Origin of the sequence: Streptococcus infantis ATCC 700779 (assembly GCF_000187465.1) — a bacterium.
In the GTDB taxonomy this organism is placed as follows: domain Bacteria; phylum Bacillota; class Bacilli; order Lactobacillales; family Streptococcaceae; genus Streptococcus; species Streptococcus infantis.
Window position 1 is genome coordinate 1,682,189 of record NZ_GL732439.1, and the last position, 55,885, is coordinate 1,738,073.

At 38.9% G+C, this 55,885-nt stretch carries 61 protein-coding genes, 1 tRNA gene and 2 pseudogenes (1 of these 64 only partly in view); 48 read left to right on the top strand and 16 right to left on the bottom strand.

Features of this window, described 5'->3' with window-relative positions; translation table 11 throughout:
• Positions 1-15 precede the first annotated feature (15 nt).
• From cadX to HMPREF9423_RS10700, 12 genes are all read left to right on the top strand, one after another.
• On the top strand, positions 16-354 hold the full coding sequence (gene cadX / locus HMPREF9423_RS10645) for a Cd(II)/Zn(II)-sensing metalloregulatory transcriptional regulator CadX (protein ID WP_006155878.1): 339 nt from the start codon (positions 16-18) through the stop codon (positions 352-354).
• Between the two features lie 426 nt (positions 355-780).
• A complete protein-coding gene (locus tag HMPREF9423_RS10650; RefSeq protein ID WP_006149342.1) occupies positions 781-1,020 on the top strand; it encodes a GlsB/YeaQ/YmgE family stress response membrane protein in 240 nt (79 codons plus the stop codon).
• A gap of 85 nt (positions 1,021-1,105) precedes the next feature.
• Positions 1,106-1,669: an alkaline shock response membrane anchor protein AmaP gene (gene amaP, locus HMPREF9423_RS10655; RefSeq protein WP_006149343.1), complete on the top strand. Its 564-nt coding sequence runs from the start codon at positions 1,106-1,108 to the stop codon at positions 1,667-1,669.
• 11 nt (positions 1,670-1,680) lie between these two features.
• A complete protein-coding gene (locus HMPREF9423_RS12110; protein WP_004250679.1) occupies positions 1,681-1,851 on the top strand; it encodes a DUF2273 domain-containing protein in 171 nt (56 codons plus the stop codon).
• A gap of 11 nt (positions 1,852-1,862) precedes the next feature.
• Positions 1,863-2,492 carry an Asp23/Gls24 family envelope stress response protein gene (locus HMPREF9423_RS10665; protein ID WP_006149344.1) on the top strand — a complete coding sequence of 210 codons (630 nt, stop codon included), beginning with the start codon at positions 1,863-1,865 and terminating at the stop codon, positions 2,490-2,492.
• Between the two features lie 37 nt (positions 2,493-2,529).
• Positions 2,530-2,736 carry a CsbD family protein gene (locus HMPREF9423_RS10670; RefSeq protein WP_006149345.1) on the top strand — a complete coding sequence of 69 codons (207 nt, stop codon included), beginning with the start codon at positions 2,530-2,532 and terminating at the stop codon, positions 2,734-2,736.
• A 615-nt stretch (positions 2,737-3,351) separates the two neighbouring features.
• Positions 3,352-3,984, top strand: coding sequence for a YesL family protein (locus HMPREF9423_RS10675; RefSeq protein ID WP_006149346.1), 633 nt, complete (start codon positions 3,352-3,354; stop codon positions 3,982-3,984).
• Positions 3,962-5,635 (top strand): sensor histidine kinase, encoded by a 1,674-nt coding sequence (locus HMPREF9423_RS10680; protein WP_033679358.1) that lies wholly within the window; start codon positions 3,962-3,964, stop codon positions 5,633-5,635. Before HMPREF9423_RS10675 ends, HMPREF9423_RS10680 begins: the two co-directional genes overlap by 23 nt.
• A 2-nt stretch (positions 5,636-5,637) precedes the next feature.
• Positions 5,638-6,924, top strand: coding sequence for a response regulator transcription factor (locus tag HMPREF9423_RS10685; protein WP_006149348.1), 1,287 nt, complete (start codon positions 5,638-5,640; stop codon positions 6,922-6,924).
• Positions 6,925-6,985: 61 nt separating this feature from the next.
• Positions 6,986-7,516, top strand: a complete 531-nt coding sequence (locus HMPREF9423_RS10690; protein ID WP_006149349.1) for an ABC transporter permease — start codon at positions 6,986-6,988, stop codon at positions 7,514-7,516.
• Between the two features lie 76 nt (positions 7,517-7,592).
• On the top strand, positions 7,593-8,060 hold the full coding sequence (nrdI, locus tag HMPREF9423_RS10695; protein WP_006149350.1) for a class Ib ribonucleoside-diphosphate reductase assembly flavoprotein NrdI: 468 nt from the start codon (positions 7,593-7,595) through the stop codon (positions 8,058-8,060).
• A 69-nt stretch (positions 8,061-8,129) separates the two neighbouring features.
• On the top strand, positions 8,130-8,339 hold the full coding sequence (locus HMPREF9423_RS10700; RefSeq protein ID WP_004250709.1) for a hypothetical protein: 210 nt from the start codon (positions 8,130-8,132) through the stop codon (positions 8,337-8,339).
• A 34-nt stretch (positions 8,340-8,373) separates the two neighbouring features.
• Here HMPREF9423_RS10700 and HMPREF9423_RS10705 read toward each other — a convergent pair whose 3' ends face one another.
• The gene (locus tag HMPREF9423_RS10705; protein ID WP_006146258.1) at positions 8,374-8,622 is read right to left on the bottom strand and encodes a hypothetical protein; all 249 of its coding nucleotides are present in this window, start codon (positions 8,620-8,622) and stop codon (positions 8,374-8,376) included.
• A gap of 256 nt (positions 8,623-8,878) precedes the next feature.
• Complete coding sequence (gene argS / locus HMPREF9423_RS10710; RefSeq protein WP_006149351.1) at positions 8,879-10,570, bottom strand: arginine--tRNA ligase; 1,692 nt, start codon at positions 10,568-10,570, stop codon at positions 8,879-8,881.
• Positions 10,571-10,723: 153 nt separating this feature from the next.
• Between argS and argR the strand changes: the two genes are divergently transcribed.
• Complete coding sequence (gene argR, locus HMPREF9423_RS10715; RefSeq protein ID WP_004250715.1) at positions 10,724-11,170, top strand: arginine repressor; 447 nt, start codon at positions 10,724-10,726, stop codon at positions 11,168-11,170.
• Positions 11,171-11,216: 46 nt separating this feature from the next.
• Positions 11,217-13,751, top strand: coding sequence for a DNA mismatch repair protein MutS (gene mutS, locus HMPREF9423_RS10720; RefSeq protein WP_006149352.1), 2,535 nt, complete (start codon positions 11,217-11,219; stop codon positions 13,749-13,751).
• A gap of 39 nt (positions 13,752-13,790) precedes the next feature.
• Here mutS and HMPREF9423_RS10725 read toward each other — a convergent pair whose 3' ends face one another.
• Positions 13,791-14,249 carry a DUF3021 domain-containing protein gene (locus tag HMPREF9423_RS10725; RefSeq protein ID WP_006149353.1) on the bottom strand — a complete coding sequence of 153 codons (459 nt, stop codon included), beginning with the start codon at positions 14,247-14,249 and terminating at the stop codon, positions 13,791-13,793.
• Positions 14,246-14,686, bottom strand: coding sequence for a LytTR family DNA-binding domain-containing protein (locus tag HMPREF9423_RS10730; protein WP_006155882.1), 441 nt, complete (start codon positions 14,684-14,686; stop codon positions 14,246-14,248). Before HMPREF9423_RS10730 ends, HMPREF9423_RS10725 begins: the two co-directional genes overlap by 4 nt.
• 342 nt (positions 14,687-15,028) lie before the next feature.
• On the opposite strand from HMPREF9423_RS10730, the gene rpsL reads away from it, so the two are divergent.
• The 13 genes from rpsL (at position 15,029) to HMPREF9423_RS10795 (ending at position 32,131) form a co-directional block, all read left to right on the top strand.
• Positions 15,029-15,442, top strand: coding sequence for a 30S ribosomal protein S12 (rpsL, locus tag HMPREF9423_RS10735; protein WP_001142332.1), 414 nt, complete (start codon positions 15,029-15,031; stop codon positions 15,440-15,442).
• 19 nt (positions 15,443-15,461) lie between these two features.
• Positions 15,462-15,932, top strand: coding sequence for a 30S ribosomal protein S7 (gene rpsG, locus HMPREF9423_RS10740; RefSeq protein ID WP_004250722.1), 471 nt, complete (start codon positions 15,462-15,464; stop codon positions 15,930-15,932).
• A gap of 277 nt (positions 15,933-16,209) precedes the next feature.
• Positions 16,210-18,291 (top strand): elongation factor G, encoded by a 2,082-nt coding sequence (gene fusA / locus HMPREF9423_RS10745; RefSeq protein ID WP_006155877.1) that lies wholly within the window; start codon positions 16,210-16,212, stop codon positions 18,289-18,291.
• Positions 18,292-18,404: 113 nt separating this feature from the next.
• Positions 18,405-22,799: a PolC-type DNA polymerase III gene (locus tag HMPREF9423_RS10750; protein ID WP_006149358.1), complete on the top strand. Its 4,395-nt coding sequence runs from the start codon at positions 18,405-18,407 to the stop codon at positions 22,797-22,799.
• A gap of 86 nt (positions 22,800-22,885) precedes the next feature.
• A complete protein-coding gene (locus HMPREF9423_RS10755) occupies positions 22,886-23,404 on the top strand; it encodes a DnaA ATPase domain-containing protein (RefSeq protein WP_006149359.1) in 519 nt (172 codons plus the stop codon).
• Between the two features lie 109 nt (positions 23,405-23,513).
• A complete protein-coding gene (locus tag HMPREF9423_RS10760) occupies positions 23,514-24,464 on the top strand; it encodes a helix-turn-helix transcriptional regulator (RefSeq protein ID WP_006149360.1) in 951 nt (316 codons plus the stop codon).
• Positions 24,465-24,471: 7 nt separating this feature from the next.
• Positions 24,472-25,782, top strand: coding sequence for a DUF262 domain-containing protein (locus tag HMPREF9423_RS10765; protein WP_006149361.1), 1,311 nt, complete (start codon positions 24,472-24,474; stop codon positions 25,780-25,782).
• Positions 25,776-27,656, top strand: a complete 1,881-nt coding sequence (locus tag HMPREF9423_RS10770) for a DUF262 domain-containing protein (RefSeq protein WP_006149362.1) — start codon at positions 25,776-25,778, stop codon at positions 27,654-27,656. The genes HMPREF9423_RS10765 and HMPREF9423_RS10770 overlap by 7 nt, the downstream gene beginning before the upstream one ends.
• A 127-nt stretch (positions 27,657-27,783) precedes the next feature.
• Positions 27,784-29,025 carry an aminopeptidase gene (locus tag HMPREF9423_RS10775; protein ID WP_006149363.1) on the top strand — a complete coding sequence of 414 codons (1,242 nt, stop codon included), beginning with the start codon at positions 27,784-27,786 and terminating at the stop codon, positions 29,023-29,025.
• A gap of 9 nt (positions 29,026-29,034) precedes the next feature.
• Positions 29,035-29,265 (top strand): GlsB/YeaQ/YmgE family stress response membrane protein, encoded by a 231-nt coding sequence (locus HMPREF9423_RS10780; RefSeq protein WP_006149365.1) that lies wholly within the window; start codon positions 29,035-29,037, stop codon positions 29,263-29,265.
• Between the two features lie 141 nt (positions 29,266-29,406).
• Entirely contained in the window at positions 29,407-30,315 is a 909-nt protein-coding gene (locus HMPREF9423_RS10785) for a LysR family transcriptional regulator (protein WP_004250738.1), read from the top strand.
• 28 nt (positions 30,316-30,343) lie between these two features.
• Positions 30,344-31,381: a tRNA preQ1(34) S-adenosylmethionine ribosyltransferase-isomerase QueA gene (gene queA, locus HMPREF9423_RS10790; protein WP_006149366.1), complete on the top strand. Its 1,038-nt coding sequence runs from the start codon at positions 30,344-30,346 to the stop codon at positions 31,379-31,381.
• A gap of 186 nt (positions 31,382-31,567) precedes the next feature.
• Entirely contained in the window at positions 31,568-32,131 is a 564-nt protein-coding gene (locus HMPREF9423_RS10795) for a hypothetical protein (RefSeq protein ID WP_006149367.1), read from the top strand.
• Between the two features lie 182 nt (positions 32,132-32,313).
• Here HMPREF9423_RS10795 and HMPREF9423_RS10800 read toward each other — a convergent pair whose 3' ends face one another.
• Entirely contained in the window at positions 32,314-32,847 is a 534-nt protein-coding gene (locus tag HMPREF9423_RS10800) for a hypothetical protein (protein ID WP_006149368.1), read from the bottom strand.
• A gap of 238 nt (positions 32,848-33,085) precedes the next feature.
• Here HMPREF9423_RS10800 and HMPREF9423_RS10805 point away from each other — a divergent pair, with 238 nt between their 5' ends.
• Positions 33,086-33,289, top strand: coding sequence for a hypothetical protein (locus HMPREF9423_RS10805; RefSeq protein ID WP_006149369.1), 204 nt, complete (start codon positions 33,086-33,088; stop codon positions 33,287-33,289).
• Here HMPREF9423_RS10805 and HMPREF9423_RS10810 read toward each other — a convergent pair.
• From HMPREF9423_RS10810 to HMPREF9423_RS10825, 4 genes are all read right to left on the bottom strand, one after another.
• Positions 33,278-34,156 carry an SDR family NAD(P)-dependent oxidoreductase gene (locus HMPREF9423_RS10810; protein ID WP_006149370.1) on the bottom strand — a complete coding sequence of 293 codons (879 nt, stop codon included), beginning with the start codon at positions 34,154-34,156 and terminating at the stop codon, positions 33,278-33,280. The two genes, HMPREF9423_RS10805 and HMPREF9423_RS10810, sit on opposite strands and share 12 nt — an antisense overlap.
• Before the next feature lies 1 nt (position 34,157).
• Complete coding sequence (locus HMPREF9423_RS10815) at positions 34,158-34,994, bottom strand: alpha/beta fold hydrolase (RefSeq protein WP_006155886.1); 837 nt, start codon at positions 34,992-34,994, stop codon at positions 34,158-34,160.
• 13 nt (positions 34,995-35,007) lie between these two features.
• Complete coding sequence (locus tag HMPREF9423_RS10820) at positions 35,008-36,012, bottom strand: NADP-dependent oxidoreductase (RefSeq protein ID WP_006149372.1); 1,005 nt, start codon at positions 36,010-36,012, stop codon at positions 35,008-35,010.
• An 85-nt stretch (positions 36,013-36,097) separates the two neighbouring features.
• Positions 36,098-36,529, bottom strand: a complete 432-nt coding sequence (locus HMPREF9423_RS10825; RefSeq protein ID WP_006149373.1) for an Rrf2 family transcriptional regulator — start codon at positions 36,527-36,529, stop codon at positions 36,098-36,100.
• A 477-nt stretch (positions 36,530-37,006) separates the two neighbouring features.
• Between HMPREF9423_RS10825 and HMPREF9423_RS10830 the strand changes: the two genes are divergently transcribed.
• The 4 genes and pseudogenes from HMPREF9423_RS10830 to HMPREF9423_RS12125 all read left to right on the top strand — a co-directional run.
• Positions 37,007-37,840 carry a metallophosphoesterase family protein gene (locus HMPREF9423_RS10830; protein WP_006149374.1) on the top strand — a complete coding sequence of 278 codons (834 nt, stop codon included), beginning with the start codon at positions 37,007-37,009 and terminating at the stop codon, positions 37,838-37,840.
• 460 nt (positions 37,841-38,300) lie between these two features.
• Positions 38,301-38,408: pseudogene (locus HMPREF9423_RS12550) on the top strand (conjugal transfer protein); the annotation flags it as partial.
• A 78-nt stretch (positions 38,409-38,486) separates the two neighbouring features.
• Entirely contained in the window at positions 38,487-39,104 is a 618-nt protein-coding gene (locus HMPREF9423_RS10835; protein WP_006149376.1) for an SAP domain-containing protein, read from the top strand.
• A 69-nt stretch (positions 39,105-39,173) separates the two neighbouring features.
• Positions 39,174-39,314 (top strand): annotated as a pseudogene (locus HMPREF9423_RS12125) (ClbS/DfsB family four-helix bundle protein); the annotation flags it as partial.
• A gap of 205 nt (positions 39,315-39,519) precedes the next feature.
• Here the strand turns inward: HMPREF9423_RS12125 and HMPREF9423_RS10840 are convergent.
• The gene (locus HMPREF9423_RS10840; RefSeq protein WP_006149378.1) at positions 39,520-40,890 is read right to left on the bottom strand and encodes a sensor histidine kinase; all 1,371 of its coding nucleotides are present in this window, start codon (positions 40,888-40,890) and stop codon (positions 39,520-39,522) included.
• Positions 40,887-41,585, bottom strand: a complete 699-nt coding sequence (locus HMPREF9423_RS10845; protein ID WP_006149379.1) for a response regulator transcription factor — start codon at positions 41,583-41,585, stop codon at positions 40,887-40,889. Before HMPREF9423_RS10845 ends, HMPREF9423_RS10840 begins: the two co-directional genes overlap by 4 nt.
• Before the next feature lie 180 nt (positions 41,586-41,765).
• On the opposite strand from HMPREF9423_RS10845, the gene HMPREF9423_RS10850 reads away from it, so the two are divergent.
• From HMPREF9423_RS10850 to HMPREF9423_RS10865, 4 genes are all read left to right on the top strand, one after another.
• A complete protein-coding gene (locus HMPREF9423_RS10850) occupies positions 41,766-41,906 on the top strand; it encodes a type A2 lanthipeptide (RefSeq protein WP_006149380.1) in 141 nt (46 codons plus the stop codon).
• Positions 41,907-42,059: 153 nt separating this feature from the next.
• Positions 42,060-42,971 carry an ABC transporter ATP-binding protein gene (locus HMPREF9423_RS10855; RefSeq protein ID WP_006149382.1) on the top strand — a complete coding sequence of 304 codons (912 nt, stop codon included), beginning with the start codon at positions 42,060-42,062 and terminating at the stop codon, positions 42,969-42,971.
• A 5-nt stretch (positions 42,972-42,976) separates the two neighbouring features.
• A complete protein-coding gene (locus HMPREF9423_RS10860) occupies positions 42,977-43,726 on the top strand; it encodes an ABC transporter permease (RefSeq protein ID WP_029689695.1) in 750 nt (249 codons plus the stop codon).
• Complete coding sequence (locus HMPREF9423_RS10865) at positions 43,723-44,451, top strand: ABC transporter permease (protein WP_006149384.1); 729 nt, start codon at positions 43,723-43,725, stop codon at positions 44,449-44,451. The genes HMPREF9423_RS10860 and HMPREF9423_RS10865 overlap by 4 nt, the downstream gene beginning before the upstream one ends.
• Positions 44,452-44,542: 91 nt before the next feature.
• Here HMPREF9423_RS10865 and HMPREF9423_RS10870 read toward each other — a convergent pair whose 3' ends face one another.
• Positions 44,543-45,052, bottom strand: a complete 510-nt coding sequence (locus HMPREF9423_RS10870; protein WP_006149385.1) for a helix-turn-helix domain-containing protein — start codon at positions 45,050-45,052, stop codon at positions 44,543-44,545.
• 208 nt (positions 45,053-45,260) lie between these two features.
• Between HMPREF9423_RS10870 and HMPREF9423_RS12785 the strand changes: the two genes are divergently transcribed.
• From HMPREF9423_RS12785 to HMPREF9423_RS10890, 4 genes are read left to right on the top strand one after another with little or no spacing between them, the layout of a single operon-like run.
• On the top strand, positions 45,261-45,443 hold the full coding sequence (locus tag HMPREF9423_RS12785) for a hypothetical protein (protein WP_006149386.1): 183 nt from the start codon (positions 45,261-45,263) through the stop codon (positions 45,441-45,443).
• A 45-nt stretch (positions 45,444-45,488) separates the two neighbouring features.
• On the top strand, positions 45,489-46,466 hold the full coding sequence (locus tag HMPREF9423_RS10880) for a hypothetical protein (RefSeq protein ID WP_006149387.1): 978 nt from the start codon (positions 45,489-45,491) through the stop codon (positions 46,464-46,466).
• A gap of 11 nt (positions 46,467-46,477) precedes the next feature.
• Complete coding sequence (locus HMPREF9423_RS10885) at positions 46,478-46,666, top strand: DUF3173 domain-containing protein (RefSeq protein ID WP_000369785.1); 189 nt, start codon at positions 46,478-46,480, stop codon at positions 46,664-46,666.
• Position 46,667: 1 nt separating this feature from the next.
• Complete coding sequence (locus HMPREF9423_RS10890; protein ID WP_006149388.1) at positions 46,668-47,807, top strand: site-specific integrase; 1,140 nt, start codon at positions 46,668-46,670, stop codon at positions 47,805-47,807.
• Between the two features lie 86 nt (positions 47,808-47,893).
• Here HMPREF9423_RS10890 and HMPREF9423_RS10895 read toward each other — a convergent pair.
• Positions 47,894-47,966, bottom strand: a tRNA-Lys gene (locus HMPREF9423_RS10895).
• Between the two features lie 262 nt (positions 47,967-48,228).
• Entirely contained in the window at positions 48,229-49,500 is a 1,272-nt protein-coding gene (locus tag HMPREF9423_RS10900) for a replication-associated recombination protein A (RefSeq protein WP_006155879.1), read from the bottom strand.
• 115 nt (positions 49,501-49,615) lie between these two features.
• On the opposite strand from HMPREF9423_RS10900, the gene HMPREF9423_RS10905 reads away from it, so the two are divergent.
• From HMPREF9423_RS10905 to HMPREF9423_RS10925, 5 genes are all read left to right on the top strand, one after another.
• Positions 49,616-50,086: a DUF3013 family protein gene (locus tag HMPREF9423_RS10905; RefSeq protein ID WP_006149390.1), complete on the top strand. Its 471-nt coding sequence runs from the start codon at positions 49,616-49,618 to the stop codon at positions 50,084-50,086.
• Positions 50,087-50,095: 9 nt separating this feature from the next.
• Positions 50,096-50,524, top strand: a complete 429-nt coding sequence (locus tag HMPREF9423_RS10910) for an NUDIX hydrolase (protein WP_006149391.1) — start codon at positions 50,096-50,098, stop codon at positions 50,522-50,524.
• Positions 50,521-50,994 carry a GNAT family N-acetyltransferase gene (locus HMPREF9423_RS10915; protein WP_006149392.1) on the top strand — a complete coding sequence of 158 codons (474 nt, stop codon included), beginning with the start codon at positions 50,521-50,523 and terminating at the stop codon, positions 50,992-50,994. Before HMPREF9423_RS10910 ends, HMPREF9423_RS10915 begins: the two co-directional genes overlap by 4 nt.
• A 137-nt stretch (positions 50,995-51,131) precedes the next feature.
• The gene (gene prmA / locus HMPREF9423_RS10920; protein ID WP_025170220.1) at positions 51,132-52,082 is read left to right on the top strand and encodes a 50S ribosomal protein L11 methyltransferase; all 951 of its coding nucleotides are present in this window, start codon (positions 51,132-51,134) and stop codon (positions 52,080-52,082) included.
• 1 nt (position 52,083) lies between these two features.
• On the top strand, positions 52,084-52,827 hold the full coding sequence (locus HMPREF9423_RS10925; RefSeq protein WP_006149394.1) for a 16S rRNA (uracil(1498)-N(3))-methyltransferase: 744 nt from the start codon (positions 52,084-52,086) through the stop codon (positions 52,825-52,827).
• A gap of 313 nt (positions 52,828-53,140) precedes the next feature.
• Here HMPREF9423_RS10925 and HMPREF9423_RS10930 read toward each other — a convergent pair whose 3' ends face one another.
• On the bottom strand, positions 53,141-53,905 hold the full coding sequence (locus tag HMPREF9423_RS10930) for a (S)-acetoin forming diacetyl reductase (protein ID WP_004250763.1): 765 nt from the start codon (positions 53,903-53,905) through the stop codon (positions 53,141-53,143).
• 247 nt (positions 53,906-54,152) lie between these two features.
• Here HMPREF9423_RS10930 and HMPREF9423_RS12790 point away from each other — a divergent pair, with 247 nt between their 5' ends.
• Positions 54,153-54,257 (top strand): oligoendopeptidase F, encoded by a 105-nt coding sequence (locus HMPREF9423_RS12790; protein ID WP_338060541.1) that lies wholly within the window; start codon positions 54,153-54,155, stop codon positions 54,255-54,257.
• A 41-nt stretch (positions 54,258-54,298) separates the two neighbouring features.
• Here HMPREF9423_RS12790 and HMPREF9423_RS0102280 read toward each other — a convergent pair whose 3' ends face one another.
• Complete coding sequence (locus HMPREF9423_RS0102280; RefSeq protein WP_006155881.1) at positions 54,299-54,688, bottom strand: nuclear transport factor 2 family protein; 390 nt, start codon at positions 54,686-54,688, stop codon at positions 54,299-54,301.
• Between the two features lie 151 nt (positions 54,689-54,839).
• Here HMPREF9423_RS0102280 and HMPREF9423_RS10935 point away from each other — a divergent pair, with 151 nt between their 5' ends.
• Positions 54,840-55,187, top strand: a complete 348-nt coding sequence (locus HMPREF9423_RS10935) for a winged helix-turn-helix transcriptional regulator (RefSeq protein ID WP_006149398.1) — start codon at positions 54,840-54,842, stop codon at positions 55,185-55,187.
• A 145-nt stretch (positions 55,188-55,332) separates the two neighbouring features.
• Positions 55,333-55,885, top strand: the 5' portion of a protein-coding gene (locus tag HMPREF9423_RS10940; RefSeq protein WP_006149399.1) for an MIP/aquaporin family protein. Its footprint extends 116 nt past the window's final position; the window shows 553 of its 669 coding nt (coding positions 1-553); its start codon is at positions 55,333-55,335; its stop codon lies beyond the right edge, outside the window.

Sequence of the window (55,885 nt, forward strand, 5' to 3'; positions counted from 1 at the left end):
TTAGGAGAAAAAATTATGAAAAAAGATAGTATCTGCCAAGTGGATGTTATTAATCAACAAAACGTTACAACCGCAACGAACTACCTTGAAAAGGAAAAAGTCCAAAAATCACTTCGTATTTTATCAAAGTTTACCGATAATAAACAGATAAATATCATCTTTTATCTTCTTGCTGTTGAAGAACTCTGTGTATGTGATATAGCCTGTTTACTAAATCTCAGTGTGGCGTCTGCCTCCCACCATCTTCGTAAACTAGCCAATCAAAACGTCTTGGATACTAGAAGAGAGGGGAAAATTATATATTATTTTATAAAAGATGAGGAAATCAGAGATTTTTTTAATCAACTAGGATAACAACTATTTTTACTACTCTACCATTCACTCTACCTTTTATTATGTAGCATTCTAAAAACATTGATGTACCAACGTTTCTAACAGCTAAAATAGAAATTATTTAATCTTTTTATAGAAGTGAAGTAAGCATTCAATTCGAATCAATACATAAGAAAAACGCTTATTTTAAGCGTTTTTTCTTTTTTCCAATTTCAATGTATTGCAAAAAAATCAACCGAATGACTACATTTTTTGTGAAATAAATTAGATGTTCGGATATAGGGAAAACGCTCTAGTCATATTGTCTAGAGCGTTTTTGTGTTGTTTTAAAAAATAGACATTTTATTAAAGCATATATTCGTGAGCATATAATTTGAGCACGCTCTCATATTTTGATATACTATATTCAACCCAGATATATTGGGGTTATGAAAGGAGGCGCATATTATGTTATGGTCCATTATTGTAGGAGGCTTTATCGGCCTTGCAGCAGGGGCAATCACTAAAAAAGGTGGCTCAATGGGAGTAATTGCTAATATTTTTGCCGGTTTAATCGGTTCATCAGTAGGTCAATCACTCCTTGGTACTTGGGGACCTTCACTAGCTGGTATGGCTATCATTCCATCTATTGTTGGTGCAGTGATTGTAGTTTCTGTGGTATCGTTCTTTTTGGGTAAAAAAGGTTAATTTTTTACTTGAAAGCAGACTATAGCTTTTAATTTATAATGACGGGTAAAGTTATGGTTTGTTGCACTAATTGAAAGGATTTTATATGTCAAAATCAAAGAAAATAGTATTGTTTATTTTCTGTATTTTAATCTTGACAATTTTCCTTCCTATTTTGATAGATTACCACCAGGTTAGTGATTTAGGGATTCAATTGACTAGCTGGCGACAGACATCATTTGAATATTATCTCGCTAGATATGTGTTTTGGGGGCTTCTAGGCCTGTCTATCTTAGTTTTATTATGGATGTTAGTAATCCTGTTTTATCCTAGACAATATCTGGAAATAAAACTTGGAACTAAAGATGATAATTTAAAACTAAAAAATTCAGCTATTGAAGGGTTTGTTCGATGTTTATTGGATGAACACAAGATGGTCAAAAATCCCAAAATTCAGGTACATACTCGGAAAAAGAAATGTTTCGTTTATGTAGAAGGTACAGCTGTTCTTTCAGATAACATTGCTAACAAATTTGAAGTAGTTCAAAACGAAATCACTCAAGGATTGAAAGAATTCTTTGGTATTGATCGAGAGGTTAAACTGGAAGTTTCAGTGAAAGAATATGACCCTCAAAAAGCAGCTAAGAAAATTGTTAGTCGTGTAAAGTAAGGAAGTAAAAAATGGAATGGTTTAAAAAATATCAATACCCAATTCTATGTGGTGTAGTAGGTATTATTCTAGCCTGCTTCATCCTATCCTTCGGTTTCTTTAAAACATTGTTCGTTTTAATCTGTGGAGCCCTAGGAATTTGGTTGGGATACTATGTACAGAAGAATTATTTAAATAAATAAAGGAGTTTCATATGTCAAACGTAGAAAAAAATGTAAATGTAAATACTGAAAAAAAAGATGTTGTTGTTTCTAAAGATGTTCGCGGAGAATTAACTTACGAAGATAAAGTTATTCAAAAAATCATCGGTCTTTCACTAGATAGAGTCCCAGGACTATTACATGTGGACGGCGGATTCTTCTCAAATCTTACAGAAAAAATTGTTAACACTAACGATGTAACACACGGTGTTAACGTTGAAGTTGGTAAAGAACAAGTAGCAGTTGACTTGAACGTTATCGTAGAGTACAGAAAAAATGTTCCAACTCTATACAAGGAAATCAAAGACGTTATCGTATCAGAAGTTGCGAAAATGACTGATCTAGAAGTAGTTGAAGTTAACGTTAATGTTGTTGACATCAAAACTAAAGAACAACATGAAGCAGACTCAGTTAGCCTTCAAGATCGTGTAACTGACGTGGCAGAATCAACAGGCGAGTTTGCGTCAGAACAATTGTCTAGAGTGAAATCTGGTATCGGTTCAGGTGTCGCAGCAGCACAAGAAAAGCTTGGCGAAGGCGCTGAATTCGTTCAAGAAAAAGTTGGCCAAGGCGTTGAAACTGTTAAAGACGCTGCAGCCAAAGCAGAACCACGTGTTCACTAATTACTAATTTAGAAAAAAATAAAAGGAGGACATACTTATGTCTACAGAAGAAAAATTCAACCAAGCAGCAGGATCTGTTAAAGAAGGCGTTGGCAAATTGATCGGCGACAAAGAACTTGAAAGCGAAGGAGCTGCTGAAAAAGTTGCTTCTAAAGTGAAAGAAGTCGCTGAAGATGCAAAAGACGCTATTGAAGGCGCTGTTGAAGGTGTTAAAAACATCTTTAAAAAAGACGACGCTAAATAATAAAATTTAGGTAATCTTGCTATTTTCCTTGAAAACACTCCCTAACCGGGGGTGTTTTTGTTATTCGTTTTTATCAATGCACGTTTTATAGAGAAAAAAAGAATACAGGACAAAGAAATTCCTGTATTCTTAAAATAACTTAGAACAGAAATGATAATGAAATGACTAATAAGATTATAGAACAAATTATTTTTACGATTTTTAAATGTTGTTGTTTGAACAATTTATCAGAGAAAAGAGTCAATACAAGCACAATACAAAACAAAGTAGTTCTTAAAATTTGAGTATTCATGGTTCATACCCCTTTCGTTATTTTGTTGATCCAGTAAATAAGTTGAATAGTAATTATCTAATTTTCAAACATATCCATCTGCCCTGGTAAAGCCTTTGTTCTTTGATTATTAATCGGTATCTCTTTCTATCTTTATTATAGCACAAACATCATTGTTAAACCAATAAATGTAATTTTTTATAGTTTGGTGTTTGTACACTTTTAACAAGGATGGCCCCTACTCCAAGCTTACTTCTAAAAAAGTAATGAGTTAAATTCTCTTGCCCTTTTTACTGCTTCTGTTTTTGAGAGCGCTTGAAATATGTTATAATAAAACTAGATTAATGTATAGGAGGCAAACCGTGGGAAATTTCATTGAGCTAGTCTTTCATCGTTTCTTTTTGGGGATGATTGCGACTGCTTATTTTTGGTTATTGACACTAGCAGGAGGAGTGGTCTTCGGTATAGCACCCGCTAGTGCAACTCTCATGAGTTTATTTGCTGAAAACGGCTATTCTTACCGTGCTTATCGTTTTAAGGAAGCATGGGCTTTATTTAAGAGCAATTTTGTCAAAAGTAATCTCAGTTTCTACACCTTTATAGGGATTGACTTCATCTTGATTTATGGCTTGTATCTGATGATTCAGTTGCCAAACCAGACCATTATCCACTTGGCAGCAACATTTCTAAATATCTTTTTAGTAGCCTTGGTATTTTTGGCCTATACGGTATCTTTAAAGTTACAGGTTTACTTTGAATTATCCTATAAAAACACCTTAAAGCTTGCCTTTATCGGAATTTTTATGAGTTTATCAGCAGTGGCCAAGGTTCTATTTGGTAGCGTCTTGTTAGCCATTATCGGTTTCTATATGCCAGCCCTCATTGCTTTTGTAGGTATTGGAATGTGGCATTTCTTTATTAGTGATTTATTGGAGCCTGTTTATGAAAGTATTCATGAAAAATTGGCAACCAAATAAGACCAAACAATTCCGCCTCCACTCACTCCTAAGAATCTATAGTCTGGTGATGATTATCATCATTTCCTGCTTTGCTCTCTTGATTTCTTATGCAGACTGGGATATGCGTGAAAGGGAAGCCAATCGTGTCGGTCAGCGTGTTCTCGCTCGAACAGTTGATGAAGTTGAATACTACTATCGGGAGTCAACTCGCCTAGCCCAGAGTTTAGTAGATAATCAAGCTCGGATTGAAGGAATTTACAAGTATTTTAGCCTCAGTACGCCGGATTATTTTTACTGGCAGTTAGAGCGCAAGGCGTCACCCTATATTTCCGTTTCTATTTATGAAAATATCGATGATATTTACGTGCGAAACGATTTTGTAACAGGTATTTCGATTGTTCTACAGGATTCAACGGACGTATTTGTTTCCAAAAGAGGAAACAGAGGTGGACAGAAAATTCCAGCTGAGAGCTTTAAACCGGATGCTAATAGTTTTGCGGTTCCAGTGTCTGATCCCATCTCGGACCAGGCTCTTGGAGTCATTTATATTTCCGTAGAACCAGAATTCCTCTATAAAGCGATTGACAACACTAGGGGAACAATTCCTGTAGCAGTAACTGTCATTGCACCATATGAAACAGATATGTTCTATATTGGAGCGAAGGGAACGAATGAGTCTTGGTTGGTAGGAACAACTGCCCATGGTTATCAAGTTCGAGTAGCTGTACCAAAGGATTATGTTTGGAGTGGGACTTTAGCGAGTTCGGCACTTATTTTAGGTTTGAGCGCCCTCTTTATCATCATTTTATATATGACCTTAAGAAGGACTTTTTCTGACTATCAAAGTCAGGTTGTGGACTTGGTGGACTCTATCCAAGCCATTACTAAGGGAGAGCAGACCAAGAGAATCGACACAGATAAAAAGGACCAGGAACTGCTACTAATTGCTGAGTCGACAAATGATATGTTGGATCGACTAGAAAGTAATATTCACGATATTTATCAACTGGAACTCAATCAAAAAGATGCCAACATGCGAGCCTTACAAGCTCAAATTAATCCGCATTTCATGTACAATACTCTGGAATTTTTGCGGATGTACGCGGTGATGGAAAATCAAAATGAACTAGCAGATATCATCTATGAGTTCAGTAGTCTCCTGCGCAATAATATCTCTGACGAGCGAGAAACGACCCTCAAACAAGAAGTGGAGTTTTGTCGGAAGTACAGTTATCTCTGTATGGTTCGCTATCCAAAATCCATTGCCTATGGATTTAAGATTGACCCTGAATTGGAAGCAATGCGTATTCCAAAGTTCACCCTCCAACCGTTAGTGGAAAATTATTTTGCCCATGGAGTTGATCACAGAAGAACAGATAATGTTATCAGTATCAAGGCTTTGAAAAAAGATGGCTATGTTGAAATCTTAGTAACCGATAATGGCCGTGGGATGTCTGCTGAAAAACTAGCAGAAATTCAAGCTAAATTGGCTCAAAGAACCTTTGAACACACAGCAGATTATAAGGGGCAACAACAGTCTATTGGGATTGTTAATATTCACGAACGCTTTGTGCTCTACTTTGGAGATCGCTATAACATCGATGTAGAATCAGCTGAACAAAAAGGTGTTCAATATAGAATCACCATTCAGGATGAAGAGAAAGGATAAACATGTATAAAGTACTATTAGTTGACGATGAGTACATGATTACAGAAGGACTTAAGCGTTTGATCCCTTTTGAAAAATGGGATATGGAAGTCGTCGCAACAGCCAATCATGCTGACGACGCTTTGGACTATGTTCGAGAACATCCCGTAGATATCGTCATTTCTGATGTCAACATGCCTGGCAAGACAGGACTTGAAATGATTGGGGAAATGAAGGAACTCTTGCCAGAGGCTTACTATATTCTTCTTTCCGGCTATCAAGAATTTGAATATGTCAAGAAAGCCATGAACCTCAATGTTGTAGATTATCTTGTCAAACCAGTTGATAAGGTTGAACTGGAGCATTTACTTGAGAAAATCCTTGGTCAGCTTCGTGAGAAAGTGCATGAACCAGAAATGTTGAGCCAAAAGTTAGACGACGAAGCATTTAAAGCACACCTGTCTCAAAAAGAAAACTGGTGGATTGGACTCTCCCAAGAGAAACAAGGGGATTTTGTCATTCCTTACTATGTTTTAGGTCAGGACTGGCAGATTGTGATTGCAGCTCAGAAATTCGTCGGTTTACTCGTTATGCCTTTTGAGTTACCTTATCAGGCCAACTTTGAAAAATGGAAATTTGACGTTGAAAAAGCCCTCTTCTATGGAACTGTAAACCTCGATCAATCTGAAAGTCTCTTCTCTTATTATGAACCCATCTATCGGGTGATTATCCAAGGAAATCTTCAGCAGATTATCGAAGAGTTGAATTTGCTTGAGAAGATTGTGTTAGAAAATACACCGAGGGTGTCCATTACCAAGCAACTCTTTACTCAGTTTGTGATGGATGTCTTCCACCTCTTTGAACATCTGAAAGCAGATGATATGACAGATATTGTCAAAAGAATTCATGCCATCACAAACTTTGAAGATTTAGTGGCTTATACCAAGGAAACTTTGACGTCCTTCTTTGGCCAATACCGCATGAATGAGAATGTTGTCAGTGTACTCGAAGTCATTGGTAGAGACTATAAAAAAGAACTTTCTCTCAAGGATATCAGCAAGGATCTTTTTATCAATCCTGTGTATTTAGGTCAGTTAATCAAGAAGGAAACCAATTCAACCTTTGCTGAGCTTCTCAATAAGCAACGGATTAAGGCTGCCCAGCAACTTTTACTATCAACCAATGATAGTATTGAGGATATTTGCTATACGGTTGGTTATAGTAATGTAGGGTATTTCTACAAGGTCTTTCGAAAACTATGTGGAAAGTCTCCGAAGGCCTACCGCAAGCAGATTGAAGTCACCCTCTAACTTTTGTTATCCATCTTAAAATATGCTATAATAAATTCAAAAATATGAGGAGGTTGCTTTTATGAAAAAGAAACCAATCTATCTATGGGTATTATTAGTCTTATCAGCGATTAATTCAGCCTTGGCAGTAGTTGGAATATTCACTCCAGTACCTAGTAAGGACGCCCTTCGTGCTAGCCAAGAAAATGTTGGGACACTTAGTGCTCAACAAATAGAAGATGCTGTTAACTATGCCCACCAAGTGTCAGAGTCATCCCACTCTATTTTTAACACGATACTCATTATTCTATCTGCTATCCTAGTTGTAGTAGCCTTTGTTTTCTTAATTCGTAAGAACCTGCAGTTGGCGAACTACACTTATGTTGGATATGCCTTGCTAGCTATTGTTGGACTAGTCCATGATAATATGAATTTACAAGATGCTATGCAATTGATTAAAGATGACACCCTACGTTTAGGAATGGAAGTCATGTCAAAAGTAACCACTATCATATTCATCGTCATCAATGTTATCTTTTTGGGAATCGTCTTCTATAAAATATGGCGTCAGCAAAAAGAATTAACAGAACCTCAAGAGGAAGAACTCGCCTAAGAGTTGACAAAGGATAACTATCAAGATACAATCTTGGTAGTTATTTTTTTTGGATTCGAGAAAGAGGGAGGAAAAGATGAAAAAAATTTCCTTAGTTTATATCAGTCTAAGCGGCAACACGGAGAGTTTTGTAACACGTTTGAAAGCTTATTTGTTGGAGCAGTATGAGAACATTGAAGTAGAAAAAATTCATATTAAAGACTTGGTCAAGGAAGGAGAAGACTTCTTTGAGATGACCAACCCGTATGTGGCTTTTCTACCGACTTACCTCGAAGGTGGCAATGGAGTTGACAATGGAGATGTGGAAATCTTGACCACTCCAGTAGGTGACTTTATCGCATATGGTGATAATGCTAGCAAGTGTTTTGGTGTCGTAGGATCGGGTAACCGCAATTTTAACAACCAATACTGTTTGACCGCCAAACAATATAGCCAGCGCTTTGGTTTTCCAGTCCTAGCTGACTTTGAAATGCGTGGTATGCTAGGAGATATCAAAAAGGTTGCTGGGATTATTGCAGAGCTTTATGAACTTGAATCCTTGTAAGAGGATAGAGTTGCTGGGCTAGATTTTATCCCATGGATCATAGAAGTATTTCAAAAGAGAACAGTTCAAATGAGTAAATTACAGAGATCATTTTTAAAGTATATAAAACGCAAACCAAGCTTCAAGGATATTATGCTATGCAGTGCCTTGCTACTATTAGCGATTGCTCTGCTACTGTTCTCTGAGAAAATTTTTGATGAAAATGTAGCACCAGTTGGAACCATGGTATCCTTAGGGATTGTTATCCTGGTAGGAATCTTAGCTGTCAGAAATAAATAAAAAGACTCGAGAAATGTCATCTCGAGTCTTTTTGTTAGTTGCGAATTTCGTCAACGATTTCTTTTGAAATGGGAATTCCTAAACGGTAACCTTTATTCACGTAATCAATGACATCATTGATATTTTCTATCGTTTGGATTTTTTCTTTGATAGTTGCACGAAAATCTTGATCTTTCAATAGTTGGTCCTGAAGCAGTCTTTGAAGTTTCTCTTTTTCATATTTGTTGACAAGAAAGAGAAAAAGAAGACTGATAACAACTAAGATATAAGCATACTGGCTCATAAAAATTCTCCCTAGGTGATAAAGAAGTAAGTGGTTAGAGAAAAACGAATATCCTTCGCCTCTCGAGTGATAATACTGTAAGCGGCTAGCATCTAACAATTAGGAATTTTAGTTACAGTAACTTGAAGATTACGACGTCTTTCGGTAGAAATCGATAATATTTCTATCGAAAGACTAGTGAGGCGCCTAGCCAAAGTCCGAATAGGATTTGGCGTTAGTTACTTAGATTGCTTTGCAATCAAGTAACTTTGGCGAGTTACATCTTCTCTGGCGCCTCTACACCCAACAGACGAAGGGCTTCTTTGAGGACTACTGCTGTTGCATAGCTAAGGGCTAGGCGACTGTCACGTTCTGGACTTTCATCTAAGATACGAGTGTGGGCATAGTATTTGTTAAAGGCTTGCGCTAAGCTGATTGCAAATTTAGCGATGATAGAAGGTTCGTAATTATCAGCTGCACGTTTAATAATACGTGGGAAGTCTTGGATGAGCTTGATGATTTCCCAGCTTTCAGCATCGTTCAAGCTATAGTTGGCACCTGCTTCAGGTTTGAAATCGGCTTTACGCAAGATCGATTGGATACGAGCGTAGGCATATTGAACATAAGGGCCAGTCTCCCCTTCGAAGGATACCATAGCTTCAAGGTCGAAGTCATATCCATTTGTACGGTCAGTTTTAAGGTCATAGAATTTAATGGCCCCAACTCCAACAGCATGAGCGACCTGGTCTTTGTTTTCAAGTTCAGGATTTTTGGCTTCGATCTGCGCTTTAGCACGGCTGATGGCTTCTGCTACAGTTGGTTCTAGCAAGATAACATTCCCTTTACGAGTAGAAAGTTTTTTCCCTTCTTTTGTAACCAAGCCAAACGGAACATGGACAATATCTTGGCTCCAATCGTAACCCATTTCTTGCAAGACAGCCTTGAGTTGTTTGAAGTGAGCAGATTGTTCTTGACCGACTACATAGATAGAATTGGCAAATTGGTACTCGTTTTTACGGTAAAGGGCAGCGGCCAAGTCACGTGTGATATAGAGGGTTGCACCGTCAGATTTTTTGATAAGAGCTGGGTGTTCAATTCCATATTTTTCAAGATTAACAACTTGAGCACCTTCTGATTCGACTAATAGTCCTTTTTCAGAAAGGATGTCTACAACTGCATCCATTTTATCATTGTAGAAAGCTTCTCCGTTATAGCTGTCGAATTCAACTTGAAGCTCATTGTAGAGACGGTTAAATTCTACCAAGCTTTCATCGCGGAACCATTGCCAAAGAGCGAGAGCTTCCTCATCGCCGTTTTCAAGCTTGCGGAACCATTCGCGTGCTTCTTCATCCAAGCTTGGATCGTTCTCAGCTTCAGCATTGATGCGGACATAGAGCTTGAGGAGTTCATCGATTGGATGAGCTTTGACAGCTTCTTCGTTACCCCATTTCTTGTAGGCAACAATCAACATCCCAAACTGTTTGCCCCAGTCTCCCAAATGGTTGACCTTGACAGTTTTATAGCCGATTTTTTGGAAGATATGTGACAAGCTGTCTCCGATAACTGTTGAACGAAGGTGACCGATTGAAAATGGTTTAGCGATATTAGGGCTAGACATGTCAATAACGACATTTTCTTGATTGCCAATCTCTTGGTCAGCGTAGTGCTCTTTTTCAGTGATAACGTTTTGTAGAACTTGACCAGAAATGGCAGCCTTATCAAGGAAGAAGTTGACGTAAGGACCTGTTGCTACAACCTTTTCAAAGGCTTGACTATTGATCTTTTCAGCGATGTCAGCAGCAATCATTTGAGGAGCTTTACGTTCAACCTTTGCCAATGAGAAGGCGGGGAAGGCGATGTCTCCCATATCTGAGTTTTTAGGTGTTTCTAGTAAATTTAAAATAGCCTCTTGGTCCAGGCTATCAATGACACTAGCCAACTCGCTAGCAATCAATTCTTTTGTATTCATTTAAGGCTCCTTTAGGGCTTTTCTACTATTTTATCACAATTTACTACATTTTTTTTGAAAGAAGAGATATTTTTTGAAATATCCAGTTTTTTTGATATAATGTTCTTACTAAAAAAATGAAAAATGTAATAAATATGCAATCGAAAGGATCTTATGAGAAAAAGAGAACGTCATCAGCTCATCAAGCGAATGATTACAGAAGAAAAACTAGGAACTCAAAAGGAAATTCAAGATCGATTGGAAGCCTGTGATGTCTTTGTGACACAAACGACATTATCCCGTGATTTGCGAGAGCTTGGCTTAACCAAAGTTAAGAAAAACGATGTTGTTTACTATGTGCTAGCAAATGAGACAGAGAAGATTGATCTGGTCGAATTCCTTTCACATCACTTAGAGGGTGTTGCAAGAGCCGAATTCACTTTGGTTCTCCACACTAAACTTGGAGAAGCATCCGTTTTAGCCAATGTAGTAGATTCAAATAAAGATGGGTGGATCTTAGGTACTGTTGCCGGAGCGAATACCTTGTTGGTTATCTGTAAAGATCAACATGCAGCTAAAGTCATGGAAGAACGCTTGCTAGAGTTAATGGAAGATAGATAAGGTCTTGAGAGCTTCTCTCAGGACTGTTTTTACAAGGAGAGAGTAAATGACTACTGAAAAATTATCACCTGGTATGCAACAGTATGTGGATATCAAAAAACAATATCCAGATGCTTTTTTGCTTTTTCGTATGGGTGATTTTTATGAGTTGTTTTATGAGGATGCAGTCAATGCTGCACAGATACTAGAAATCTCACTGACCAGTCGCAATAAAAATGCTGAAAATCCGATTCCTATGGCTGGAGTTCCTTATCATTCTGCCCAACAGTATATAGATGTCCTCGTTGAGCGTGGCTACAAGGTTGCCATCGCTGAACAGATGGAAGACCCTAAGCAAGCTGTTGGTGTCGTTAAGCGCGAGGTTGTTCAGGTCATTACACCAGGAACAGTGGTTGATAGTAGTAAGCCAGATAGTCACAATAACTTTTTAGTGGCTATTGATCGTGAAGGTTCCCAGTATGGACTAGCCTATATGGACCTGGTGACAGGTGATTTCTATGTAACGGGATTATCAGATTTCTCTCTAGTCTGTGGTGAAATCCGTAACCTAAAGGCCAGAGAAGTGGTGATTGGTTACGACTTGTCTGAAGCGGAAGAACAGATTCTCAGTCGTCAAATGAATCTAGTGCTTTCCTATGAACAAGAAACATATGAAGATGTTCATCTGTTGGATTCAAGATTGGCAACTGTTGAAGGAGCAGCTAGTGGGAAACTTCTTCAGTATGTCCATCGGACGCAGATGAGAGAGTTGAATCACTTAAAACCTGTTATTCGTTATGAAATCAAAGATTTCTTGCAGATGGATTTTGCGACCAAGGCTAGTCTTGATTTGGTTGAAAATGCTCGCTCAGGTAAGAAACAAGGGAGCCTGTTCTGGTTGCTAGATGAGACTAAAACTGCAATGGGTATGCGTCTCTTACGTTCCTGGATTCAACGCCCCTTAATTGATTTAGATCGTATCATAGAACGTCAGGAGGTTGTGCAAGTCTTTCTGGATTATTTCTTTGAGCGCAGTGACTTAACGGAAAGCCTTAAGGGAGTCTACGATATCGAACGTCTGGCTAGCCGAGTATCTTTTGGGAAAAGTAATCCTAAAGATCTCTTGCAATTAGCGACTACCTTGGGAAGTGTTCCACGAATTCGCGCCATTTTAGAAGGAATGGAGCAACCAGCTCTAGCTTATCTGATTGAACAACTAGATGCTATCCCAGAGTTGGAAAATCTCATTAGTGCAGCCATTGCCCCAGAGGCCCCCCACGTGATTACCGAAGGTGGTATTATCCGAACGGGCTTTGATGAGACCTTGGATAAATACCGTCGTGTGCTGAGAGAAGGGACCAGCTGGATTGCTGAGATTGAAGCCAAGGAAAGAGAAAACTCTGGCATCAATACTCTCAAGATTGACTACAATAAAAAAGACGGCTACTATTTCCATGTAACCAACTCGCAGCTAGGTAACGTACCAGCCCACTTTTTCCGTAAGGCTACGCTGAAAAACTCTGAGCGATTTGGGACAGAGGAATTGGCGCGTATCGAGGGAGAAATGTTAGAGGCGCGTGAGAAATCAGCAAACTTAGAGTACGAAATCTTTATGCGGATCCGTGAGGAGGTTGGGAAGTATATCCAACGCCTGCAAGCCCTAGCTCAAGGAATCGCTACTGTCGATGTCTTACAAGGCTTAGCAGTGGTAGCAGAAAATCAACACCTGATTCGTCCAGAGTTTGGGCAAGAGTCGCGGATTGATATCCAGAATGGTCGTCACGCAGTTGTTGAAAAGGTCATGGGAGCTCAGACCTATATTCCCAATAGTATCCAGATGGATGAAGATACTAGCATTCAACTAATTACAGGTCCGAACATGAGTGGGAAGTCAACCTACATGCGTCAACTAGCCATTACAGCGGTTATGGCTCAGATGGGTTCTTATGTCCCTGCAGAAAGTGCTCAACTGCCAATTTTTGATGCGATTTTTACACGTATCGGAGCGGCAGATGACTTGGTTTCAGGTCAGTCCACCTTTATGGTAGAGATGATGGAAGCTAATAATGCCATTAGTCATGCGACAAAGGATTCATTGATTCTTTTTGATGAGCTTGGTCGAGGAACCGCAACTTATGATGGTATGGCTCTAGCCCAGTCTATTATCGAGTATATCCATGAGCATATTGGTGCCAAGACTCTCTTTGCCACGCACTACCATGAATTAACCAGTCTGGAAGCTAGTCTTGAACATCTAGTAAATGTACACGTGGCTACGCTTGAGCAAAATGGTCAGGTCACTTTCCTTCATAAGATTGAACCAGGTCCAGCAGACAAATCGTACGGTATTCACGTTGCTAAGATTGCAGGATTGCCAGCAGACTTGCTAAAAAGAGCGGATGCGATTCTAACTCAACTAGAGAGTCAAGGCCAGGAAAATCCAATTTCTATCAATCAAAGGAATGTTGTCAATGAGCAAATGTCTCTCTTTGATGAAAAAGAAGAAAATCCTATCCTAGCAGAGTTGGCCCAAGTAGATGTGTACAATATGACACCGATGCAAGCCATGAATCTCTTATTAGAGCTAAAACAAAAATTATAAGCAAAAACCCACTCCGTTTTGTGAGTGGGTTTTTAGGTCTTATTTTTTCTGAGCTAATAGTTGGTTGATGTGGGCAACCTTCTTTGATTCTCTTTTGTAGAGAATCGTCCAGATGATGAGGTAGACGATGGCAAACTCTGGGATGAGTTGAAGGATGAAAGTCCAGTGAAGAGGGAACCAGCCTGCTAGGATTGCTAAAGGTACAAAGCCTAGTAGCATGAGGAAGAAGTGAGTGACAGTCGCACGAAGAAGACTCCAATCTTGAGCGAATAGACGGCTACCAAAACTAAAGAGTACTCCAATAGCTGACCAGATAAGCAGACAGTAAAGTAAGACGAGTGATCCATGCACCTGATGTTGGGTCGTGAATTGCCCAATTAAAGAGTTGGGGCTGAGAGGTGCGTAGTTACTTGGTGAGTGGATAAAAGAAAAGATAATAGATAGGATGAGGCCGATGAGGATACCAGTTGTGGCATCGTGAAATACTTGTTTTTTCATAGTTCTAATTTCTCCTTAATAGTTTTGAGGTAACGGCGAGATGAGTAGGTGAAACTTTCGTTTTTTAAATAGATTTCAATCAAGCCGTTAGAGGTTAGTTTTAGATGACTAATTGCATCAATGTTGACAATTTCCGATTGGGAAATTTGGATAAAGGAAGCAGGTAAAATTTCAATTGCTTGGTAAAGACGAATGTCAAGTGCATAGGTTTGGCTATCCGTTTCGGCCAGAACCTTACGATTTTCAATGTATACACGCTGAATCTTGCTAATCTGAATCAAGTAGACCTGGTCTTGAAATTTTCCTTTGATGGTTTCTTTTTGATCCAGGGATTGTACAAAGTCCTGAACCTTTTGAATTTTTGAAGACAAGGCAGGTGCTTCTATGATGATTTGCTCTTCGGTGTATTGTTGATCAATATCAAGTCTGAGTTTCATAATTTCTCCTTTATAAAGTTGTAATAGAGATCTCTTGCTTACAAATCTATTAAACACCATTTTGTCGACAAATACAAGAAGGTCTGTCTATGTGGTCGGTTGAAGAGTCTATCTGGTAGGTGACCGTTTTCAAAGAGATTTTAGAGCAAAGAAGTCAAAAAATAAGAAGAAATATATTGACAAAAATAGAAAAAACGTGGTACAATGTTAGACGGTACTTTTTACTTTTGGTCTCTCAAGAGTGTACAGGGACGTGCTGACAAATGTTGCAAAAGTACACACAGATGATAGCTGTCACCAAGTGTATCATCACCAAAAATAAAAAAACACAGGAGAATGTAGATGCCTACAATTAACCAATTGGTTCGCAAACCGCGTAAATCAAAAGTAGAAAAATCTAAATCACCAGCTTTGAACGTTGGTTACAACAGTCATAAAAAAGTTCAAACAAACGTTTCTTCACCACAAAAACGTGGTGTAGCAACTCGTGTTGGAACTATGACACCTAAAAAACCTAACTCTGCCCTTCGTAAATTTGCTCGTGTACGTTTGAGCAACCTTATCGAAGTTACTGCTTACATCCCAGGTATCGGACACAACTTGCAAGAGCACAGCGTGGTGCTTCTTCGTGGTGGACGTGTAAAAGACCTTCCAGGGGTACGTTACCATATCGTCCGTGGTGCACTTGATACTGCAGGTGTTAACGATCGTAAACAAGGCCGTTCTAAATACGGTACTAAACGTCCAAAAGCATAAGGAAAGGGGATAAAGAGAAATGAGTCGTAAAAATAGAGCTCCAAAACGTGAAGTATTGCCAGATCCGCTTTACAATTCACAATTAGTTACTCGTCTTATCAACCGCGTTATGCTTGATGGTAAACGTGGTACAGCTGCTTCAATCGTTTACGGTGCTTTTGAGCAAATCAAAGAAGCTACTGGTAACGATGCACTTGAAGTATTTGAAACAGCTATGGAAAACATCATGCCTGTACTTGAAGTACGTGCACGTCGTGTTGGTGGATCTAACTACCAAGTCCCAGTTGAAGTTCGTCCAGAACGTCGTACAACACTTGGACTTCGTTGGTTGGTAACAATCGCTCGCCTTCGTGGTGAACACACAATGCAAGACCGTCTTGCAAAAGAAATCTTGGATGCTGCTAACAACACTGGTGCAGCAGTTAAGAAACGTGAAGACACTCACCGTATGGCTGAAGCTAACCGTGCCTTCGCACACTTCCGTTGGTAAGAAAATGATGCTAGGAACGGTAAGGATGCAAGGTGAAAATAGGAAACTGACGCAGTATTCGACGAATACAAGGAAGTTTATCTTTTTCACACAGTATCCCGTTCCGGCTCAAATCGGCTAACTAACTTTAGCCCGAGTACAATTCAACTTCCCATCTCACAAGTTGAAACCAACTAAACAAGATAAACATTGAGAACGGGTGGGTCCTGCCTATCCGTTTTTATTGAAATCGTGTTATAATATAATAGAAATAAAAAATATAGGAGAAACAAACCTCATGGCACGCGAATTTTCACTTGAAAAAACTCGTAATATCGGTATCATGGCCCACGTCGATGCTGGTAAAACAACTACAACTGAGCGTATTCTTTACTACACTGGTAAAATCCACAAAATCGGTGAAACTCACGAAGGTGCGTCTCAAATGGACTGGATGGAGCAAGAGCAAGAACGTGGTATCACTATCACATCTGCTGCGACAACAGCTCAATGGAACAACCACCGCGTAAACATCATCGACACACCTGGACACGTGGACTTCACAATCGAAGTACAACGTTCTCTTCGTGTATTGGATGGTGCGGTTACAGTTCTTGACTCACAATCAGGTGTTGAGCCTCAAACTGAAACAGTTTGGCGTCAAGCAACTGAGTACGGAGTTCCACGTATCGTATTTGCCAACAAAATGGACAAAATCGGTGCTGACTTCCTTTACTCAGTAAGCACACTTCACGATCGTCTTCAAGCAAACGCACACCCAATTCAATTGCCAATCGGTTCTGAAGATGACTTCCGTGGAATCATCGACTTGATCAAGATGAAAGCTGAAATCTATACTAACGACCTTGGTACAGATATCCTTGAAGAAGATATTCCAGCTGAATACCTTGACCAAGCTCAAGAGTACCGTGAAAAATTGATCGAAGCAGTTGCTGAAACTGACGAAGAATTGATGATGAAATACCTCGAAGGTGAAGAAATCACTAACGAAGAATTGAAAGCTGGTATCCGTAAAGCGACTATCAACGTTGAATTCTTCCCAGTATTGTGTGGTTCTGCCTTCAAAAACAAAGGTGTTCAATTGATGCTTGATGCGGTTATCGACTACCTTCCAAGCCCACTTGATATCCCTGCGATCAAAGGTATCAACCCAGATACAGATGAAGAAGAAACTCGTCCAGCATCTGATGAAGAGCCATTTGCAGCTCTTGCCTTCAAGATCATGACTGACCCATTCGTAGGTCGTTTGACATTCTTCCGTGTTTACTCAGGTGTTCTTCAATCGGGTTCATACGTATTGAACACTTCTAAAGGTAAACGTGAACGTATCGGACGTATCCTTCAAATGCACGCTAACAGCCGTCAAGAAATCGATACTGTTTACTCAGGTGATATCGCTGCTGCCGTTGGTTTGAAAGACACTACAACTGGTGACTCATTGACAGATGAAAAAGCGAAAATCATCCTTGAGTCAATCAACGTTCCAGAACCAGTTATCCAATTGATGGTTGAACCAAAATCTAAAGCAGACCAAGACAAGATGGGTATCGCCCTTCAAAAATTGGCTGAAGAAGATCCAACATTCCGCGTTGAAACTAACGTTGAAACTGGTGAAACAGTTATCTCTGGTATGGGTGAGCTTCACCTTGACGTCCTTGTTGACCGTATGCGTCGTGAGTTCAAAGTTGAAGCGAACGTAGGTGCTCCTCAAGTATCTTACCGTGAAACATTCCGCGCTTCTACTCAAGCACGTGGATTCTTCAAACGTCAGTCTGGTGGTAAAGGTCAATTCGGTGATGTATGGATTGAATTTACTCCAAACGAAGAAGGTAAAGGATTCGAATTCGAAAACGCAATCGTCGGTGGTGTGGTTCCTCGTGAATTTATCCCAGCGGTTGAAAAAGGTTTGGTAGAATCTATGGCTAACGGTGTTCTTGCTGGTTACCCAATGGTTGACGTTAAAGCTAAGCTTTACGATGGTTCATACCACGATGTCGACTCATCTGAAACTGCCTTCAAGATCGCTGCATCTCTTGCACTTAAAGAAGCTGCTAAGACTGCACAACCAGCTATCCTTGAACCAATGATGCTTGTAACAATCACTGTTCCAGAAGAAAACCTTGGTGATGTTATGGGTCACGTAACTGCTCGTCGTGGGCGTGTAGATGGTATGGAAGCTCACGGTAACAGCCAAATCGTTCGTGCTTACGTTCCACTTGCTGAAATGTTTGGTTACGCAACAGTTCTTCGTTCTGCATCACAAGGACGTGGTACCTTCATGATGGTATTCGACCACTACGAAGATGTACCTAAGTCAGTACAAGAAGAAATCATTAAGAAAAACAAAGGTGAAGAATAATTCACCGTCACTTTAAAAGAAGTCACTTTGTGGCTTCTTTTTCTGTTTGGTAGAAATAGCTAAAATTGCTTCAAATATGGTAAAATAGAAGGAGTATATTGTGAGGAAAATGGATGTCAACCACTTTTGAAATTTTAATGAATCAGTTGGGTATCCCCGCTGAGATAAGAAATCATGAGGCCTTCTCCCAGGCTGAAATTGAACAAGTTATTGTACACAAACAAAGTAACATTTGGGAGTTTCGTTTTGTCTTTGAGAATATCCTCCCCTTTGAACTCTTTTTAGCATTGAAGAAGGGATTGAAAGAAGAATTTTCAAAAACGGGAAATCAAGCGACTTTCGAGATTAAAACGAAAGATCAAGATTTTTCAAGAGAGCTTTTACAGGCCTACTATCGGGAGGCTTTTTCAGATGGCCCTTGTTCTAGTCAAGGCTTTCGGACCATGTATCAGGATTTTCAGATTCGATTTGAAAATGATCAATTGATTATTGAGGCCTCTGAAGCAGCAGATACAGAGCATTTTAGAAAAAACCATTTACCAAATCTTAGCAAACAACTTGAGCTCTTTGGTTTTCCTAAGTTTACATGCCATTTAGAGAAAAATGAAGATTTGACAAAGGAAGAGCAGGAAGCTTTCCATTCGGAAAATCAAATGATTGTTCAGGCTGCAAATGAAGAGACTCTTCGAGCTATGGAACAGTTAGAACAGATGGCACCGCCTCTTCCAGTTGAGGACAAGCCTGTCTTTGATTTCCAAGCCAAGAAGGCAGCTGCTAAGCCTAAACTCGATAAGGCAGAGGTAACTCCAATGATTGAGGTCAATACCGAAGAAAATCGACTGGTTTTTGAAGGGGTTGTCTTTGATGTGGAGCATAAAGTGACTAGAACGGGTCGTGTCTTGATTAATTTTAAGATGACGGACTATACGTCTAGTTTCTCCATGCAAAAATGGGTCCGAAACGAAGAAGAAACTCAGAAGTTTGACATCATTAAGAAAAATTCCTGGCTCCGTGTTCGTGGAAATGTCGAGGTCAATAATTTCACACGAGATTTGACCATGAATGTGCAAGATGTGCAGGAAGTAGTCCACTATGAACGTAAGGACTTGATGCCAGAAGGTGAGCGTCGCGTTGAGTTTCATGCCCATACCAATATGTCGACTATGGATGCTCTTCCTGAGGTTGAGGAAATCGTTGGAACAGCAGCAAAATGGGGCCACAAATCAGTGGCAATCACAGACCACGGCAATGTTCAGTCTTTCCCTCACGGTTATAAGGCGGCCAAGAAAGCTGGGATTCAGCTCATTTATGGAATGGAAGCAAATATCGTTGAGGATCGTGTTCCTATCGTCTATAACGAAGTGGAGATGGATCTTTCTGAAGCTACCTATGTAGTCTTTGACGTGGAAACGACTGGTCTATCTGCTATCTATAATGATCTGATTCAGGTAGCAGCTTCCAAGATGTATAAGGGCAATATCATCGCTGAGTTTGATGAATTTATCAATCCAGGACATCCCTTATCAGCCTTTACTACGGAATTGACAGGGATTACCGATGACCATGTGAAAAATGCTAAACCCTTGGTTCAAGTTCTGAAAGAATTCCAAGAATTCTGTAAAGATACCGTTCTTGTAGCCCATAATGCAAGCTTTGACGTTGGTTTTATGAATGCCAACTATGAGCGTCACGGTCTTCCAAAAATTACTCAACCTGTCATCGATACGCTAGAATTTGCTAGAAATCTCTATCCTGAGTACAAACGACATGGTTTGGGACCTTTGACCAAACGTTTTGGTGTAGCTCTAGAACACCACCATATGGCCAACTATGATGCGGAAGCAACTGGCCGTCTGCTCTTTATCTTTATCAAAGAAGTAGCAGAAAAACACGGTGTGACGGACTTAGCACGATTAAACCTTGATTTAATCAGTCCAGATTCATATAAAAAAGCTCGAGTCAAGCATGCGACAATCTATGTGAAAAATCAAGTGGGCTTGAAAAATATCTTTAAGCTGGTTTCCCTCTCTAATACCCAGTATTTTGAAGGAGTTCCACGGATTCCACGTACGGTACTGGATGCCCATCGAGAAGGTTTGATCTTGGGCTCAGCCTGTACGGAAGGGGAAGTTTTTGATGCAGTCGTGTCACAAGGAGTAGATGCGGCAGTCGAAGTAGCCAAATACTATGATTTTATCGAGGTTATGCCACCAGCTATCTATGCACCTCTGATTGCCAAAGAGCAGGTTAAGGACATGGAGGAGCTTCAGACCATTATCAAGAGCTTGATTGAGGTCGGAGACCGTCTCGGGAAGCCTGTTCTTGCGACAGGAAATGTCCACTACATCGAGCCTGAGGATGAAATCTACCGTGAAATCATCGTGCGAAGTCTAGGTCAGGGTGCCATGATTAACCGAACTATCGGCCATGGAGAAGCTGCCCAACCAGCTCCACTACCCAAGGCACATTTTAGAACAACCAATGAAATGTTGGACGAATTTGCCTTTCTAGGAGAAGATTTGGCTCGTAAGATTGTCATTGAAAATACCAATGCCTTGGCAGAAATCTTTGAGCCTGTTGAGGTCGTTAAAGGCGACTTGTATACACCTTTTATTGACAAGGCTGAAGAAACGGTCGCCGAGTTAACCTATAAAAAAGCTTTTGAAATCTATGGAAATCCACTCCCAGATATCGTTGATTTACGGATTGAAAAAGAACTGACCTCAATCTTGGGGAATGGATTTGCCGTGATTTATCTGGCTTCGCAAATGCTAGTGCAGCGCTCCAATGAACGGGGTTACTTGGTTGGTTCTCGTGGGTCTGTTGGATCCAGTTTTGTTGCGACCATGATTGGGATCACTGAGGTTAATCCTCTCTCTCCTCATTATGTCTGTGGTCAGTGTCAGTACAGTGAATTTATCACAGATGGTTCCTACGGTTCAGGATTTGATATGCCAAATAAAGACTGTCCAAACTGTGGCCACAAGCTCAGCAAAAATGGCCAGGATATTCCTTTTGAAACCTTCCTTGGTTTTGATGGGGATAAGGTACCTGATATCGATTTGAACTTCTCAGGTGAAGACCAGCCTAGCGCCCACTTGGATGTGCGCGATATCTTTGGTGAAGAATATGCCTTCCGTGCAGGAACGGTTGGAACGGTGGCTGCTAAGACCGCCTATGGATTTGTTAAGGGTTACGAGCGTGACTATGGCAAGCTTTACCGTGAGGCTGAAGTAGAGCGCCTAGCCCAAGGAGCTGCCGGTGTCAAACGTACGACCGGTCAGCACCCAGGGGGAATCGTAGTTATTCCTAACTATATGGATGTCTATGACTTTACTCCAGTGCAGTATCCTGCAGATGATGTAACTGCTGAATGGCAGACCACTCACTTTAACTTCCACGATATCGATGAGAACGTCCTCAAACTCGATGTCCTGGGACACGATGATCCGACCATGATTCGCAAGCTCCAGGACTTGTCAGGCATTGATCCAAATGATATTCCTATGGATGATCCTGGTGTCATGGACCTTTTCTCAGGTACAGATATCCTTGGAGTGACCCCTGATCAAATCGGGACTTCAACTGGTATGCTTGGTATTCCAGAGTTTGGTACTAACTTTGTTCGAGGGATGGTGGATGAAACCCATCCGACGACCTTTGCGGAGTTGCTTCAGCTTTCTGGTCTGTCTCACGGTACCGACGTTTGGTTGGGAAATGCCCAAGATTTGATTAAGGCTGGAATAGCGGACCTATCAACCGTTATCGGATGTCGGGATGACATCATGGTTTACCTCATGCACGCAGGTTTAGATCCTAAGATGGCCTTTACCATCATGGAGCGAGTGCGTAAGGGATTGTGGCTTAAAATCTCAGAAGAAGAGCGCAATGGTTATATCGAAGCCATGAAGGCCAATAATGTGCCTGAGTGGTATATCGAATCTTGTGGAAAAATCAAGTACATGTTCCCTAAAGCCCATGCGGCAGCCTACGTTATGATGGCCCTTCGTGTGGCTTACTTCAAGGTTCACCACCCGATTTATTATTATTGTGCTTACTTCTCCATCCGTGCCAAGGCCTTTGATATCAAGACCATGGGTGCAGGCTTGGATGCTATCAAACGTAAGATGCAAGAAATTGCTGAAAAACGCAAGAACAATGAAGCTTCTAATGTAGAAATTGACCTTTACACAACACTTGAAATCGTCAATGAGATGTGGGAACGTGGCTTCAAATTTGGGAAATTGGACCTCTATCGCAGTGATGCAATTGAATTCATCATCGATGGAGACACCCTTATCCCACCATTTGTTGCTATGGATGGACTGGGAGAGAACGTTGCCAAGCAACTGGTTCGTGCCCGTCAAGAGGGAGAATTCCTCTCTAAAACTGAATTGCGCAAGCGTGGAGGACTTTCCTCAACCTTGGTTGAAAAAATGGATGAAATGGGCATTCTCGGCAATATGCCAGAGGACAATCAGTTGAGTTTGTTTGATGATTTGTTTTAAAAATTGCTTATTTTGATCAAGTGGACAAAATATGTCCACTTGATTTGTTATAATTCTCTTAAAAGTAATAGAAAAGAGAGTATAATATGAATCAAGAAATTTTAAATTCTAATGTGTCAATTGAAGAGGAAATTTATAATTATGAAAAAGGCTTGAAAGATGATGGGAGTGATTGGACCGGATTCCCACAAATAGACTTAAAAGAAGATTCTCAATGTATTTACATTTGCGGTATTTCAGAGACTGACAGATGGCATTTGTTTTATACGTTAACTAAAATAAACCCTGCTATTCCAATAGCATCACTTGCATATTATCGAGTGAGAGATAATTTGATTTTTTCTAAACATAGTCAATGGATGAAACTGCAAATGGGGTATACAGAGTATGATTTGATTTTTTTGGATGGAGTTCAATTTTTGGGAGAGGCTGATCAAAGGGTACAGGAATACTGGATGCAGCAATTCAAAGAGAATAAGAAAAGAAGCAAACTCTTCATTGTATATTCAGACTGCTTACCCGAAGACTTAAAAAATATGCCTGAATCTGTAGTTGAGTTCTTCGAATCTGGCATAGTGGTACAGTTGAAATCATCTAAGGGATAGTTTATTTTGCTTTAATCGTTTTGAATATAAAGTGCTAGTTAGACTATAGAAGTGATAATAATGTACTGGAAATAATATTGTTTGAATAATATGTAGAAGGAAATTGCAAATGAATGATCAAGAGAGACTGCTAACGATTTTTTTACGTTTACAGTTTGGGACTCAGTTAGGAAAAAAGCAATTGGCTCAGGAATTTGAAGTTAGTGAAAAGACGATACAGAGAGATTTTTCGCTACTCCGTGATATTTTATCTAGTAACACCAGTTATAGTGGAGATTTGTTTTATAACCGTAAAACGAATAAGTATTGTTTAGCGAGTAAGTCAGTTTTTAATAAAAAGGATATACTCGTTATTTCAAAGATTTTATTGGAAAATCGAGCACTGAATAGACAAGAAATTGCTAGCTTACTAAATAATTTACTGGTCTTAGTTCCCCGTGATGATCAGAAAGAAATTGAGCAGATTATTGGCAGTGAAAAGATTAACTATGCTCCCTTATCGGATCAACAAAATAGAATAGAGAAAATTTGGAATTTATCAGAAGCTATTTTGTATGAACAGGTTCTAGACATTATCTATCAAAAACCTTATTCTGAGTCTTCTAAGAGGCAGACTGTTTTGCCAGTCTCTCTTTATTATGATAGTCATTATTTCTATCTAGTTGTCTACCAGTTGAAACATGCTACTTATATTACTTTAAGAGTAGACCGTATCCAGTCATGGTCTCTTAGTGATATAGAGAAACCCTCTATTTCTTATCGAGATAAATTTAGAGATGGTGACATTCGTAACGAGAGAGTAGATGCTTTTATCGGGAAGAAAATCAGTATTGAAATCGAGTATTTGTACGATCCGACGATTGTCATGGATCAATTTCCAAATGCAAAAATAGTTGGGAAAAATGGCGACTGGACTCATTTTAAGTTTGAAAGTCAGCACACACCGGGGCTTAAACGCTGGTTGCTGGGGCAAGGGGAAGCAGTTACTGTTTTGTCTCCTCGGATTTTAGTAGAGGATATGAAGAAAACTATTCAAGAAATGATAGATAAATATAGATGAGGATAAAATGACTATTCAATTTACTTCTAAAAAGGTTGGTGAACTATTGAAAGAAGGGGATTTGCGGATTCCTTCTTATCAAAGACCTTATAAATGGAGCAGAAAGCATATACGTAATCTTTTTTATGATTTACGAGATGCTATGGGGAAAAAGGAATATCAGGTTGGTTCTGTTATCTTGCATGAAAATGATGGATACTTAGATATTGTCGATGGACAGCAACGGCTAATTTCTATTTCCTTGTTTCTTCATTCATTAGAAAAGTTAAAGGATTATGAAGGCGCGAATCAACTGCTTAGTGCTGAATTTGGAGAGATATCTTGCTATCATGCGAGTGAAAATTATAATGAGTGGGAAAATTTGACTCAATTGGTTGGCGAAAAGGAGGCCAAAGATATTTGCAATTTTTTATTGGAAAATTGTTCTGTCTCTGTGATTACTATGCCACAGGAACGATTATCAGAGGCCTTTCAGTTATTTGATTCTCAGAATAATCGTGGTAAATCTTTAGAACCTCATGATTTGCTCAAAGCCTATCATCTTCGCAAGCAAGATTCAGAAGATGAAAAGATTGTTGAAAAGTGGGAGCAATTTGTAGAAGATAAGGATTTAAGCCTCAAAGAGTTATTTGATAAACATCTTTTCCGTATGAGACGGTGGTCTAGGGGAGAAACAGGATTAACAAACAAGCGTTATGGCTCTTATCTACGATTTACAGAGGATTATATTGACGACTTTAAAGGCGTTGATTTGAATCAGAATTTTCCATACCTAGAATTATATCGTCATATTGAAAACTTCCCTATGTCAATTACTATGCCAATCATTGACGGAAGTAAATTTTTTGAGTATATTGAATCTGCTCATGAAACTATTAAAGATCATAAAGATTTCTTAAATGAAAGGTTAGGATTTTCTGATGAGCCTGAAGAGGGAGAAAAAAATGTAGCTTACCCAGAAGGCATGTTGAACATTTACAATAGCTCAAAGGGACGCTATCTCAAATGCTACAATCTGTTTCTAAATATTTGCTCTCTTTTTGCAGAGAGATTTGGAAAAGATGAGCTATCAAAGGAGATAATAGAGACCTTGTTTATTTGGTCTTATTACCCTCGAGTTAAGTCTAAAGCTATATATGATGCAACGGTAGGGAAATACGCCGCTGGTGGAAGTTTTAGACAAAAAGAGTCTCAAAAGCTATTTCAACTTTTATCCCATGCTGTCACTCCGAATGATTTCATGATCAAGATAGATAGAGAGCTATTTGAAAATTATACTGTGGACAAGATTATAGAAGAGGAAAAAGATAAATGGTAGAAACACATATAAGTTTATCAGTGAATCGTTTGTTAAATGAAGATACCTATGCTATTCCTCTTTATCAGAGAAATTTTGCTTGGACTTATAATGAAATTGAGCAGTTATTGAACGACGTAGCAGATGCTGTTCAAGAAAATAGAGACAATTACTATATTGGAACATTAGTCGTTAATAAAGATAATGACATTTTCAAAATCATAGATGGGCAGCAGCGAACAACGGCCCTTAATTTGATTGCCTTAGCTTTGAAGCATGAGTTTGGTTTTGATAGATTGAAAGCTGTCAATCTTACCTTTCCAGCTCGGAAGAAATCAAATGAGAATATTCAAAAACTATTTACTAAGCAAAAAATCTCTGAGGGCGATGAAAATGAGCTGACTAGAGGTTACGGACATGCTAGAGACGCATTGAAAAAAGTGTTAGAAGAGCGCCAATTGAATCCTCAGTCTTTCGTTGGTTATCTTTTTGAAAAGGTCATCATTTTTCGGAGTATACTTCCTGAGGATTTAGATTTGAATCTTTATTTCGAACGTTTCAACTCTCGAGGCGAACAACTAGAGTCTCATGAGATTCTCAAGGCACAAATGATGGCTAAATTTGGTGAAAATCAAGAAATGGCACAAAAATTTGCAAGAATTTGGGATGCCTGTGCAGAGTTTGATAAACCGGTATCAAGTCAATTTAAGATGCGACGGAAGAGAGCAGATGATTTTCAAGAACGCGAACGTATTTTTGGATGGCATTTTACAAATTACTCATTTCATAATATTTATGATGATATTGATTTTTATCAAAATGAAAGAAGAAAGTTATCAGATATATTAGAAAAAAAGATAAATGAAAAAAATATAGAAGTAGAAAAAGATTTTGGTGATTATACCCAAGTTATCGATTTTCCAACCTTCTTACTCCATGTATTGGCAATTTGGGAAGGTAAGGATACCAATGAGGTTCAGTTAGACGATAAGAAACTCTTAGCTCTATTTGATATAAAAAATAAAAATAAGACTTGGATTATTGAATTCAGTGAATTTCTTCTTAAAATAAAGCATATTTTTGATAATTACATCGTTAGAAATTCAAATATAGATTCTTCAAGCAGAAATAAGGATGAATGGTTTTTGCAGAAGGGAACTTATTATGAATATCAACCTAATGGAAAAGCGAAAGAGCATTACATAGTCGAAGAACATTTTACTAATAATACGTTTTCGGATTCGGAGATTAACAAAAACATTATCCTCCTTCAATCCATGTTTGCTGTGACCTTTACTGCTAATCGTGATAGTCGTTGGTTATATGAGATTTTACAATTTCTCTACAAGCATATTGAAGAGTTAAATCAAACAGAATTTGCTAGTCTCTTTAAGGATTTTCTTGAAAAAATGGCAGTGAGATATGCTGAGGAAAGATTGTTTACTGAAGATAAAAGTATAAAAAAATATGGAGCAATTCCTGTTTATGCTTTTAACTTTGTAGATTATGTTTTATGGAAAAATCGTGCCGAATTAGAGAAAGAGTACAAGAATATTAATTTTAATCATTTCAAATTTGCATATCGTCGCTCCATAGAGCATTGGTATCCTCAGAATCCAAATGGACATGATGGAGAGAGCCAATTACCTGCGAAGTTTTTACATTCCTTTGGCAACCTTTGTATTACTACCGATAGTCAGAACTCCAGGTTTGGCAACTCCTATCCAGAGGCTAAATTAGAACAATGGGAAAGAGAAGGGATATTCTATCGTCAGAGTTTAAAATTACAGATGATGGCAAAGATAACTTCTAAAAAAAATAGATGGGATATTGGTGAGATTCAATTTATGGAAAAAGAAGTGGAAAGATATGTACACGACTTTTGTGATAGTTAAATAAAAACAAGCTTTAATGAGCTTGTTTTTTAAAATGCTAATATATGTGATATACTAGTAAGGGAAGAATTTTGAGTAAGACAAATATGCTCAAAGATTTGAAATAAAAATAGAAAAGAGAAACAAGATGGTTTTACCAAATTTTAAAGAAAATCTAGAAAAATACGCTAAGCTTTTGGTTGCAAACGGAGTGAACGTGCAACCTGATCATACCTTGGCTCTCTCTATCGATGTAGAGCAACGTGAGTTGGCTCACTTAATCGTCAAAGAAGCCTATGCACTTGGAGCCCACGAAGTTATCGTTCAATGGGCAGATGACTTTGTAAACCGTGAGAAATTCCTTCACGCGCCGATGGAGCGTTTGGACAATGTGCCAGATTACAAGATTGCTGAGATGAACTACCTACTTGAAAATAAAGCAAGTCGTCTCGGTGTTCGTTCTTCTGATCCGGGTGCATTGAACGGAGTAGATGCTGAAAAGCTCTCAGCTTCTGCTAAAGCAATGGGAATTGCTATGAAGCCAATGCGTATCGCAACTCAATCTAACAAGGTTAGCTGGACTGTAGCAGCCGCTGCTGGACTTGAGTGGGCTAAGAAAGTCTTTCCAAATGCTGCGAGCGACGAAGAAGCAGTGGACCTCCTTTGGGACCAAATCTTCAAGACTTGCCGTGTCTACGAAGAAGATCCAGTTAAGGCTTGGGAAGAACATGCTGCTATCCTCAAGAGCAAGGCGGAAATACTCAACAAAGAACAATTCTCAGCTCTTCACTACACTGCTCCTGGAACAGACTTGACACTTGGCTTGCCGAAGAACCACGTTTGGGAATCTGCCGGAGCGATCAATGCTCAAGGCGAAGGTTTCTTGCCAAATATGCCAACAGAAGAGGTCTTTACAGCCCCTGATTTCCGTCGCGCAGATGGTTATGTCACTTCTACAAAACCTCTCAGCTACAACGGAAATATCATCGAAGGCATCAAAGTGACCTTTGAAAATGGTCAAATCGTTGATATCACAGCTGAAAAGGGTGATCAAGTAATGAAGGACCTCGTCTTTAAGAATGCTGGTGCGCGTGCCTTGGGTGAATGTGCCTTGGTACCAGATCCAAGCCCAATTTCACAGTCAGGTATTACCTTCTTTAACACCCTTTTTGACGAAAATGCTTCCAATCACTTGGCTATCGGTGCAGCCTATGCAACGAGCGTTGTTGGTGGAGCAGAGATGAGCGAAGAAGAGCTAGAAGCTGCAGGACTTAATCGTTCAGACGTTCACGTTGACTTTATGATTGGTTCTAACCAAATGGATATCGATGGTATCCGTGAGGATGGAACACGCGTACCACTCTTCCGCAATGGAGATTGGGCAATTTAAGGAGAAACTATGATTGGAAGTATGTTTGTCGGTCTTTTGATCGGACTATTAGCAGGAGCTATCACCAATCGTGGAGAACGGATGGGATGCTTCGGGAAAATGTTCCTGGGTTGGATTGGTGCTTTCCTGGGTCAAATGCTTTTTGGAACTTGGGGGCCTATCTTAGCTGATACGGCTATTATCCCATCAGTTTTAGGAGCCATGATTTTATTAGCCATCTTTTGGAGAAAAGACAGCTAGTTTTAACTTGCTAGAACAGAAAAAGAGGTTGGAAATCTTCCAACCTCTTTTTTATGAGCTGTAAAAAGACTGATATGCGGCTAGCTTGGCTTTCAGTGACTGTTCCTTTTTATATTGCCTCAAGTATGGTACAATAAAAACATGAGAATTCAACAATTACACTATATTATCAAAATCGTAGAGACTGGTTCGATGAATGAGGCTGCCAAGCAACTTTTCATTACACAACCGAGTCTATCAAATGCCGTTCGTGACCTAGAAAATGAGATGGGAATTGAGATTTTTATCCGAAATCCTAAGGGAATTACCCTCACACGTGATGGGATGGAGTTTCTATCCTATGCCCGTCAGGTTGTCGAGCAAACGCAACTTCTAGAAGAACGCTATAAGAACCCAATCGCTCATCGCGAGCTTTTTAGTGTGTCTTCGCAGCACTATGCTTTTGTGGTCAATGCTTTTGTTTCCTTGCTTAAGAAAAGCGATATGGAAAAGTACGAGCTTTTTTTGCGTGAAACCAGAACTTGGGAGATCATCGACGACGTCAAGAACTTCCGAAGTGAAGTAGGAGTTCTCTTTTTAAATAGCTATAACCGGGACGTTCTTTCGAAGATGTTGGACGACAACCATCTCGTTGCCCACCATCTCTTTACAGCCCAACCCCATATATTTGTCAGCAAGACCAACCCTCTTGCTAAGAGAGACAAGGTGCAGTTGGCAGACCTAGAAGACTTCCCATATTTGAGCTATGACCAAGGGACCCATAATTCCTTCTATTTCTCAGAAGAGATTTTGTCACAAGAACACCATAAGAAATCCATCGTTGTTAGTGACCGTGCGACCTTGTTCAATCTCTTGATTGGTTTGGACGGTTATACCATCGCGACTGGTATCCTTAATAGTAACCTCAATGGAGACAATATCGTTTCGATTCCACTTGATATTGATGATCCCATTGAACTGGTTTATATCCAGCATGAGAAAACTAGCTTGTCTAAGATGGGTGAACGCTTCATCGAGTACCTACTTGAAGAAGTTCGCTTTGATAAGTAATTTGAATAAATGAGAAGAGAAAAGAAGAATGACGACATTAAATACAAATGATTTTGATTTTCACTTGCCAGAGGAGCTGATTGCTCAGACTCCTTTGGAAAAGCGCGATGCCTCTAAACTCTTGATGGTCAATCGCAAAACAGGTGAATTTCAAGACCGCCACTTTCACTCTATTATCGAAATGTTAGAGCCAGGTGATGCCCTGGTTATGAATGATACCCGTGTCTTGCCAGCTCGACTTCATGGTCAAAAAGAAGAAACAGGAGGCCATGTTGAACTCTTGCTTTTGAAAAATACAGCTGGAGACGAATGGGAAGTCTTGGCTAAACCAGCTAAACGTCTCAAGGTCGGCACCCGTGTTATCTTTGGTGATGGTCGACTTAGCGCAGTTGTGACTGAGGAATTAACTCATGGTGGCCGTATTGTCCGTTTTGAGTATGAGGGGATTTTCCTAGAAGTACTTGAAAGTCTTGGAGAAATGCCTTTGCCTCCTTATATTCACGAAAAATTGGATGACCGTGAACGTTACCAGACAGTCTATGCCAAGGAGAGTGGATCAGCAGCAGCCCCAACTGCAGGGCTACATTTTACCAAAGAATTACTAGAAGAAATCCAGCAAAAAGGTGTTCATCTAGTCTACCTGACCTTGCACGTTGGACTTGGGACCTTTAGACCTGTTTCAGTAGATAATTTGGATGAGCACGAGATGCACTCAGAGTTTTATCAATTGTCTGAGGAAGCTGCAGCGACCTTGCGTCAGGTCAAAGAAAATGGTGGCCGTGTCATTGCTGTGGGGACTACCTCTATCCGTACGCTAGAGACTATCGGAAGCAAGTTTGACGGCCAAATCCAGGCCGACTCTGGCTGGACTAATATCTTTATCAAGCCAGGCTATGACTGGAAGGTGGTGGATGCTTTTTCTACTAATTTCCATTTGCCGAAGTCTACCTTGGTCATGCTAGTTTCTGCCTTTGCAGGCCGTGAATTGGTCCTCAAAGCCTACCAGCATGCTATCGATGAAAAATACCGTTTCTTTAGCTTTGGCGATGCCATGTTTATCTACTAAAAAACGAGCAAATCAAAACTAGAAATAAAAGGGCTAATTCCTACTTGGATTAGCCTTTTTTCGACATATGATAGCTATTGAATTAAAAGCAAATAAATGATACACTGAAGACTATGATACAGCCGTCAAATATATGCAAAATCTGACGAGCTACTTTTATCTGAGTCTATTTCAAAGGAGATTTTTATGAAAAACAAAACATTGCGCTATACGAGCCTATCAGTCCTGACCTTGTTGGCTGCCTTGACCTTGGTTGCCTGTGGTGGAAAGACTGACAAGAATACGTCATCTTCAAACCAAAAGGAGACAACAAGCAAGGTGACTACAGAGTCCGCAAGTAAAACTGAAGCAGGCCAAAAAGAGGAGCAGAAGTCAGAATCAAATAGTGCGACAGAAGCTACAACTACTCAAGCAGAACAAAAGGAAGATAAGAAAAAATCACAAGAGGCTTACGCTAAATTTGTAGGAACTTGGGAAAACTACGCGGGAACAACTGCAACAGTCACAGCAGATGGAATTGTAACGATCCAAAGTTCAAATGGAACCTTTAAATACGAGATGGGTCAAGTAGAGGAAAAAGACGGCTACTACTCAACAGGTATTCATCTTGTCGGTGGTGGACAAGGGGCACGACTGATCTTTACCCCAGCTGGAGTCCAAAACGAAGTGACAGGTACAGATGGCAGTCAAGATGTCTTGTCTATCGGTCAATCTGTAAGCGACAAAGATAACCAGTTTTACCGTAACTAAGCACATCAACATGAAGTAAGGGTGGAGAAATGTTCTTGCTTTTTTACAAGTTTTCGAAGCATAAAATTTTAAGCATTCAAATTTACACGACGTTTAAGTTGGCTAATTAGCAAGCTCGCGTTAAAGTGAAAGATAATAAGGACAATATCAAAAAAGCCCTACATCAGGGCTTTTTTTACTTGCTAATATAAGAAATCAATGCCGTAGTTTTCTTTTAGATAGGTCGCCAACTCGGCTTTTTCTTCCTCTCTAAATCGACAGAGGCTAAGGGCGAGCCGCAATATCAGAACACTTGTATCGATGATGACGTTTGACTTAGAAATATCTTCTAGCTGGGTCACCTCTCTCAGGTCAAAATCTAAATAGCAAGCTTTGCTGTTGACATGGTCGGGGTCACTGACATCCACTTCAACATACGATGCTCGCAACAATTCTTCTTTTGGGATGAAGATTTCCTTGGAAAAGAAGAGCTCAGGATAGACATAAATGCCTTCAAAGGTGAATTCAAAGGAGAGCCTACGACTAGAAAGTCTTTTGATGCCTGCAATCGTTGAATAGATAGCAGCGAAAAAGAGGATGGTTGGAACCACAGTGAGAAGACTAAGCTGGGAAAAGTCGATCAATCCATGCGCGAGGAAAAAGAAAAATTGAAAGAATACACCCACCGCAAAGACTAGATAGCCGACACCGACAAATTTTGAATAATAGATTTTCATAGAAACCTCCAAATATAGAATTGAACTCACCAACGCTTTTTCAGTAGAAGGAGTAAAAATCGTGCAGAGTTAAAATTCCAAGTATTCCCATCATATCCTATGGAGCGAAGTTCTGTCAACCTTTTAGCAAGATGTAGCTCTTAGCTATTCTATGACCTAGTAAGTTGGTTTATGGTATACTAGGATAATAAAATTCCAAAATTTGAAGACTTATTTTCATAAATAGAAAGAAGTAAATATGTTTTTTCTTAGACGTCGCGTCTTTATCGGCGAATGCAATGGTCAAGCGGTCTATTATGACCAAAGAACCAGAGAAGCTTTAGCCGCTCCAAAGAGTAAGTTGCTCAATACTGAAGGCGCTCGTGACACGAATTCCTTTATTCTTGAATTGGTAGTTCTCTTTCTCGTAAAACGGAAATTGAACTTTTTTCTAATTAAGTAGAGCATATTTCTGTTTAAACAACTCAATTTTATCATTGCAGTAATTGATTAAATCTTGTGCTTTTTCAAATGAGTAGCCTTTTTCAGATACAGACTTCACTTTCTTTTCGTCAAAATAGTAGCCAGTCAAGCCCCTGACTTCCTCTGATAAGGTGAGATAATAGCCTGTTTCGATTCCCTGATCTAGATCTTTTGAGAGAGACTTCATCAGTCGTCCGAAGAGAGATTTTTTCGTCTTTTCATCACTGGAATTATTCCCTAAGTTGGTTGAAATCAAGCCGGGATGATAGGCATTAATAGTGATATTTGAACCTTTTAAAAAGAGATCTCTTGCTAGATATCGTGTCATCCAGATGGTATAGAGTTTGGAATTATTATAGGCCAATCCGGGATTGTAGTTGTTCTCAAATCCAAAATCCAAATCCTTGACCTTGGCAAAATGATGCATATAGGAAGAGGTATTAATGACACGACCGTCAGCCGCTTTTTCTAACAAGGGACTTAGCTCAGTTGTTAATACATAGGGAACCAGAACGGATAACATAAAAGTCAACTCGGTATTTTCAGCACTTGCTTTTCGTTCTTTTCCTGCATACAGTCCTGCGTTGTTAAACAAGACATCGATCCTTTGAAAGTCTCGCTTGATTTCCTCCACAAATCGATAAACATCATCTAATTTTGAAAAATCTGCCAAGTAGCTAGAAACTCTACCTCTCAAGGAAACGGCCCGAACCTCTTGAAGCGCCAATTCCAGTTTTTGAGGATTACGCCCATGAAGAATGACCTGATGGCCTTCACTGGCCAGTTTCTTTGCCAAGTGCTTTCCAATGCCATCCGTAGCACCTGTTATTAGAATGGTTTTGACCATATTAATCCTCCAAGAAAGAAATGAGTTCTTTTGAAAACTCCTCTGCATATTGGAAGATCGAACCGTGACCAGCATTTGGATAGATGATGAGCTTACTATCTTTTATTTTCTCATGCATATCATAAGAATTTTCTGTTGGAACCTGCATATCCTTGTCCCCATTGACGATTAAGGTTGGTTGGGTGATGAATCTTAGGTCGTCTTGAGAATCTTTCCCCCAACGTTTAATAGCTTTGAGTTGAGTCAAGAAACCAGGCACACTCATGTCTTTGTCCGCAAATTCCTTGGTTCGCATTCCCATTCGTCCGAGAACTTTCAAGGCTTCGATTTTTCCTTGTTCATCATGGTTATAGAAGATATAGCGTTTAGGATCGATGCGCTCTAGTCCAGCTTTAAACATATAGTTAAATGTTTTCCCTGTGACCTTATCGACCTCTTTTCCACCTCGAGGTCCTGTTCCTGCCAAGATGAGACGGTTGACCAAATCAGGCTTGATTCGAACCATTTCTTGGGCAATCATCCCTCCCATAGAAAGACCTAGGAGATTGATTTTATCGTAACCAAGGGCTTTTACAAAGGCAATTGTCTGCTCAGCCATTCCAGGAATGGTTGGGGCCACTTTTCCTTGACTAGCACCGACACCAGGGAGGTCGACCACAATCACATGGTGTTTTTCAGCAATCAAGTCCAAGAGTTTTGGATCCCAGTTGTCGAGGGTTGCTGCCAAATGGACCAGCATCAGAAGAGGTAGTTTTGATTTGCCTTTACTAAGTTCGCGATAAGCGATTTTGTTCCCGTCGACTGTGATGTATTGATTTTTTGTAGTAAGATATGACATTGTCTTTTCCTTTTTATTTCTTAAAGCTGAGGACTGTTTTTCCACGTGAGCGACCATTAGCGACCTTGTCTAAGGCGCTATTTACTTCTTCAAATGGATAGACTGTATCGATAGATGGCTTGATTTCGAGTTTGCTAAAGAGGTCAGCTACCTCTTGTAATTGAGCACCATTGCTTTCTACAAAGATAAAATTGTAGTGAATGCCGTATTCATCAGCCATCTTATCAAATTTGCGACCGGCTAAGCCAAGAATCATCTGTTTCCATTTTGGCAGGTTCATGCGTTTGGCAAAGTCACCATTTGGCATAGCACGGAGGGAAACAAGCTGACCACCTTTTTTTATGATAGACATTTGTTTTTCAGTCTCAGCACCCCCAAGGGTATCGAGGACATAATCAACCTGGCTAACAGTTTTTGTATAATCCTCTGTTTTGTAATCGATAAAGCGGTCCGCTCCTAGGTTCAATACACGCTCAGCGCTATCTCCAGCCCCATTGGTAATAACCTTCAAACCTTTGGCCTTAGCAATCGGAATGGCCATCCCACCGACACCGCCTGTACCACCAGAGATAAAGATCGTTTTGCCAGCTTGAGCACCCATGAGTTCTAAGGCTTGCATAATAGTCAAGGCAGTCAAAGGCACAGCAGCCGCTTCCTCGTCAGAAAGATAGTCTGGGACCTTGGCTAGAGCCTGACTATCGACAGCTAGGTATTCTGCAAAGGCACCAATATGATCAAGTGGTAAACGCCCAAAAACTCGGTCTCCGACTTTGAGATTTTTGACTTGGCTACCGGTCTCTTCAATGATACCGACCACTTCATTACCTGCAGTTTGTGGGAGTTTGTAAGGGACGATCATCTTGACTTCTCCTCGGGAAATCATGTTATCCAGAGGATTAACACCAGCAGCGGTGACTTTGACCAAAACTTCTTTGTCTGTGATACTTGGTTTTGCGATTTCTGTGATGTTAAGAGTGATATTCTTTTTGTTATAAGTAGTATGTTGTGCAGCTTTCATTGTCTTCTCTTTTCTATTTTCTATTTTTTTATTGTATCTGATATAGATACAAGTATAGTCTTTTTAAAACTGATCTGCATGCAAATCAGTTTCGTTTTTGTTTGGCTTCTTTATAAAGATTGTTAATGACATCTTCTAAGGTTTGCTGGGCTAGTTCCTTCTCAAGTTGAGCTTCAGCGCTAGCAAATAGTGGTGAAACGGCAGCCTGGATATGTTTCCCTACTGGGCAATCAGGGTTGCTATTTTGGTGAACAGGAAATAAGCTGATATGGCTGACTTCTTGTGTCGCAAAATAAATTTCAAGTAAGGTCACTTCCTTTGGGGACTTACTGAGTTGATAGCCTGTTTTTCCTTGATGGGAAGTAATTAAGCCAGCGTTTTTCAATAAGGCAATCACCTTACGAATATAACTAGCATTGGTTCCGACGCTCTCAGCAAGAGCTTGTGAACTTAAGGTTTCCTTGCTCTCACTAATCATGGTTAGGATGTGCAAGGAAACTGAAAATTTCGTATCCATATAAACTCCTTTAGATAACTTGTATCTGATACAAGAACAAGTATATCACAAATAAAAAGAAAAGCAAGACTTTTATTTTAAATTTTAAAAATTTTTTGAAGAGAGTCATCTAATCAGAGATGTCTGAAAAGGGTGTTCATAAAAAATGATGGGATAAATTTACCTTAGCACAACAAAAAAAGCCCTATATTATAAGGCTTTTTCCTGTTGTTTAGATGCCCCCTACATGAATTTGTAAGAACTTTTCATATTGAAAATAAACAAAAATGTTGAAATATAGCTGATTTTAGGGAAATACTTTTAGGTATTTTTAATGTCAGGTTTTAAAAATGGGGCAAAAGTGGGGCAAAAATAACGAATGACTTATAATTGTCAATTGAAAATCTTCTAGCTATTTTATGCTATAATGAAGAAAAGTAAAAAATATAAGAGTGGATTGAATAAACCGAAAGCTATCCACTAAAGAAAGAGCAGAAAATGAACCATAAGATTGCAATTTTATCAGACATACATGGCAACACGACGGCCTTAGCTGGAGTACTTGAGGACGCTAAAAATTTGGGAGCGACTGAATATTGGCTTTTGGGAGATATTTTTCTTCCTGGGCCGGGAGCAAATGACTTGGTGGCTCTTTTGAAAGGCCTACCCATTACAGCATCCGTTCGAGGAAACTGGGATGATTGTGTTTTAGAGGCTTTAGATGGGCAATATGGTTTAGAGGATCCTCAAGAAATTCAGCTTCTCAGGATGACTCAGTATTTGATGGAGCGCCTAAACCCAGAGCAAATTGATTGGTTGAGGAATCTACCTATGGTAGCCAAGAAAGAAGTTGAAGGCTTGCGTTTTTCTCTTTCTCATAATTTACCTGAGAAAAATTACGGTGGTGATTTGCTGGTCGAAAATGGTACCGAAAAATTTGACCAGCTACTTGATGAAGCTACAGATGTAGCCGTCTATGGACATGTCCATAAACAGCTTTTGCGTTATGGTAGTCAAGGTCAACAAATCATCAATCCAGGTTCGATTGGTATGCCTTATTTTGACTGGAATGGGCTGAAAAATCACCGAGCTCAGTATGCCTTACTTGAAGTTGAAAATGGTGAATTAGTCAATATTCAATTTCGAAAAATTGCCTATGACTATGAAGCAGAACTAGAATCAGCCAAGGCCAAAGGACTTCCTTTTATCGAAATGTATGAAGAATTGCGGCGAGAGGATAATTACCAAGGACATAATAGAGATTTGTTAGCTAGTTTAATTGAAAAGCATGAATATGCAGAGGATGTTAAGAATTATTTTGAATTTTTGTAAAAGTTCCTTTAACTAACAGATACTAAATAAACGATTGGATTAGCCAATCGTTTCAGAATGAAGACAAAGTCCTTAGAAGTAATACTTCATAGAAAAAGCGAGCCTAAAACTCGCTTTTTCTATTTATTTAATAGCTCCTTATTTTCAATTAAGAGTTCTAATGGAGATTTTTCTCTTGCTACAATAAAACCAGGTTCATATTGGGTATGAAATGTTCTTTTCTGAGAAGTTGGATCAATATACAACTCTTCTCCATCTTCTGTGTATAGTTGGTTGCCTCTTGTTATGGATTTGTAAGAACTTTTCATATTGAAAATAAACAAAAATGTTGAAATATAGCTGATTTTAGGGAAATACTTTTAGGTATTTTCAATGTCAGAATTTAAAAATGGGGCAAAAGTGGGGCAAAAACGAATGACTCATAAAGGTTTCCTATTAGAAACAGGATTTACTCAATTAGAAGTTGCTTGAAGAATTAGATAAAAAGAATGTGTTTGATATTGAAGACTATATCAAGAGAAAAGGCAAAGTTAAGCTTAATAGAAATACAGTAATTACAAGATTGTAATATTTTTCTGTTATAGCTTTATGTGACAGGGATAAATATGGTATAATAAGACAAATTTGAAGGTGTAGAGGTAAGCATTTGAAAGAGAATAGACCTGATTTTCGAGATATAAAATCATTTGAAGAATTTAACAGATACTACTGGTATCGAGATGAACTTTCACAAATTTGTAAATCTCTTGGATTGGAGTATAGATGTACAAAACAGGAGCTGAATCATATTATAGAACAATATTTTAAGGGAAATAGGATAGAAAAATTTTTGAGCAAAGGAAACAAAAATCAATCCGAAGTTATAACATTAGATACACCGTTACTTGAATGCGGATTTTCTTTTAACCAAAAATTTCGAGAATATTTTTCAGAGGTAATAGGCGTTAATTCGTTTAAATTTAATGCTGATATGGCAACAGCTTGGCGAAAAGTAAAAAGGGATAACGATATAAAATTTACAATCCAAGATATGATTAAAATATACTATGGAGAATCAGACTATGCCAAATATGATAATTCAGTTTGCCAATGGAACCAATTTTTAAAAGATTTTTGTGCAGATGAATTTAGCGAATACTATTCTAACAAGTTAAAAGCTGCAGCTATCCTTTGGAAAGAAGTTAGAGATTCAAAAAATGAAAAAATATATTCACGGGAACTTTTGAAAAAATATGAGGATAAAATAGAGGCGTACTGTAAGTAAACAAATCCCAAGTTATAAGTTTCTATTAGATGAAACCTATAAAATTTGTACAAATATTGTAGGTTAGGAGAAGAATTGTTTTCAAAAGATGTCTATAAGTGGGTAGGAGGAAGTGTACTTGGTTCGTATTTTGTAAGCACTACTTCAAGTCATTATGATTGGGCGATGAAGAAATTAAAAGCACGTCAAAAAAATTGTAAGAAAAAATAAGCAGATATGGTATCTTTTTGGTAGCTAAACAGACAAAATATCTTGTTTTTTGCAAATAATACTTAAAAAGAATGTTGATTTATCAGCATTCTTTTTTATTTCAAATGTATTCTCGGAATTTGGTTTAAAAGCCTATAATACTCAATGATTAGACTAAAGATGAATAAAATGGAGAAAACTCTAATGGTTCTTCTCCATTTTTTGGCTAATTGGTAATGTTGAAAATTGGAAGTGAAATGATACTTTCAAAGAATTCATTTTGGATACTAGCAAACGAAATAGAACCCTGATGCAAATCAACAATTTGTTTTGAAATTTTTAGCCCAATTCCAGTCGTTCTAATTTTAGAAATATCAATGTTTTTAAAAGATAATTCATTAAGTTCAGCAATTTTTTCTGGTGAAGCTCCCTGTCCATTATCTTTGATTTCGACAATTACATTTGTATCTTTTTTGTATAAGTGGATTCTTATTGTGCAACCCTTTTCGTTATGTAAAACAGAGTTGTAGATGATATTATGGATAACTCTTGTGATTAAAAACTGCTCAATCATGATAGATTGATTAACAAGTGAATAATCGTAATCAAATTCAAATTCAAATTCATTCCAGATTTCTTGATTTAAAATATGGATGAGAATGTCTTTGAAGAAGGGGATAATTTTTGTTTCAGTCTGATTTAATTGAAGATGACCGGATGAAAGGCGAGCTACTATATTTAAGTCATTTAAAACATTTTGGATGTAATAGGATTCCGTCAATATTGGACGAATATGTTTTTTAAACTGTGTATCTAGTTCAGAATCATTTAACAAGGACGCGTTAGAAATGATGACAGAAAGAGGTGTTTTGATATCGTGTGCAATACCTGAAATCCATTGCTCTTTAAAGACTTCATTCTCTTTGAGTAGAGTATCGGTTTGATTAATTGCAGTTGTAAGATATTCTAGTTCTGATATAGAATTTATTGGATTTTTTAAACCATATGGGAGATTCTGAATAGCAGTTACAAGAGGCACAATTTTACGATTGATATGCGTCACGCCATAGTAGTAAAGAAAAGCGAAATAAAGGCAGTTGAAAAGCAATACTCCAAATGCTATTAGTGGAAACAGGCGGAGACTATCTATATCTAAGTAATTAAAACTATAACGAGCAATTTTATCTTTTGGAAAACCAACAACAATGATGTATCCACCTTTTATCTGACTAAAAACAGGATAATCTGAAAGATAATAGCGAGAAAACTGTAAAATGTCCCCGTAGTCAAATTGCGAAGGAACTTCTGTAGGTTTATACTGTTCGTACACTTGTTTTCCAGTCTGCTTATCCAATACCATGAGCCATAACTTTTGTTCTTTTAGACTAGAAATATCATTTTCAGGTATGTGGACGTTATTATTTGTGATGGTAATGTGTTCAGAAATTATTTTCACAGTCTCAGTAGCAGTTTGCTTTTTACTAATGTAGAAAACAAAACTGGCAATTAGAATAATATTGGTAATAAAGATAATGATGGAAGAAAAGATAAATTTCTTTAGTGAATACCTTAAAATTTTGGTTTGATTCATAATCATGATAACAATTTATATCCTAGCCCTTTAGCTGTCTTTAAATATTGAGGTTTTGAAGGATTTTCTTCTATTTTTTCTCGAATTTTCCGAATATGTACAGTCAAAGAGTTTTCATAACCAAAGCTATCCACTCCCCAAATCGTATCACAGAGAGATTCGGTTGAAACGATGTAATTTTTATTATCGTAAAGTTTTTTCAAAATCTGAATTTCAATTGGCGTAATAGAAATTTCTGCTCCATTTTTTTGTACTGTTGCATTCCGAAAACTCACCAAAGTCTGTCCAATCTGTATTGTTTCCTGTTCTGATTTATAACTTCTACGGAGCAGAGCCATAATACGATAGATAAGATTTTTTGGAATGAAGGGTTTCATGATATAATCATCACCACCAGCATTGAAACCAGCTATCTCATCTTCAGGATTATTTTTGGCAGTCAGAAAGAGGATAGGAGTATCGCCTTTTTTTCGGATATGTTTTGCTAATGTGTAGCCATCCCCATCGGGTAGCATAATGTCCAAAAGGAAAAGGTCGAACTGCTCTATTTCAATCATGTCCAAACTAGATTCTATATCATAGGCTGATGTTAGATTGGAAAATCCGTAGGCAGTGAGAATATCTCTTATGGAAGAGTTTAAAATTTTGTCGTCATCAATGATAAGGATGTGCTTATTCAGGAGTTGTTGTTCGAAACTCATAATCTTACCTCGCTTATTTAAATTATACCATTTAAAAGAGTGAAAAAAAGAAAAATACTTTAATCTTAATGTAAAATTAAGGTTAGCTTAGTTTAAAATTAATCTAGCATGTCTATAATAAAGACATAACCTAGATAGAGATACTTCTCAAATTAATTTTAATCAGTGAGGTATTTCCAAATGGTTAAACAACAAATGAATCTCGTTGAGATTGAAGCAATGAATTCTCTTCAAGAATTGACTCTTGAAGAACTTGATAACGTTCTTGGTGCTGGTGGTGGAGTAATCCAAATCCATTTTATTCAGACAAAACAATGGTAATAGTGACTCACCAATTAGATATTGTGAATTATGTTGATTCTATCATTTTTGTTGATAAGAGTAGTAGAGATGTTATCAAAGATACTCATGATAATTTGATTCATGGAAATCAAAATTATAGAAAATTTTTTAGTTTAATGGAGGAAGTTCATAATGATTAGTAATGTTTTACAGATAAAAAACTTACAAAAGGAATTTAAGGACACTCAGGTAGTTAACCTTAGTTCCTTATCAGTTCAACAAGGTGAGATTTATGGTTTTCTAGGTCCAAATGGAGCTGGGAAAACAACCACCATGAAGATGATTTTGTCTTTGATTTCTCGTACAGCTGGGGATATTGAAGTGTTCGGTCAATCCATAGGTACGGACAAGCAGTATCTTAATCAGATTGGCTCTATGATTGAAGAACCGTCTTATTATCCTAATTTGACAGGCTATGAAAATCTCTTGGTTTTCCAAAAAATCCTTGGATTTGATAAGAAAAATATTCAGGAAACCTTGAAAATTGTTGGGTTAGATCAACCTAAAAACAAGAAAAAATTGGTTAAAGATTATTCTCTGGGTATGAAACAGCGTTTGGCTTTAGCCTTTGCCTTAGTCAAGAAACCGCGTTTGTTGATACTGGATGAACCAACTAACGGGCTAGACCCAGCAGGGATTCATGAAATTCGGGAACTGATTATCAAGTTGGCAAAAGAACAGGGCATTACTGTCTTCATCTCTACCCATATCCTTTCTGAAGTAGAGCATATCGCTGACCGTGTAGGGATTATCAATCATGGTCAACTCGTTTACGAGGGAGAAATTCGTAAAATTCAGTCCAATAAATGGCTGGAAGTGCGTGGGGATTTTAGAGGTCGACGTGAAGCCATTAGCCAAGTGTTATTTGGTTATCCGTGCAAGATGTTAGAAATACATGAGGATAAACTCAAGCTGACTAACCTTGCCGACCAGCAGATTTCTAGTTTGTTACGAGATTTAATAGTCGAGGAAGTTCCAATTTATGAAGTGAAGCAAGAACAAGAAACCTTGGAATCTATCTTCCTCAACTTAACCAAGGAGTGAGTCTTATGTTGAATAATTTGTCTATTGAATTGCTCAAGGCAAAACGAACCAAATCCTTCTTCATTATCATACTAGTTATGGGAGTCGGATTTGCTTGGGCAATTGCAGCCGCTACACGTTACCTAAGTAATCCAGACATGCACCAGATTAACCTAATTTTCTATATGATAAAAGAAGTAAATGGCTTGATTCTCCCTATCGTGATTGCTCTCTTTGTATCCCGGATTGTCAAGAACGAGAAGGAGGGCAACACTTTCAAACTGCTTTTGGCAAATGGTGAAAATGTACGGCATATCTTTCTGAGTAAGCTTGGCCTGACTATGTTCGTTTTGACCTTTCTCGCTATTTTGGAGGGAGTAGTAGTCCAGTTGATTGCAAACTTTTCTGGTCTAGAAATGCCTGTTAGCCTAATCCTCTGGCAAATCGTCATTTTCTTGCTAGCATCTTTTGTCTTAACCTGTCTGTTTTTGACTTTGCAGTTTTTACTGAAAAAGCAGGCATTGATAATGGCATTAGGGATTTTCGGAGGATTTCTTGGAGTTGGATTTGGTCATGCAACAGCTTTTCTACAGCTGATTTTCCCATTTGGTGGTATAGCATATCTGTCTCTGGTGGATTACCAGAAAGTCGCCAGTCAAGTGAGTTATGTTTTGGCGACAAACCTAGGATTTAAACTCTTTACATATTTGCCAATAGCCCTAATCTATCTCTTCTTATCTCTCTATCTAGTTGAAAAGAAAGGAGGCAAGCTATGATGTCTTATCTATCAGTAGAATGGCGGAAAACCCAAAAATTTTCCATGTTGATGATTGGTATTTTCTTCTTAGCTTTTTGTAGCCTGATTGGTCTTGGTATTTACTTAGGTGCAGCTTATTCTATGGTTGCAGAAAGTGAAAAAGTGCCTGTTTTATGGGGACAATTGACCTTCTATTATAGCCAGCTTTTCTTTCCGATTTTGGTCAGCATTTATGTAGCCATGATGTTAGGAAAAGAGTTTGATAGGAAAAATATTGAATTTCTCAGAGCTAATAATGTCAGTCTTGGGAAATTATTGTTGGCAAAAGAAATAGTAATTATCTTGTTTATTGCTGTTTTACAGTTGTTCTTGTTTGGTATTTTTTATGTCAGTGCTCACCTAATTCATTTAGAAATTTCTAATTTGTTCACCTACCTTAAGTGGGATTTATTGGGGATTTTTGGAACAATTAGTATGATGGCAGTACAGTTTTTTGTGACAGCTAAAACTCGTGTTTTTAGTAAATCTGTGGGAATTGGTTCTATTGGTACTTTCGTAGGATTCATGATGATTTTTGTATCTGATAAATTATCTTTAATCTATCCCTACTCCCAAGCTATGGTGGCAATGCGGTCACGGAATTTGATAGACTTTAATTTAGTGGAAATATTGCTGTTTATCATTGTAAATATTCTTCTGTGGGGGATTTTTCATACATTGAGTAATAAAGAATTGCATAAGTAATGCGAAGACTCTTAGGGGTCTCAGATTGAAGACAAAGTCCTTAGAAGTTATACTTCATAGAAAAAGCGAGCCTAAAACTCGCTTTTTTTATTTAATCTAATAGCTCCTTATTTTCAATTAAGAGTTCTAGTGGAGATTTTTCTCTTGCTACAATAAAACCAGGTTCATATTGGGTATGAAGTGTTCTTTTCTGAGAAGTTGGATCAATATACAACTCTTTTCCATCTTCTGTGTATAGTTGGTTGCCTCTTGTTAGGTAAAGTAAATCCTCTAAGTGTTGTCCATTAGTATGTAGGAAATGCTCGATGTATTTGACAGCTTTTAAAATCTCACTTACTTTATCAGAGTATTCATTCGATTCAAGAACACTCTTTTCTAACTCAATCTCTTTACTAGTTCCAAATAGTTGGGTTGGAGTTGCGTTAAAATATTCTGCTATCTTATCCAAATTTGCAAAGGTAGGATAGCTTTTTTGTTTTTCGTAATCAGAGATGGACTGTTTACCGATTCCTAAATCTTCAGCTAGTTGAGTTTGGCTTACTCCTTTTTCTATGCGTAGTCGTGCCAAATTGGGTCCAAAATTTTGAATAATAAAGGTCATGGGAAACTCCTATTTTTATTTTTAACTTATTTTATCACCTATAAACTTACAAATCAAGTTTTTGGTTGACTAATTAAAATATTTTTTATAAAATATATTTATAACTTATAAATAAGTTATAAATAATACAAAAATAGCTCGTAAGTTTAGGATTGGTGAGTGGGGAGGAAGTTGAGGACGAGACTATGACTTATGACTATTCGAAGCCTTGGAGCTAGAAATTGTGTGGACAAGGACAAGGGACGAGCCTGACGGGAAGTCAGGCGAAGTCCTGCAGACTGCCGTCCAGACAATTTCTAGCCAAGCAAAAGCTGGCTATTCTAACAGCCAGCAAAAAGGTACACTTAGGGCAGCGCCCAAAGAACGACGGAACGAACAAACGTTGATTTGACGGTGTTTCTGAGACCTAAAAAATCTAAAAGAAAGGGGGACAATTTTGTTGGTTTCTATACAAGATTTAAGAAGTATTCAAGAACGATGTGATGTAGGAGAATTAGTACAGCGGTTAGATGTCAGTATTGATAGATTAACGGTTATCTGGGATACAGACATTGGTTCCCTAAGACGAATTTTCAAAAATCTGAAACAGGCAATAAGTACAAGAGTTGATTCATTTGAAATACATGATAACGTACGAGATGATGTCTTTACTTTAGTTAAAGTTTTTAATGAGTATGATTCAATCAATATTATATTTTTCCAATTATCCACTTATGGAAATGAACAATTGATTCGAATTGATTTTAATCCTAATACTTTAAAAGAATTTGGTGGAATGAAAGTATGGAGGCAATTAATGTACTTTGCTCGATTGAATTCATTGACGGTACGCTTGTCTCGTTTTGATTTGGCATTTGACATTTTCAACAGGCCTGAAATCGTTAATTTGCAACATATTAAAGGTGGTGTTACCCATAAGGCCTTCTATGGTAGAGGGGGTGAATTAGAGACGAAATATTGGGGTTCTAGCGGTAGTAATGTACAAGTTAGGTTATATGATAAGAATAAAGAAATCATTGCTCACAAGCGCGAAGAGAAGCTAGATTTGGCTGTAAATCCGTTTTGGTGGAGACTAGAGTTCCAACTCAGAACCAAAGCGATTGGTGAGGAGATGGTCCAAGATGTTATGAATCGTCTTGATAATTTCGGATTTTATAAGCTAGAACATATTCGAGTGGAGCAAAGAGCATTTACAATTATCTTTCTCAACAATCCTGAACTGTTATCATTGGCTTTTCCAAATTTAAAATCAGACAGCATCAAAAAGAAAAAAACAAGAGTCCGCAAACTATTGAGAGAAGAAACGAATCAATTTGCGGAAGAACTAAAAGAAGTATTAATACAGAATCTCCCTAAATTAAATGCAGATTTACAACTACTTGTAGGCGAGTTTCTGAATTTAGAAAATAAATAAGGAGGATAACTATGGACAATAATTTAATTAGTAACAAAGAATTAATTGAAATGGGCTATCGCCCTCATACAGCAAATGATATCATTCATCAGGCAAGAGAATTACTTGTCTCACGAGGCTATACATTTTATAATCGCAAACGTTTGATGGTTGTTCCAAAAAGTGTTGTAAATGAGATTCTAGGAACTGAGGTGGCGTAATATGGCAAGTGTTCGTTATCGAAAGCGAGGAGATAGTAATTTATGGACCTATGAAATTCGTAACGAAGGAAAAACTGTTGTTCATAATAGTGGTTTTAAAACAAAAAAACTTGCAGAGACAGAAGCTGAGCCGATTCTGCAAGAACTTCGTTTAGGAAAAAGAATTTCTAGAGATATTTCTCTTGTCGATCTATATCAAGAATGGCTTGAACTAAAAATTCTACCGAGTAGTAGGTCGGAAGAGACAAAGAAAAAATATCTTCTCCGTAAAAACACAATTGAAAGATTATTTGGAAATAAAAAAGTCACTCAAATTCGTGCGAGTGAATACCAAAGAATTATGAATAAGTATGGGCAGACGGTTGGTAGAAATTTTCTTGGTAGATTGAATACTGGGATTCATCAGAGCATCCAAATGGCAATTGCAGACAAAGTTCTAATAGATGATTTTACACAACATGTCGAGTTATTTTCATCCAAAGAACAACAGATGACAGAAGAGAAATATTTACATACAGAAAAGGACTATCTGGATTTACTTTTAGCAGTAAAGAAAAAATTTGATTACCAACGTTCAATTGTTCCTTATATCGTCTATTTTCTATTAAAAACAGGCATGAGGTTTGGAGAGTTAATAGCGTTAACTTGGAATGAAGTTGACTTTGACAGAGGACTGCTAAAAACATATAGGAGGTTCAATACCCTTTCTCATAAATTTGTCCCTCCAAAAAATAAAACGTCTATTCGGATGGTACCGATAGACGAAGAATGTATTAAGATATTACAAGTCCTAAAAATTGAACAAGAGAAAGCTAATAAAGAGCTAGGAATCAAGAATAGGTATAAAATGATTTTTCAGCATTATGGATATATTCACTTGGTACCAGACATTGCAAGTGTCAATAAAGCTTTGAGTGTTCTTTTAAATGAATTAGATATTTATCCAATTATCACGACAAAAGGAGCACGTCATACCTATGGAAGCTACCTCTGGCACAAAGGATTTGACCTTGGAGTTATTGCAAAAATTCTAGGGCATAGAGATATTTCAATGTTAGTAGAAGTATATGGACACACTTTAGAAGAGAAAATTTTTGAAGAATTTAATCAAATTAGAGATGTCTGGAAAGATTGCTCATAAAAAAATGTGGGGCAAATGATGGGGCAAATCAGTTATAGACAAGCAAAAAAGCCTTATAAATCAAGGCTTTTTCCTGTTGATTTAGATGCCCCCTGCAGGGCTCGAACCTGCGACCCATAGATTAAGAGTCTACTGCTCTACCAACTGAGCTAAGGAGGCAAATAAAAAGCTGTATTGGTGCCGAAACTTCACGGTTTGTATTGAACCCGCGCAATTAAGCAGGTGGGCAACTCGCTCTAACTGAAGCTGTTTCCGTGTGAGACGGCCTACATGCTGTTAGAAGACTTTTGTTTCCCTAATAATACAAAAAATAGTCGGTCAACACTTAAATGTGAAGTCGTACACCACAGCGTTTCTATGATTATATGATACCACTTTTTCAAAAAAAATCAAGGGAAAATTAAAATTTTTGAAAAGGATTTCACAAGTTTCGTAATTTATCAATGGTTTCCTTGCGTTGAGCCAGGGCCCGTTCGTATTTTCCACTATCTTCTGGAGAAAAGTAGTGATGGTCACGGATTTTTTCTGGTAGGTATTCTTGCTTGACCCAGTGACCAGGATAATTATGTGGATAGAGATAATTTTGGGCGTTACCTAGTTCCTTGCTGCCGCTATAATGTCCATCTCGCAAGTGACGCGGAATCGGCAGATGCCCCGATGTTTTAAGGTCAGACAAGGCCTTATCTATAGCCATGTAGGCTGAGTTAGACTTAGGTGAAAGTGCCAGATCAATGACGACATTGGCAATGAGAATACGAGCTTCTGGGAAACCGATTCTTTGCGCAGCATCCAAAGCAGTTACGGTATGAATCTGAGCTTCGGGATTGGCTAAGCCAATATCTTCATAAGCAATCACAGTCAAACGACGAGCTAGGCTAGGAAGATCACCAGCTTCTATCAAGCGAGCAGCATAGTGGAGACTAGCATCGACATCGGATCCACGGATGGATTTTTGCAGGGCAGAGAGAACGTCATAGTGTCCATCTCCATCCTTGTCCATAGTGATGTAGCTTCTCTGAAGACTATTTTCCATGATGTCGAGCGTGATGTGACGGACACCGTCATCATTTTCTGGGGTGGAGAGAACTGCCAAATCAAGCGAATTGAAGGCAGAACGGAGATCTCCATTGGTAGATGTTGCGATAAAATCAAGGGCATCATCATCTAACTCAACAGGGAAATCAAAACCTCTTTCAGGGTCAGTCAGGGCTATTTGAACGGCCTCTTTAACATCTTGGTTAGACAAGGGTTCCAACTCAAAAATCTGAACACGACTGCGGATGGCTGGAGTTACAGAAAAGAAAGGATTTTCAGTTGTCGCCCCGATCATGATGACTAGACCACTTTCTAAGAGAGGAAGGAGGAAGTCTTGTTTAGTCTTGTCAAGACGATGAATCTCGTCTAGTAGCAGTACAAGGCCACCTGAGAATTTAGCTTCCTCAGCGATTTCTTGGAGGCGTTTTTTACTATCAACTGTGGCATTGAAGGTCCGAAAAGCATACTTGGTCGTTCCAGCGATGGCCGAAGCGATACTGGTTTTTCCAATACCCGGAGGTCCATAGAGAATCATGGAGGACAGGCGGTTGGCTTCCACCATGCGGCGGATGATTTTTCCGGGTCCGACCAGATGCTCTTGACCGATGACCTGATCGATGGTTTGGGGGCGCATACGAAATGCGAGATTGTCTGGCATAGCAGTCCTTTCTAACATGGATTTTCTGATACGAATGTGGTAATATGGTAGTATCTATTTTAGCATATTTCCGAGTATTCGGGGCGATTGAAGAGTCGTATAGAAAGAGGACAAAATGGCAACATATGGATTTTTAGATGTTTTACAAGAAGAGTTGGACAAGAACTTTCCTTTTGATTATGAGATTAGCTGGGACAAGCGCAATCATGCGGTTGAAGTGAGTTTTCTATTAGAGGCACAAAATGCTGCAGGGGTGGAGATGTTAGATGAAGACGGAGAGGTTTCGTCAGATGATATCCTTTTTGAAGAAGCGGTACTTTTTTACAACCCTGCCAAGTCAACTGTTAATGAAGAAGACTATCTCACGGTCATCCCTTACCTGCCGAAGAAAGGTTTTTCTCGTGAATTTTTAGCTTATTTTGCGCTATTCCTTAAAGATACTGCAGAGGTTGGACTAGATGCCCTCATGGACTTTTTGGAAGACCCAGAAGCAGAAGAATTTGTCATGGAATGGAACCAAGAAGTCTTTGAAGAAGGGAAAGTCGGTTTGGAAGAAGGAGAATTTTACCCTTATCCGAGATACTAGGAGCTTGTAGTGGACGTAGATATTTTAGATTTCACAGGCTGCAAAATTGCTCTATTTTGCGGAGATAAGCTACTGACCATCTTGCGTGATGACAAGGAAAATATCCCTTGGCCAAATATGTGGGAGTTGCCAGGTGGTGGTCGTGAAGGGGACGAAAGCCCATTTGAATGCGCGGCGCGTGAAGTTTATGAGGAACTAGGCATTTACTTGACCGAAGATTGCCTGCTCTGGAGCAAGGTCTATCCCAGCATGCTCTATGAAGGCAGACAGTCAGTATTTATGGTCGGTCAGTTAAGTCAGGATCAGTTTGACAGTATTGTCTTTGGAGATGAAGGTCAGGCCTATAAACTGATGAACATTGAGGAATTTTTGACATCCAGTAAAGTAGTGCCTCAGCTACAGGGGAGATTGAGGGATTATTTGGAGGAGAGTTTATGATAAGACTTGAACGAACAGGAGCAGAGGATTTAGAGGACGTCATTGCGATTCAAATAGCTAGCTTTAAGGCTGTATATGACAAATACCAAGATGAATATGATCCCTATCTGGAGGACCGTGAACGAATTAAGTGGAAACTAGTCGAGCGTCCCAATAGCTATTACTACTTTGTCAAAGAAAACGAAGATAAAATTGGATTTCTTCGAATTCAGACCAATGACGAGTTAACGAAAGCTTGGTTAGGAACGGCAGCGATTTTACCTCCCTATCAAGGAAAAGGGTATGGATCTAAAGGTTTAAGCTTGCTGGAAAAAGAATTTCCAACCATCACACAATGGGATTTGTGTACGGTATTACAGGATGCGGGAATGGTTGCCTTCTACAAGAAAAATGGCTACCGTCAAACTCATATCGAGCCTGAAAAAGAAGGTATGGATATGGTCTACATGAAAAAATTGATTGACAAATAGAAAGGATGGTTCAGTTAAATTTCTAAACTGAACCCGCCCTAAACACGGTGCCAAAAAGATAAACTTCTCTTAGACACAAACGTCTTCAGAGAGTTTCTTATTTTGGCTTTGTGTTTTACGGGCTTGGTATCTTAATGATGGAAACATGGCAAGAGTTAAAAGTTACAGTCAAGCGTGAGGGAGAGGAGTTGGTTTCCAATCTCTTGATCGAGTTAGGTGCCCAAGGGGTAGCAATTGAAGATAGCATGGACTATATTGGAAATGTGGACCGCTTCGGTGAGATTTTCCCTGAGGTCGAGCAACAAGAAGAAATCGTGGTCACGGCCTACTATCCGGAAACGGTTGATGTGGCAACGGTTGAAGCGGACTTGCAGGCTCGCTTAGCAGAATTGACGGACTTTATGGACTTAGGAGAAGTCAAGATTGGGACGACTGCCTTGGCTGAGGAAGACTGGGCAGACAACTGGAAGAAATACTATGAACCAGCTCGCATTACCCATGACCTGACCATCGTGCCGTCATGGACAGACTATGAGGCGACGGCGGGAGAAAAGATTATCAAGCTGGATCCTGGTATGGCCTTTGGAACAGGAACCCACCCAACAACCAAGATGAGCCTCTTTGCCTTGGAACAAGTTCTTCGTGGTGGCGAGACAGTGTTAGATGTAGGGACTGGTTCCGGTGTCCTTTCTATTGCTAGCTCACTTCTGGGTGCTAAGGAAATCTTTGCCTATGATCTGGATGATGTAGCGGTTCGAGTTGCTCAGGAAAATATTGAGCTCAATCCTGGCATGGAAAATATCCATGTAGCGCCAGGCGATTTGCTTAAGGGTGTTGAGATTGAAGCAGACGTTATCGTCGCTAATATCTTGGCGGATATCCTTATCCATCTGACGGACGATGCTTATCGCTTGGTCAAGGATGAAGGCTACCTGATCATGAGTGGCATTATCAAGGATAAGTGGAACATGGTGCGTGAGTCAGCAGAAGCAGCTGGATTTTTCCTTGAAACCCACATGATCCAAGGGGAGTGGAATGCCTGTGTCTTCAAAAAAACTAAGGATATCTCTGGTGTGATTGGAGGCTAGCATGCAACAGTATTTTGTCAAGGGGAGTGCAATCTCTCCTGTCACTATCGAGGACAAGGAAACCAGCAAGCACATGTTTCAGGTTATGCGCCTGAAAGAAGATGATGAGGTTACTTTGGTCTTTGATGATGGCATCAAGCGCTTGGCGCGCGTGGTCAATGTGGAGGCGCGTAAGTTGGAGCTAATTGGGGAATTGGCTGACAATGTGGAACTGCCAGTCCAAGTGACCATTGCCTCTGGCTTTCCCAAGGGAGATAAGCTAGAGTTCATCACTCAAAAGGTGACGGAACTCGGTGCCAGTCAGATTTGGGCCTTTCCTGCAGATTGGTCAGTTGCCAAGTGGGATGGCAAGAAACTGGGTAAAAAGGTCGAAAAACTAGAAAAAATCGCCCTTGGAGCAGCAGAACAAAGCAAGCGGAATTTGGTACCGAGCATTACCCTTTTTGAAAAAAAGGCAGACTTTTTAGCTCAGTTCGACCAGTTTGATCGTATCGTGGTAGCTTACGAAGAGTCAGCTAAAGAAGGAGAATCAGCAGCCCTCATCCAAGCTGTCGCTGGTCTTGAAAAAGGAGCTAAACTGCTTTTTATCTTTGGTCCAGAAGGAGGTCTCTCACCTGCTGAAATTGAATCTTTTGAAGCTAAAGGAGCAGTTCTAGCAGGACTTGGACCTCGCATCCTACGAGCCGAAACAGCGCCACTTTACGCCTTATCTGCCATAAGTGTTTTGCTTGAATTGAAAAAATAAGAGACTATGAAAAAATCGCCTAGAAAAGGTGATTTTTTATGCTCTTGAAATGGCGCGTGAAAGAGTCAATAAACGTATCCATGGCGGCAATGGGAATCTTTAATTTTTTGATGATTTCGCAGAAAAAATGGATATCCAAACTGTTCCTAATCTTGTGTTCTATTAAAACAGGGAGAATCACACTATTTAGAGCAGGAGAGTATTTCTAGTCTTGAAGAAAGATTATTTTCACTAACAAAAAAATGACTCTGGAAATTGAAATCGTAGAGATGATAAAAGAGGTTGGATTATTTTCCAACCTCTTTTTTTTATCTTAATGGAATTGCATACCACCATCGACGATAATGGTTTGACCTGTAATGTAGTTTGAATCTGGTCCAGCAAGGAAGCTAACCGCTGCAGCGACATCTTCTGGCTCAGATAGGCGTTTCAATGTAATATCTTTTGCGAATGTTTGCATACCCCATTCGTCGTCTTTTCCTGCATTTTTCCCAACTTCGTGAGCGATATCATACATCATTGGTGTTTTAACGATACCTGGAGCATAAGCGTTAACAGTGATGCCTGAATCAGCTAAGTCACGTGCCAATGTTTGAGTAATACCACGAACAGCGAATTTTGTACCACCATAAACAGTCAAGTTTGGATTTCCAACAACACCTGCTTGAGAAGTAGCGTTGATGATTTTACCACCGTGACCAAGTGCTTTGAATTGAGCTTGAGCAGCTTGTGCTCCCCAGATTACCCCACCGACGTTAATAGCAAAGGTACGATTGAACTGTTCTTCTGTAATCGTATCTAGAGGTGTAGTCGGAGCGACACCAGCGTTGTTTACCACAACGTTCAAGTCTCCGAAATGGTCTACAACTTTTTGGAAAGCTGCAGCAACCTCTGCTTGTTTAGACACATCTGCTACAACAGCTAAAGCATTCTCTGCTGACAACTCAGCAACTGCTTTTTCAGCTGTTTCAGCATTGTAGTCTAATACCCCAACCTTAAAACCATCTTGGACCAAGCGTTTTGCGATTGCAAAACCGATTCCTTGACCTGCACCTGTAACAATAGCTACTTTAGACATATGATTCCTCCTTTGGTATCCGTGATACCATTTCAACGTTCATAAAAGAACAGCAAAGGGTTATAAGTGAGTTGTGATAGACTCTAAAAGAAGTCCTATCGCTTTTTAGTATACAACTTTGTGAAATTTGTGTCAAACAAAGACTGGTTTTTGGAAAAAATTAACCCTCTAAGAGTGAAAAAACTATCTGAGACTGGAGCTGAAGACTGGCTCAATCTCCTCAAATCAGGTGCCACTTGAGTCTGCTGTGATTATCGGAGCAGATATCTCAACTGATAAACCTCTCCGCGATACCATTCAGTTCTTGTCTGATACGGCTGATCAGATTATCGCCTACAGTGCTGAGTTATGAGTATAAGCAAAAACAGATTGGATTTTTCCAATCTGTTTTGCTTATCCCCAAAAGCTATCTTCTTCAGCTTGATCTGAAGAGAAGAGCCAAACTTCTTTGATTTTCCCGTCTTCAATACGGAAGAGGTCAATCCCGTTCATATTGAGTTCAGTACCATCAGCACGTGTTCCAAGAAAAGTAACATTGGCTGCGATTAAATCCTTATTGTCAGAAACCCAATTTGTTATCACCTTAAAGGTTCCATTAGTTTTCTCAGCAAATGTAGCTAGGTGAGATCCTAGTTGGTCCTTACCAACAACTGTACCAGATATACTATGAGTACCAGGTTGATGCCAGACAATATCGTCTGCCATTGTTTCAAAGACACCAGGAAAGTCACTAGCAATTAAAGCTTGGTTATAAGCATTGAAAATTTCTAAGTTTGTTGACATATATTTTCTCCATTTCTTTTTTATGATATAATTGTAACAGTTACAATCGAAAAAACAAGTAGACACTTTTTCGATAGCTAGTATCAAAAGTAGTACTATTATTGATACTAAAAGATAAATTTTTTTTAAAAAAATAGAAAGAAGGTATTTTATGACCAATAAAGTGAGTGAGTATGGTATTTGTCCATTCGCGACAACGCAGAGGGTTTTAACGGGGAAATGGGCACTGGTAATCATTTATCAGTTGAGTACGGGTACTAAACGATTTAAAGAATTGCAGAGATTATTGCCTGGGATTACTCAAACTATTTTGACACGTCATCTACGTCAATTAGAAAAGGATAAGATTATTCAACGAAAGGTCTATGCGGAAGTTCCCCCACGAGTTGAGTACAGCTTAACCGAAATGGGACAGGAATTCAGAGTTGTTTTAGATGCTGTCGAGAAATGGGGTCTGGATTATATCAAGTTGCTAAATGCTAGTGAGATAAGTGACTGATAAGCTCTATAGAGGAAATGTATTTTTCTGTTTAATTCCTCAATTAAAAGATAGTAAGGCAAACCATTATTTTCCAAGCACATTTCTTGAAACCCTTTCCTCCTTCTGATAGACTAATACATAGTTTGAAAAAAGGAGACTTAATATGAAAAAATTTGTTGCTGAATTGATCGGTACTTTTATGCTTGTGTTCATCGGAACAGGAGCTGTTGTTTTTGGAAATGGTGTTGAAGGACTTGGACACCTTGGAATTGCTCTTGCCTTTGGTTTGGCAATCGTAGTCGCAGCTTTCTCAATCGGAACTGTTTCAGGTGCTCACTTGAACCCAGCTGTTTCTATCGCTATGTTTGTTAATAAACGTTTGTCATCTTCAGAGCTTGTAAACTACATCCTTGGTCAAGTAGTCGGTGCTTTCCTTGCGTCAGGAACTGTATTCTTCCTCTTGGCAAATTCAGGTATGTCAACTGCAAGTCTTGGTGAAAATGCCTTGGCAAACGGTGTAACCGTCTTTGGTGGTTTCTTGTTTGAAACAATCGCAACATTCTTGTTTGTTTTGGTAATCATGACTGTAACTTCAGCAAGCAAAGGGAATGGCGCAATCGCTGGTTTGGTGATCGGTTTGTCATTGACAGCTTTGATTCTAGCTGGCTTGAACATCACTGGACTTTCAGTAAACCCAGCTCGTAGCTTGGCTCCTG

Coding starts and splice junctions, on each gene's coding strand:
- HMPREF9423_RS10850 (WP_006149380.1), top strand. CDS start 41,766: ATGGTTAAACAACAAATGAATCTCGTTGAGATTGAAGCAATGAATTCT.
- HMPREF9423_RS10830 (WP_006149374.1), top strand. CDS start 37,007: ATGAACCATAAGATTGCAATTTTATCAGACATACATGGCAACACGACG.
- HMPREF9423_RS10805 (WP_006149369.1), top strand. CDS start 33,086: ATGTTTTTTCTTAGACGTCGCGTCTTTATCGGCGAATGCAATGGTCAA.
- HMPREF9423_RS10840 (WP_006149378.1), bottom strand. CDS start 40,890: ATGATTATGAATCAAACCAAAATTTTAAGGTATTCACTAAAGAAATTT.
- HMPREF9423_RS0102280 (WP_006155881.1), bottom strand. CDS start 54,688: ATGTCAACAAACTTAGAAATTTTCAATGCTTATAACCAAGCTTTAATT.
- HMPREF9423_RS10935 (WP_006149398.1), top strand. CDS start 54,840: ATGACCAATAAAGTGAGTGAGTATGGTATTTGTCCATTCGCGACAACG.
- HMPREF9423_RS10670 (WP_006149345.1), top strand. CDS start 2,530: ATGTCTACAGAAGAAAAATTCAACCAAGCAGCAGGATCTGTTAAAGAA.
- HMPREF9423_RS10915 (WP_006149392.1), top strand. CDS start 50,521: ATGATAAGACTTGAACGAACAGGAGCAGAGGATTTAGAGGACGTCATT.
- HMPREF9423_RS10925 (WP_006149394.1), top strand. CDS start 52,084: ATGCAACAGTATTTTGTCAAGGGGAGTGCAATCTCTCCTGTCACTATC.
- HMPREF9423_RS10930 (WP_004250763.1), bottom strand. CDS start 53,905: ATGTCTAAAGTAGCTATTGTTACAGGTGCAGGTCAAGGAATCGGTTTT.
- HMPREF9423_RS10795 (WP_006149367.1), top strand. CDS start 31,568: ATGAAAAACAAAACATTGCGCTATACGAGCCTATCAGTCCTGACCTTG.
- HMPREF9423_RS10680 (WP_033679358.1), top strand. CDS start 3,962: ATGAAAAATTGGCAACCAAATAAGACCAAACAATTCCGCCTCCACTCA.
- HMPREF9423_RS10870 (WP_006149385.1), bottom strand. CDS start 45,052: ATGACCTTTATTATTCAAAATTTTGGACCCAATTTGGCACGACTACGC.
- HMPREF9423_RS12110 (WP_004250679.1), top strand. CDS start 1,681: ATGGAATGGTTTAAAAAATATCAATACCCAATTCTATGTGGTGTAGTA.
- HMPREF9423_RS10705 (WP_006146258.1), bottom strand. CDS start 8,622: ATGAGCCAGTATGCTTATATCTTAGTTGTTATCAGTCTTCTTTTTCTC.
- HMPREF9423_RS10845 (WP_006149379.1), bottom strand. CDS start 41,585: ATGAGTTTCGAACAACAACTCCTGAATAAGCACATCCTTATCATTGAT.
- HMPREF9423_RS10865 (WP_006149384.1), top strand. CDS start 43,723: ATGATGTCTTATCTATCAGTAGAATGGCGGAAAACCCAAAAATTTTCC.
- HMPREF9423_RS10775 (WP_006149363.1), top strand. CDS start 27,784: ATGGTTTTACCAAATTTTAAAGAAAATCTAGAAAAATACGCTAAGCTT.
- HMPREF9423_RS10685 (WP_006149348.1), top strand. CDS start 5,638: ATGTATAAAGTACTATTAGTTGACGATGAGTACATGATTACAGAAGGA.
- HMPREF9423_RS10730 (WP_006155882.1), bottom strand. CDS start 14,686: ATGAAACTCAGACTTGATATTGATCAACAATACACCGAAGAGCAAATC.
- amaP (WP_006149343.1), top strand. CDS start 1,106: ATGTCAAAATCAAAGAAAATAGTATTGTTTATTTTCTGTATTTTAATC.
- HMPREF9423_RS10785 (WP_004250738.1), top strand. CDS start 29,407: ATGAGAATTCAACAATTACACTATATTATCAAAATCGTAGAGACTGGT.
- HMPREF9423_RS10650 (WP_006149342.1), top strand. CDS start 781: ATGTTATGGTCCATTATTGTAGGAGGCTTTATCGGCCTTGCAGCAGGG.
- HMPREF9423_RS10755 (WP_006149359.1), top strand. CDS start 22,886: ATGAATCAAGAAATTTTAAATTCTAATGTGTCAATTGAAGAGGAAATT.
- HMPREF9423_RS10885 (WP_000369785.1), top strand. CDS start 46,478: ATGGACAATAATTTAATTAGTAACAAAGAATTAATTGAAATGGGCTAT.
- HMPREF9423_RS10800 (WP_006149368.1), bottom strand. CDS start 32,847: ATGAAAATCTATTATTCAAAATTTGTCGGTGTCGGCTATCTAGTCTTT.
- HMPREF9423_RS10825 (WP_006149373.1), bottom strand. CDS start 36,529: ATGGATACGAAATTTTCAGTTTCCTTGCACATCCTAACCATGATTAGT.
- HMPREF9423_RS10765 (WP_006149361.1), top strand. CDS start 24,472: ATGACTATTCAATTTACTTCTAAAAAGGTTGGTGAACTATTGAAAGAA.
- HMPREF9423_RS10815 (WP_006155886.1), bottom strand. CDS start 34,994: ATGTCATATCTTACTACAAAAAATCAATACATCACAGTCGACGGGAAC.
- HMPREF9423_RS10770 (WP_006149362.1), top strand. CDS start 25,776: ATGGTAGAAACACATATAAGTTTATCAGTGAATCGTTTGTTAAATGAA.
- HMPREF9423_RS10675 (WP_006149346.1), top strand. CDS start 3,352: ATGTATAGGAGGCAAACCGTGGGAAATTTCATTGAGCTAGTCTTTCAT.
- HMPREF9423_RS10725 (WP_006149353.1), bottom strand. CDS start 14,249: ATGAAAAAACAAGTATTTCACGATGCCACAACTGGTATCCTCATCGGC.
- argR (WP_004250715.1), top strand. CDS start 10,724: ATGAGAAAAAGAGAACGTCATCAGCTCATCAAGCGAATGATTACAGAA.
- fusA (WP_006155877.1), top strand. CDS start 16,210: ATGGCACGCGAATTTTCACTTGAAAAAACTCGTAATATCGGTATCATG.
- prmA (WP_025170220.1), top strand. CDS start 51,132: ATGGAAACATGGCAAGAGTTAAAAGTTACAGTCAAGCGTGAGGGAGAG.
- HMPREF9423_RS10890 (WP_006149388.1), top strand. CDS start 46,668: ATGGCAAGTGTTCGTTATCGAAAGCGAGGAGATAGTAATTTATGGACC.
- HMPREF9423_RS10665 (WP_006149344.1), top strand. CDS start 1,863: ATGTCAAACGTAGAAAAAAATGTAAATGTAAATACTGAAAAAAAAGAT.
- argS (WP_006149351.1), bottom strand. CDS start 10,570: ATGAATACAAAAGAATTGATTGCTAGCGAGTTGGCTAGTGTCATTGAT.
- cadX (WP_006155878.1), top strand. CDS start 16: ATGAAAAAAGATAGTATCTGCCAAGTGGATGTTATTAATCAACAAAAC.
- HMPREF9423_RS10820 (WP_006149372.1), bottom strand. CDS start 36,012: ATGAAAGCTGCACAACATACTACTTATAACAAAAAGAATATCACTCTT.
- nrdI (WP_006149350.1), top strand. CDS start 7,593: ATGAAAAAAATTTCCTTAGTTTATATCAGTCTAAGCGGCAACACGGAG.
- HMPREF9423_RS10855 (WP_006149382.1), top strand. CDS start 42,060: ATGATTAGTAATGTTTTACAGATAAAAAACTTACAAAAGGAATTTAAG.
- HMPREF9423_RS10750 (WP_006149358.1), top strand. CDS start 18,405: ATGTCAACCACTTTTGAAATTTTAATGAATCAGTTGGGTATCCCCGCT.
- rpsG (WP_004250722.1), top strand. CDS start 15,462: ATGAGTCGTAAAAATAGAGCTCCAAAACGTGAAGTATTGCCAGATCCG.
- HMPREF9423_RS10780 (WP_006149365.1), top strand. CDS start 29,035: ATGATTGGAAGTATGTTTGTCGGTCTTTTGATCGGACTATTAGCAGGA.
- HMPREF9423_RS10690 (WP_006149349.1), top strand. CDS start 6,986: ATGAAAAAGAAACCAATCTATCTATGGGTATTATTAGTCTTATCAGCG.
- HMPREF9423_RS10810 (WP_006149370.1), bottom strand. CDS start 34,156: ATGGTCAAAACCATTCTAATAACAGGTGCTACGGATGGCATTGGAAAG.
- HMPREF9423_RS10900 (WP_006155879.1), bottom strand. CDS start 49,500: ATGCCAGACAATCTCGCATTTCGTATGCGCCCCCAAACCATCGATCAG.
- HMPREF9423_RS10700 (WP_004250709.1), top strand. CDS start 8,130: ATGAGTAAATTACAGAGATCATTTTTAAAGTATATAAAACGCAAACCA.
- HMPREF9423_RS10760 (WP_006149360.1), top strand. CDS start 23,514: ATGAATGATCAAGAGAGACTGCTAACGATTTTTTTACGTTTACAGTTT.
- rpsL (WP_001142332.1), top strand. CDS start 15,029: ATGCCTACAATTAACCAATTGGTTCGCAAACCGCGTAAATCAAAAGTA.
- HMPREF9423_RS10860 (WP_029689695.1), top strand. CDS start 42,977: ATGTTGAATAATTTGTCTATTGAATTGCTCAAGGCAAAACGAACCAAA.
- mutS (WP_006149352.1), top strand. CDS start 11,217: ATGACTACTGAAAAATTATCACCTGGTATGCAACAGTATGTGGATATC.
- HMPREF9423_RS10905 (WP_006149390.1), top strand. CDS start 49,616: ATGGCAACATATGGATTTTTAGATGTTTTACAAGAAGAGTTGGACAAG.
- queA (WP_006149366.1), top strand. CDS start 30,344: ATGACGACATTAAATACAAATGATTTTGATTTTCACTTGCCAGAGGAG.